The sequence below is a fragment of the Dryocola clanedunensis subsp. sulfonylureivorans genome (assembly GCF_016756775.1).
GTDB lineage: Bacteria > Pseudomonadota > Gammaproteobacteria > Enterobacterales > Enterobacteriaceae > Dryocola > Dryocola clanedunensis.
The window spans coordinates 1-56,275 of the sequence record NZ_JAERMU010000018.1; the positions used below are offsets into that span (position 1 = coordinate 1).

A 56,275-nucleotide genomic window follows, 5' to 3' on the forward strand; every position below is an offset into this window, starting at 1 on the left:
GGCGGCGCTGGGTGCAGTAATGCGCAAGCTGGTGCACATGTGCTTCGGGGTGCTTAAAACACGCCTGCCATGGGATGAAAATTATGCAGCTACCGCTTGACGTTCAAGACGGTAGCTACAAAACCTAGTGAATTTCCGGGTTGGCGTCACCGCCAATCATTGCCAGCCCTGTCGAAACACGAACGAATCGCGGTGCTTTCAAATCCTCGACCAGCACATCCAGCAGTTCGAACAATAAACCAGAGATATGCTCTTCCTGATCGAATGACTGGTCCCCCTGCATTAAGAGCATGGTCAGCGCCGCGCAGTACGCCCGCAACGTTTCGGAATCCGTGGAAAGTGGGCAGCGATACTCATCATCGTCCGTCTTCACATCCACCGTCAGGCGCTCGATCAAATGCGCTGGCAGCGGCGCTTTCAGCACAACCTTCAATACCTCCAGCCCGGCATACAGGCGGCCGTACAGCGCCATACGCCCGGTATGGTCGTGGCAATCAATCAGCTCATCGATATGCCGCTGGCAGAAGTCCAGCACCTGGAATAAATCCATGTTGACGCTAAGCGGGGTTTTTAACAGCGCAATGCGAGCCGGCTCGATTTGTGACGGATTGGTGGTGATTTCAGAGGCAGGGGTTGTGATATTATGTTGAATAGCCATGGCGTTAACTCCTTTAACGTTGTGGTCAGCCCTCGTCTGGTACTCGCTATACCTTTCGGGGGCGTTTTATTTCAAATGACCCTATGGTAGGGTGTCATCTGACAACTCGACAATAACTTTGAGGGATGGACATGTCAACGGTTAAAAGGGATGTAAGACCGCCAAAATCAGGGAAATCTCCAGCATTTCAGATGAGGATCACACCTGAACTGAAAGCCCAATTTGAAATTGCAGCGAAGGATGCTGGGATGACGCTTGGGAATTGGTTTAAAACGCTGGGAAGGAAGGAGTTGGAAAGGTTATATAAATATAATAATAAAGAGAGAATATAATTTCAAAATTAGATTCTCTCTTAATAGTTCTTCTAATTAATTTTTATTTTTAACTCATTAGCTAACTCAACAGCATATACTCTTCTAATAAATGCGATAAATAAATAGAAGCAGAAAACTACAGGTATTATTGAAAGGATAAAAAAAGCATTTTGTTTTTTGATGATGGCTGATATGCTTTTTTGATCTATCTCATCGGTAAAACTCTTACACAGCATATCAATAGTGGTTCTTTTTAAATTCGTTTTGAGTGAAAATTTATCACGGTCGAAATTTTTATTAACGCATTGTTCTAAGCTTAGCGACCAGTTATTAAATTTAAAGTTGGAAGTGTCAAGGTTTGGAATGTAATTAGAGGTTTGTTTCAAGCCAACCCATATCCAAGGTTCATCTTTTTCTATTTTTACTAATGCCGCAGGTTTAGCTGCGACTGTCATTGTTACAAAAAAACCATATATGCAAAGTAATGCGCCAACCAATATTAATATGGTAATTATTGTTTTTGGCCGCACAGCCTCCAGGGTGGAAAAGTTAAACCAACCTTTAGCCCTTGAGATTTTTATAATATCAATCTTGTTGTTTTTTACCCATGAGATGAATTTGTTTATTTCTTGTTTATTTTTCGCTTTTACATTAAATAACATGTTAAAATGTTCAATGTCATTCCTTTCATTCCATAATTTGTTTAATTTTTTATCAAAAAATTCTGGTGGGCCTAAAAAGAATTGCCAAAGTCTATTTACAATACTATAAGCTGAACCAGCGCGAAGGCTAATATAAAATAGAATTGATAGAAGCAAGATAAGCCAAAAAGCACTGTTTATTATGGTGTCATATTTAACGATAATAGCTGCTACACTTTCCATGAAATAAATACTCCATTTTGATACATTAAAAAAATTAATATATAAGCATATGGAGTAAAAAACTTGGCGGAAGATCACAGGAGTTCGATATGAATTTTAACTATATGTATTTATTGATATTTTAATATTAAACCTCTCTTTTTTATACACATCGCTATACACATTTGCTGGACTGACAAACTATCTATTGATAAGTCACCAGTGACAGATCTCATAAAAAAACTTTTTTTTAGAAAAACTGTTCACACTGTTCACTGTGTATTTTTATTTATAAAAATCATTATTTTACGCGGTGAATGGTTGGTGAACAGTGAACACTTTACTGTTCACTTTTGCCGTTTTGCAGGTAAAAAAGACCGGCGATTGCCGGTCAGGGTAGGTTATTTTGCTACAGGGTCATCACATTTCGGCAGCCAGTCGGCGTTGCTTTCTTCCCTTAGCGCGAGATTGGTTTGTATGCCCTGATTTTTACGGCGCTTCTCATAACTTAGCCCGTACTCTTTCAGCATCGCTGACAGTCCCTTGCCGAACATGGTCAGGCTGAGTGTATTTTTGTAGCCGTGGGCTTCCATATACGCCAGATAGGCATGATACAGATACAGGCGCGGCTGACGCGGTATGATGCTGGCATTGCCAATATACATCCCCTCAGGCTCCGGCAGAGCTTCCAGATAGCCGCAAAAATCAAATGTCGGGTCGGCATCGCGCTTGATGCTGAGAGCCTCGTCGGAGTTCTGCTGTGACTGGAGCAGTGTGCGCGCGGTCATCGGGTCGCTGAACTTCTGCATTAACTGGCGCACAATCACGGCCAGCTCACGGGCGATTTTGTTTTTAAGCTGCGGGTCGCGTTCCTCCGGGGCAATCTGCTCCGGGAAATGCAGGATGACCCGGCGACGGGAAACACCGCCGCTGCGGTCGGTAAAGCGCATCGGGTTATTGTTCACGGCCAGAATCACTGCCGGAATATGGGTGGAGTACGCATCCTTGTATTTCGGGTCAACGGAGACCGCATCACCGCCGGTGATGGCCTTAAGTCCTGCCCCGTCACCGCTCCATTTCTCCTGGTCAGGCAGGCGTATTAGTGAGAATCCAATCAGCGCCGCGCGCTCACGTGGTGATTCCAGCGTTTCGATAGCGGCCGACGTGGCGTTGTCTTCCCCGGCAAGCATGGTCGCAATTTCGGCCAGAATACTTTTCCCGCTACCACCCGGCCCGGTCACTTCGAGAAAGAGCTGCCAGTCGTAACGGTTCGCCAGCACCATAAACAAGGCGGCCAGAATCACGTCGCGTTTTTCCGGTTTGCTACCGGCCGCGCGGTCGAGCCAGCGCCAGAAATCCGGGGCGTGGGTTTCCAGCGTTTCACCCTCGACCGGCGGGGTAAAATCGACATCACAGAGCGTGCGCAGCCAGTGTGATTTATGGTGCGGGTTGAATGTGCCGGTGGCGGTATCAAGTACGCCGTTGCGAAAGCCAATCAGACGCCGTGCCGGGGCGTCCTGCTGCGGAATAATCAGTTTCAGGGTCTCCACCACTGAGGCAATTTTCCCCGACGAGAACGGGGCGCGCAGACGCTGGAACAACCCGGCCACGTCGCGGGCAAAATCCGACGGTGGAATGATTTTCCATATCCCGGCCTCATAACGGGACAGGAGCTGGCCGTTCGCATCCACGGCCAGCGCTTCGCCGTAATGCTCATGCACCCGCATTGCCTTTTCACTGGTGCTCATGGCGGTAAATTCCGCCTCGCTCATGGTAGTGAAAGGACTGTCAGCCGGTGGCCGGATGGCGTCATAAATCGCTTTCCGCGTGGCCTCCTCTCCTTTCTCTATAAACGCATCATTCCAGTCACCGAACACCGGCGGCAGGGCAACAACACCCTCACAGGCGTCTGCAGCCACAGCGGCTTTACTCTGGCCGTCGCCGTTAAGGTCACGGTCGGCGGCGAGGACAATCTGACAGGCCGGGTGTTTCTGACGGGCAAGGCTCGCCAGAGAAAGTAGGTTCACGGACGACAGCGCTACCATGACGGTTTCCCCGGTCAGGTGATGCACGGTGAATGCGGTCGCATAGCCCTCCGCTATCCACAGGCGTTTTCCGGTCTGTTTCTGCCCCTCGATGATATGACATGCCCCTTTTACGGTACCGCCTTTCAGGGTGCGTTTGAGACCGTCAGAATTGATAAGCTGAAGGTTAACCAGTGCACCGTTACCGTCATACAGCGGCACCACCACATCACCGGCGCGGAACGTCACGCCGCCGGTTTTGTGCGTGGCCGTCAGCGCCAGGCATTCCCGACCGGGGAAGCCCTTGCGGGTCAGGTAGGCGTTGCCGGTGGCCGTGCGGGTTTTCTCCACAAGCTTTACGGCCAGTGCGGCCGCCGCTTTACGGTCAGCATCGGTTTCAGCTTCTGCGGCCGCAATCACCTCCGGGGCAACCGGCGACAGGTTGCCGGTCACGGCATCCACTTTACCGGCAGCCTCCGGGGCAGACACGCCGAAGACCTTCTCAACCAGTTTCAGACCATCACCCGCGCCGCACTGGTTACAGAACCATGTGCCGCGCCCCTCTTTATCGTCAAAGCGGAAACGGTCAGAGCCGCCGCACACCGGGCAGGCCTGATGGCGGTTTTTAATCACCTTCACACCCAGCGCCGGGAGAATGCGCGGCCAGTGGCCGCACGCCTGTTTTACGGTTTCCGTTACGTTCATTTTCATTGTTATTTTCTCCCTCAGTGCAGTACAGGCGGTGTGATGTGACGGGCGCAAAGTTCATCCATCACCGCGAGCCCGAGAAAAGACAGCGACGGCGCGGTTTTCAGTGGCCCGGCTTCCATTAAATCTTCGAGTAGTGCACAGGCAATCTGACGGCCTTTTTCCTCTCCGTGCTGGCGCAGGTAGAATCCCTCCAGCTCGGCGGCAATGGCGCTTTCCAGCGCGTTGAGGGTGAGGTGCGGGTAGCGGCGCTGACGTTCGCACAGGGTCAGCCAGGCACAGGCCACGGCGCGACGATACAACGCGGCGCGTAATACGGGCGGTAATGACTTTTTCATACGTTACCCTCCCCGGTCAGCCAGTGCTGATTGCAGCGCTCGACTACGCCGTCGAGCTGGGCGGTCATAAGGTAAATCACGGAGGTGAGCTGTAACTGCTGCGCCGGGTCACGGTGAACGGTGGCGCAGTCCTGCACCTGCATCAGCTCATTGACGAGCTGGCCGACATTGCGCATATGCTCCAGACATTCGAGGTCACGGGCGGTAATAGTTGTGTGTCTCATGCGCGCACCTCCGCAACCGGCAGACGGCCAGCGAACGAGAGGACGTAATCGCGAACGAGAGAAAGCCGTGCAGCGTGCTCATCACCGGCAACGATGCGAAGCATACAGATACGGGGTTTACGGTCTGCGCGGCGAACGGCGGCAAACACAAAGACAAACTGTGGGTGTGACGGGGTGAGGGTTGTAGCCATAAGGGCAACCTCCATAGTTAGCTGGTTACAGCTACCACCGAAGTTCCTACGCTTATGGGTGGTAGCCCAGACGGGGGTAGGAATACCGGTAACTATGAGAACCGGCCAGCCCGAGAGCTGCCCCGCCTGAGCCACCATTACGCGATACCCACAATGGCGAAAAGGCCACTGTGTATTGAATGGGTGCATCAAGGCACAGACACAAAAAAAGACGCAAGGCGCGTCTGGTGTCGCCATAGTTAAACACGGGTTCCTACGCCCGGCTGCCGATTTTGCGACAGCGGGAAAACTATACCTGGAAACGGCGAAAAGAAGCAAGCCAGAAAAAGGGGCTGTTTGCTGAACGGTCATCATCATGCGTCGTAACCCCGGTTGCGCTCGGCGATACGGTCGGCCATCCATGCGGTGATTTCAGAGTGCGCCCACGCCACGTTTTTTCCGCCGAGGCTGATTTGTTTAGGGAATGACTCCCGACTGATGAGGTCATAAACAGTCGAACGAGACAGGCCGCATAAATGCATCACTTCGGGCAGACGAATAAAACGCTCATGAACAGCGTCAGAGACCGGCATCAGAGGCGCGGCAGGAGCAGAAGACGGGGAAGAAAAAGCAGTGTGCATCGGGCTACCTCACAAAGTCCATACAGTGCCGGTCGTGTTCGTCCGGCTTCGGGTAGCTCTCTATTTTGTGAATATTTTCCCTCAGGGCAACAAGTCATTTCATGTCAGCAGACCACACATCTGTATGAATTTTATACCGTGGCCGCTGCTGGCCTATATTGGCCATTATTGACCTTTATTGGCCAATGTTGGCAAAGTCGATAAGTCACAAATGAAATATCAAATTGTTTATATATTCAAAATAAGTCTAATAAATTAAAGACCAACCATCAGTCGATAAATGCTCAGGGTGAACAGTGGTGAACACTCGGTGAACACTTACACCCTCAACCGTTCACCCTTTATCTTACTGTATTACTTGTCTTTTTCTTTTCAGTGAACAGTAGTGAATAGTTATAAGTAAAAAAACAAACGGTGAGTAAGGTTTTCCTGAGACCTTTCTCTGGCCAGCCGGGTTTTAAGGTCTGTTTGTGCCATTTTTGCCACAACGGCAATGAATCGTGTTGTTGTGTCCGGCGCGGCAGAATCTCCTCAGATTGAAACGAAGAGGAGACCCGACATGACTCATACCGCTGTTATTCCCGACTACCTTAAACCCGCAATAGAACGTCTTGAGACTGCCCGGTCGGCGCATCTTGCCAGTGCCAGTCGCATGGATGAAACCACGACGGCCATCAGCCAGGTGCAAACGCAAAAAAACGAACTGGATCAGGAAAACGGCAATGATTCCGGCGCATGGCGCGCCGCCTTTCGTGCCGGTGGTGCTGTCATTACCGACGAGCTGAAACAACGCCATCTGGCGCGCGTGGCACGGCGGGAACTGGCGCAGGAATGTGACAATATGGCTGAGGTTCTGTCTTTTGAGCTGGACAGCCTTAAGGGAGCCTGTGACCGCACGGCCAGAGCATATCGTCAGGCACATCACAGCGTTCTCAGCCAGTACGCAGAGCATGAACTTGATGCTGCCCTGCGTGATACCTGTAGCGCGCTGGTCAGGGCAATGAAACTCAACATACTGGTACTGAATAACCCGCTTGCCAATACCACAGGTCATCAGGGCTATGTCGAACCGGAGCAGGCCGTCATGCAGCAGGTGAAAGCCTGGCTTGAACAGGCCGTGAAGGGCTGCAATATCCGTCTGACCGATGAACCGGTACTGTTTAAAACAGGGCTCTCAGCCTCCACGCTGCCACATATGGAGCATGACGTTGCGGCCACGCCCGGTCAGCGAAAAGTCTGGCAGGAAAAAATGCGGGAACGTGAAGCCGACCTGAAAGCACGGGGGTTACTGTCATGATGCGCTGTCCTTTCTGCCGCACGGCGGCCCATGTTCGCACCAGCCGCTATATGTCTGACAGCGTCAAAGAGAGTTACCTGCAGTGCCAGAATGTGCATTGCTCGGCGACATTCAAAACGCATGAGTCCATCTTTGAGGTGATCCGCTCCCCGGTCGCCGATGAGAAACCCGCGCCGGTGCCGACAGCCCCCGTAGCACCCCGCCGGGTAAAAGGCTGCTACAGCTCGCCTTTCCGCCACTAATCAGGAGAGACAACCCGTGACCACTCTGACCTTACAGCAGGCCTATGACGCCTGTCAGACGAACAAAACCGCGTGGCTGAACCGTAAAACCGAACTGGCCGCCGCAATGCAGGAATATCAGGAATTATTGCTGGATGACAATGCATCAGGCTCCCGCAGATTACAGAAGCTGCGTGACCTGATTGACGTAAAAAAATGGGAAGTTAATCAGGCCGCCGGTCGCTACATCTTCTCGCATGAGGAGGTGCAGCGCATCAGCATCCGTAACCGGCTGCATGATTTTATGCAGCAGAACGGCGCAGAGCTGGCCGCCGCTCTGGCACCGGAGCTGATGGAGATTAAGAACCAGCCCACGATGATAAAAAACCGTGCGCTTGACCGTTCAGTAGCATACCTGCGTGAAGCTCTATCGGTCTGGCTGACCGCAGGAAATGAAATTAATTATTCCGTACAGGACAACGACATTTTAACGGCCATCGGATACAGGCCTGACGCACCTTCGCGGGATGATAATCGTGAAAAATTCACCCCTGCACAGAGCATGATTTACACCCGTCGACGCGCCGGACTGGCCGCGCAGTAGCACGTTAAAAAATCCCTGTAAATCCCGTCATTTTCCCCGAATTAAGCCATGCATCCATAAGGTGCATGGTTTTGCATGCGTTTTCCCGACCCTGCACTCCCTGCCAGCGCCAGTTGCGGCGCGGCCTGAGGCCACCTTTGCACCTGCATTAAAAGCGGTCCTTTAAGCGGGCAGGCGTGGCGGGGAGAGCATTGCGCGCGGTGCATGCAGGAAAATTAACCCTGGACTATACAAATCAGCATGTTGTATTCGCCCGAGTGTAGACAGACAAGTACACCTCATCTACTTTTCCTTATGATTGTAGGAAGTTACAAGAACTAGAAAAATGAGGCAGATGATAATCAATTAAAAGAAACGGAATATTGAAAAAACAAGATAAAAACTTATAATATACAAAAAATATTAAAGGTAATAAAATGAACAGTCTTGTTTTAAATGATAAAGAGTTAAGGGGGGCGCTAAAAGATTGGCTTTTCCGTAAGTCTATGAAACCAAAAAAAATAATTGAAGAGCTTTCCGTTAATAACGGACTCGCGATTGCAGATGTGGTGGCAATATATAAGGACTTACATTGCTTCGAAATCAAAGGTGACAATGACAAAATAGAAAGAGCCTTAAAACAAGGTGTATCATATGATCTTTCCTTTAGAAAAATCACATTACTCACTACAGAAAAACATAAATTAAAAGCGCTGTCTCTCGCGCCTAGTCATTGGGGAATATTGATTGCTCGAATTGATAAAGGCCAGATCAAATTAACATATGCACGAAAAACAAAAGCAAATGCAGGATTCAATCCAACGGTCGCTTTGAGTACGCTCTGGAAAAGTGAAATGCTCGAAATTTTAACTAAAGAAAACATCTCTATTCTAAGCAAAGATAAAAACAGAGATACTATTTCGCTGCGAATCTCAGGTCAACTTGACAAGCTCAGCATAAGCAGCGAAATCAGTGATCAATTGCTTCATCGCTCAAGAATCATATATGATAAATGAAGATTTACTAGAGGCTTAACTATTGAAGCAGCCGTAACCGACTTACCTTCATAATTTGCTTTCTGGAATAAATATAGATCACCCGAAGAATATTCCTTACCTCTATAGAATCCACTTCTGGTGACAATATACTCAGCAAACTCATTGTATTGATGTTTATCACTTTTTACTCGCCCACCTCTCTTAATAAAAAGACGATCATGGTAAGGATAAATTATCTTTGCAGTAGTGACATTTTGCATGTCTTCATCAAATAATTCTATGTCAGAGTATTCAGGACTTACGCAGCCATAATCACCAAACACTAATTTATAATCTGATTTATAACTTTCAAAGACAGTCTTATAAATATTTATTTCCTCTCGGATAATGTCTAGTTCAGCCTGAGTTTCTAGCAACTCACTTATTGAGGATGGAATCATTGATCCAGTGGTAATTACTTTATGTAATTTAATATAATTAGAATTGTATTTTAGATTTGAAACAAAATTTACTATTTGCTTTGAAAGTTTATCCGCATCACCCGCCTTGCAAACCCTGCAATCAAATATTAAATCAAATGAGTCAACGTAAGGCTCTAATGTTTCAAGTAGTTCATCTATCTCTTCTTTAAAAAGAGAGTAATTGCAGAAATAATCTTTTGTTAATCGAAGTGCGACTTTTTTATATGTAAAAAATCCACGTTCAAAGCCATGAATAACGGATAATAAGTGATGTGGATTTCTGTCGAGAGCAACAACAGGGATCATTCCAAACTTTGAAAAATTGCTAATTATATCGTAATAGTGATATTTATTGCCTAAAGATATTTCATCTTCGACATCATAGTTATCTAGATAAAATTCGGTTATCCATTTCAAGGAACTATTGAACTTTGCTTCAAGCCTATCTAAATCATTAGCAAATAACTGATTTTTATCACTTTTCTGCTCTCCGGAGTAACGGCTTTTTTTCGGTTTTTTACGAGGAAAATCAAAAAAAGGAATGAAATTATTCTTTTTATTTGCACCAAGCTCTTTAAGAGCACTTATTTCACTAACTTTTAACTTCAGAAAAGGTGTGTAGTTATACATTAAAATACCATCTCCCTGACATTAATCTGATTAACAATCTTAGAGAAAATTTTATAGCTCCCAGTTTCCTTTCTTATTCTACCGGCAACTATTGCTGGATGTACTCCAACTTCCTTAGAAAAGGAAAAGAGATCATCTTCTCTAAGCGAGCGTTTAGCTGCACATCCTCGCCACATACTTCTTGGTATTAATAAATCTAAAGCCATTCTGTCTGCTTGAGCTTCAACTAAATCCTCAGGATCAGACTCTCTTTCTGTATCATCAATGATTGGAGAACCTAACTGATTGTAATGTAATAACACATGAGATAATTCATGCATTAAAGTAAACCAATAGTTGTCAATCCTACTAAAGCGGAGGCTCATACCTATAACGGGGTTTCCATGATCGTTAACATAAACAACACCATCTACCTTTGCCGAAGGAATTGATTCCTCATATATTAAAATTATACCAAGCTCAAGTAGAGCTTTAGGTGCAACTAATGGAAAATTTTCATCAATACTATTTTTGGTGAACTCACTTAAAACATCGCTCGTAATCGGAGTATATTGCGGTACATTTAGCATTGAGTAAATAAATGCTTCTTTTTCATATACAAATGATAACCAAGAATTTATGAGGCTATCATCACACGAAGCTCCTCTCCTAAACAAAGTCGCGTTCTTTGCATCAGAATTGCAGAATGATGAAAAAAGGGTGGAAATGTTTTTATAATTTTTTCGTCTGCCTGTAATGTTTTTTGAGCGCTTGACTTCTGCTGGCAACGATTCAACGTAATCACTGAATCGCAAAAAATCATCGTATTCCTGGTGAAGCGATGTAGAAGAATATTTACCAAATGAGAAATCAATATCGTCAATATTATCTTTCACAGAACCCCCGCAAATCTCATAGAGTTATTATCATCAATTTCATAATACTGCAATGGTTCTTTATCAAGCGCGTCGATATGAATCATACCAATATGCTCGTAAAACCCTTGCGCTTGGGGTAATGAATGTAAACAGAAACCATATTTATAGCCTAGTGTAGCTGCGGAGTATTTTATAACTGCTTGTAATAGTTTTTTCCCGACTCCATTATAACGTTTTTTTTCAAGAGGGGTTAATCTATTCCATGGAGCGACAGCAATAAACTCAACATAAAAAATATTATCGTTGTTTAATGCACTTTTTTTCGGGAAGTATATTAAACAAGCCGCTTCAACGCTGTCTCCAGTTTTCAAGAAGAACCATTTATATTCTTCTGTGTTATAGCATCTGGATTTATTAAACCAGTTCCAATGAAAATCTTCTGTTTGAATTTTAGATAAATATTCATCCCGTTCTTCATCGGCGCATTCATCTTTAAGGTAAGCGAGCATTTTTAAACGATACTCTTTCCATGCCTGATCGCAAACAATAGCATTCGGAAGGCTCCAGCCAAATAATACTGAATAGGGATCTTCAGTATTATTGTTACTTATAAGATTGCCTTGTTCAATCACGACTTCATCATCAGGAGCTGGAATAATTCCAAGCTTAACTAGCTGATTTACATCAATATTCATATCCACACCCCAGATATACGCACTCTACATTGCGCGTAACAACCGATTAACTTTTACTTATTGGATATAAGTTACAAGAGTACCATTGTAGCATTTTTTTTCGCTGCAAATAGTATTGCGCATGATTGTAGGTACCACGAATACTATTTTTATCTACATGAGCAAGCTGCAATTCAATCCATGCACTATCAAACCCTTGTTCATGTAATATTGTCGACATTGTATGTCTAAATCCGTGACCTGTAGCACGTCCTTTGTAACCAAGTAACTCAATTACTTGTGACAAACTTTCTTTTGAGATCGGCTTGCTACGGTTATTCCTGCCAATAAAAATGTATGGGTAATGGCCGGTAATAGGTTTGAGTTGTTCAAAGAGGCAAACTACCTGAGTAGACAAAGGAACAATGTGTGGCCTACGCATTTTCATCCTTTCGGCTGGTATTTCCCATATACCTTTCTCAAGGTCAACTTCATCCCATGTAGCAAAGCGCATTTCCTGAGTTCTTACACCGGTTAGCATGACTATTTTTGTAGCATTTTTTGTGATGATGCTGCCGGTATAGGCTTCAAGGTCTCTAACGAAATGAGGCAACTCTTCTGCAGATAGAAAAGGATGGTGCTTCTGCTTCGGAACGGCCAGAGCGATGGCTAAATCAGGCGCAGGGTTGTATTCAGCACGGCCAGTTATGATTGCATAGCGATAGACCTCGCCGCATCTTTGTCGCACTTTTCTGGTCTTCTCCAGCGCTCCACGCTTCTCTATTCGTCGCAGTACCTCAAGCAGTTCCAGCGGTTTGATTTCACTGATACAGCGTTTGCCAATGAACGGGAACACATCTTGCTCAAATGTCTTAATGATTTCTTCGCGATAGGCCACTGTCCAGCGGTCAGCTTTGTTGGCGTGCCATTCTCGACATATGGCTTCGAATGAATTCTCTGTTGAGAGTTGCTGTGCCAGCTTTTGAGCTTTTCGTTCTTCAACGGGGTCAATGCCATTAGCAACTTGTTTACGGGCGGTGTCGCGCTTCTCACGTGCTTCTGCAAGGCTTACCAAATCGTAGCTACCAAATGACATTAACCGGGCTTTACCTGCAAACCGGTAGCGGAACCTCCATCCTTTGCTCCCGTCGGGATTTATGAGCAAGGATAAGCCTTGTCCGTCATTAAGGGTGTAGGGCTTGTCTTGTACCTTAGCGCGTCGGATTTGTATGTCTGTTAGTGGCATGTGTATAAGTGAAATCTGTGTATAAAAAAATTATACACAATACTATACATATTTTTCGTGGATTTAGGGAGATTCGCTCGGACTGATACGGACGGAGTTATTAGATAACTTGCTGTAAATGTTGGTTTTAAAGGACATTTTCGGACATGGTGAGATGATAATTGGCGGAAGATCACAGGAGTTGAACCTGCCCGGCGCCGCTGGCGGCACCAACTGGATTTGAAGTCCAGCCGCCTCACCGGAGACGACGATCTTCCCAGCCTTCATTGCTACATGGAGGCGGTGCGCATTATACCGGGTTTCCCGGATCCTCCAAACAATGCTTTTGTCTTTTACCGTCTCCTCCCCTCATTTTCATTACTAAAATTAAGCAGATCCGCTCACTTATCCACCAGCCCCCTACGGTTAGCTTGCTAAGAGAGCGACCCGGCTCACAGTTATCAAGAATCGTAATCTGATAACCAGAAAACAGAATTCACCGCTCGCCCTCAATGCTTTACAACGTCAGACATAGAATTTTCGCTGCCGTAAGGACAGGGGCTGTAGAGATGACAAGTCAGGTACTCTCCGCGAAGGAAAAGTTTGGCTATGGCCTGGGCGACGCCGCCAGCCATATCATTTTCGATAACGTCATGATGTACATGATGTTCTTTTACACCGACATCTTCGGCATTCCCGCCGGGTTCGTCGGCACCATGTTCCTGCTGGCCCGCGCGCTGGACGCCATCTCCGACCCCTGCATGGGGCTGATTGCCGACCGCACCCGCAGCCGCTGGGGGAAATTCCGCCCGTGGATCTTCTTTGGCGCCATTCCGTTCGGCATCGTCTGCGTGTTCGCCTACAGCACGCCGGACTTCGGCCTGCACGGCAAAATGATTTACGCGGCCGTCACCTACACGCTGCTGACCCTGATGTACACCGTGGTCAACATCCCCTACTGCGCGTTGGGCGGCGTCATCACTAATGACCCGTCGCAGCGCATCTCCCTGCAGTCCTGGCGCTTCGTGCTGGCGACGGCGGGCGGCATGCTCTCTACGGTGCTGATGATGCCGCTGGTGAAATTCATTGGCGGGGACGATAAAGCTTTTGGTTTTCAGGGCGGGATTGCGGTGCTCTCCGTGGTGGCGTTTATCATGCTGGCGGTCTGCTTCTTTACCACCAGAGAGCGGGTGGAGGCGCCGCCGGTCAGCACCTCGGCCCGGGAAGATCTGCGCGATATCTGGCACAACGACCAGTGGCGCATCGTCGGCCTGCTCACCATCCTCAATATTATGGCGGTCTGCATCCGCGGCGGGGCGATGATGTACTACGTCACCTGGATCCTCGGCTCCCCGCTGATGTTCACCGCCTTCCTCACCACCTATTGCGTCGGCAACCTTATCGGTAGCGCCGCCGCTAAGCCGCTCACCGACTGGAAGTGCAAGGTCAGCGTCTTCTGGTGGACCAACGCTGCGCTTGCGGTGCTCAGCTTCGCGATGTTCTTCGTGCCGATGAGCTCGGTGGTCACCATGTTCGTCTTCATCTTCGTGATTGGCGTGCTGCACCAGCTGGTGACGCCAATCCAGTGGGTCATGATGTCCGACACCGTGGACTACGGCGAGTGGACCAACGGCAAACGCCTTACCGGCATCAGCTTTGCGGGCACGCTGTTCGTGCTCAAGCTCGGCCTGGCCATCGGCGGGGCGCTGATCGGCTGGATGCTGGCAGGCGGCGGGTACGATGCCGGTGCCGTCACGCAAAACAGCGCCACGATCACCATCATCATCGCGCTGTTCACCCTCTTCCCGGCGGTCTGCTACCTGATCAGCGCCGTGGTCGCCAAACGCTTCTACACCCTTAAGACCCCGTTCCTGACGAAGATCCTCGGCGAACTGGCGGCAGGCGTGCGTCGCAACCAGCAGGATTTTGAAAACACATCGGTTTCCCGGGAATTACAGCAGGAGAACATGAAGTAATGAAAATTAGTGACGGTAACTGGCTGATCCAGCCTGGGCTTGCGTTGATTCACCCGATTCAGGTGTTCGACGTGGAGCAAAACGGTAACGAGATGGTGGTCTACGCCGGGACGAAAGACGTCAGCGAACGCGGCAACCAGCTGGATACTCCGCTGTTCACCCTGCGCTTCTTCTCCCCGCAGGAGGGCATTGTCGGGGTGCGTATCGAGCACTTCCAGGGCGCGGTGAACAACGGCCCGCACTACCCGCTGAACGTGCTGCAAGGCGTAAAAGTCGAGATGCAGAACAACGAGAAGTTCGCGGAGCTGAAAAGCGGCAGCCTGACCGTGCGCGTCACCAAAGGCAGTGGGTGGGCGCTGGATTTCCTGCGCGACGGCGTGCGCATCACCGGCAGCGCGTTCAAGAACAACGGCTACGTGCAGGATGCGAATACGGGCCGCACGCACGTGTTTGAACGCCTGGACCTGGGCGTGGGCGAAGCGGTGTACGGCCTGGGCGAGCGCTTTACCGCGCTGGTGAAAAACGGCCAGACGGTGGAAACCTGGAACCGCGACGGCGGCACCAGCACCGAACAATCCTACAAAAACATCCCGTTCTACCTCACCAACCGCGGCTACGGCGTGCTGGTGAACCATCCGGAGTGCGTCTCCTTCGAGGTGGGCTCAGAAAAAGTCTCTAAGGTGCAGTTCAGCGTCGAAGGGGAATATCTCGAATATTTCGTGATCGACGGCCCGACGCCGAAAGCGGTGCTGGACCGCTACACCCGCTTCACCGGCCGTCCTGCGCTGCCGCCGGCCTGGTCGTTCGGCCTGTGGCTCACCACCTCGTTCACCACCAACTACGACGAGGCGACGGTCAACAGCTTCATCGACGGCATGGCGGAGCGCAACCTGCCGCTGCACGTCTTCCACTTCGACAGCTTCTGGATGAAGGCCTTCCAGTGGTGCGACTTCGAGTGGGACCCGGTGACCTTCCCGGACCCGGAGGGAATGCTCAAACGCCTGAAGGCGCGCGGCCTGAAAATCTGCGTGTGGATAAACCCCTACATCGGCCAGAAATCGCCGCTGTTCCGCGAAGGGATGGAGAAAGGCTACCTGCTGAAACGCCCGAACGGCGCGGTGTGGCAGTGGGATAAATGGCAGCCGGGGCAGGCGATTGTCGACTTCACCAACCCGCAGGCCTGCGAGTGGTATGCCGGGCACCTGAAGCGCCTGGTGCGCATGGGCGTGGACTGCTTTAAAACCGACTTCGGCGAGCGCATCCCGACGGACGTGGTGTGGCACGACGGCAGCGATCCGCAGAAAATGCACAACCATTATGCGTTCATCTACAACGAACTGGTGTGGAACGTGCTGAAGCAGGAGCTGGGTGAAGAAGAGGCCGTATTATTTGCCCGCTCGGCCTCCGTGGGCGCGCAGCAGTTCCCGGTTCACTGGGGCGGCGACTGCTACGCCAACTATGAATCCATGGCGGAAAGCCTGCGCGGCGGGCTGTCGCTCGGCATGTCCGGCTTCGGGTTCTGGAGCCACGACATCGGCGGCTTCGAAAACACCGCCCCCGCCCACGTCTACAAGCGCTGGTGCGCGTTCGGGCTGCTGTCCAGCCACAGCCGCCTGCACGGCAGCAAATCCTACCGCGTGCCGTGGGCGTACGACGATGAAGCCTGCGACGTGGTGCGTCACTTCACGCAGTGGAAGTCCCGCATGATGCCGTATCTCTACCGCCAGGCGGCCCACGCTGCTGAAACAGGTACGCCGATGATGTGTGCGATGATGCTGGAGTTCCCGGACGATCCGGGCTGCGACTATCTGGACCGCCAGTACATGCTGGGCGAGTCGGTAATGGTCGCGCCGGTATTCAGCGAGGCGGGCGACGTGCAGTTCTACCTGCCGGAAGGACGCTGGACGCACCTGTTCAGCAACGTCGAGGCGCAGGGCAGCCGCTGGCACAGAGAGCAGCACGGCTTCCAGAGCCTGCCGGTCTACGTGCGCGACAACACGCTGCTGGCGCTGGGCAACAACGACCAGAAGCCGGACTATGCCTGGCACGAAGGCACCGCCTTCCAGCTGTTTAGCCTGGAGGATGGCCGTGAGGCGCTGTGCGAAGTCCCGGCGGCGGACGGTAAAGTCATCTTTACGCTGCGGGTGAAACGCGAAGGAAACGCGCTGACGGTGCAGGGCGAAGGCCAGGCAAAAACGTGGACGCTGTGCCTGCGTAACATCGGCAAGGTGCAGGGCGTAGAGCAGGGCAAGAGCCAGACGGGCGAGCAGGGCGTGGTGATTACGCCGGATTCTGCCGGCTCGCGGATGGTGATCGAACTGTAGGTTTTAGCGGCTGGCGCTGCGCACTTCCTTCCTGCACGTCTGGTTGGAAGTGCGTGAACGTCATCCATCCTGATATTAAATGCTTTATTGTGCAGAATTCTGAAAATATATAATTGTCTTTATTTCAGGTGGCAAAATATTGGTTAATGGAGGCTCATTTTACAAGGAGTGTGTAATGTCTATTTTAAGTGGGCCAGCCTGGTGCCGGGCTTTTCCAGATAGTGATTCTTTACTTGATCTGAAATTTCCATTTGATACCGCAGTCAATAATTTTATTACCGCACTGAAAGCTGCCGGTGCGAGGGTGAGTATTTCCGCTACGCTTCATCCACCAGAAAGAGCCTGGCTGATGCATTGGGCCTGGATGATTGCAAAAGGCAAAATAGACCCAGCTCAGGTGCCCGCCAAAAAGGGTGTAGATATTCAGTGGGTGCACGAAACACCGGAAAAAAGCCGGCAGAGTGCTGTTGCGATGGTCAATGCTTATGGGATGCAGGGTCTCCCCGTTGCACCTGTGCTTCACAGCCGCTATACGGAAGGCCATGCGATAGATATTGATATTAGTTGGGTTAATAATCTTAGGATAAAAAATAAAGCAGGCGAATATGTAGAGATTGTTTCCTTCCCGCGTAATGCCATGAATATCGAGCTTGCTCAGGTCGGAAAAAGCTACGGCGTCATGAAATGTCACGATGGTGGGCTGGATGCGCCACATTGGTCAGTAGATGGGCGTTAGGATGAATAAGCGCAGCTTATTCTGTCTGCTCTGGTTTTTTATTACTTTGAATGTTTTTGCTGGCAGTGGGGTAGCATTACCCAGTGATGTGCAAGGCTTTATCGATAATGCTGATGCCTGTGAGCATTTTTCAGGGGAATGGGACAATAACTTACCCAAAACCCGGCAGCTCGATATAAAAGAGGCGCTCGACAAAAATTGCGGCATCGCCAGGCGTCAGCAAAGCGAATTGAAAGAAAAGTACGAAGGAAACCAGGAGATAGAAAAAATACTCGCGGATTATAAATTTTAGTTTGCTGGCCGTTTTTCTGGTACACGGAGAGGAGTAGCCTCTCCTCAGACTGATGACAAACCTAAAGCGAATGCGTTTCGCAAAGATCTCACCGAATAAATAACAAGGAAAATCAATTCATTGATTTTCGCCTGCTTACCACAAAGAAGGAAAAACCACGCTTTTTCCTTCTTTGTCAGCAATCTAAGGAGAGGAGCAACCTCTCCTTTTCTTCGCCTGCCGTATACCCCTCGCAACACACATTAACAAACTGTCGCGCTCTGAAAGCGTATAATCCCGCCATCTTTTAAAGGGGATTTATGACCATGAAAAAACTGCTTTCCATCGCGCTGCTGGCCGGCGTTGCGCTGTCCGTTACCGCCTGTTCCAGCGACTACGTGATGTCCACCAAAACGGGCGAAATGATTGTTACCCACGGCAAGCCGGAAGTGGATAAAGACACCGGTCTGACCCGCTACACCGACCAGCAGGGCATCGAGCGCCAGATCAACAACGACCAAATCTCGCAGATGATTAAGAAAGACTGATTATCCTGACTTTCTGTCCTCAAAATTCCTGTTCTGGAATACGTCTCGCATGACCAAAATCGCCAGTCGAAATGTGAATGGCGATTCGCTTTTGACCAGCTATAGTGCCGATATTGCTTATGCATGGAGGCACTTCTCATGGAAATTCATAAACTGCAGGCGGTTAAACATTGCTCAGTAGGTGGCGCATGTTACGATGAGTTTAAACATTGTTTAATCGAGGCGTCCGCAATGAAAACTCTCATCCGAAAATGGGGCAATTCTGCCGGGGCAATCATACCCGTAGCGGTTTTGGATCGGGCTGGTATGAAACTGGGCGATAAAGTAGAGATTGAAGCCGTAGAGGGTGGGATCTTGCTGCGCGCTGCAAAACCGGTATATACGCTGGAGCAGCTTCTGGCTCAATCACCGGAAGGGAGTTTTGAGCTTGATGATGAAGATCGCGAGTGGCTGAACGCTAAGCCTGTTGGAAAGGAGCGGGAATAGATGAGCATCTATCTCCCTGACAGGGGTGATATCGTCTGGCTGGATTTCGATCCCTCCGCGGGACACGAGCAGGCGAAAACACGCCCGGCTCTGGTGTTAACTCCCGTGCAGTTTAGTCGTCTTACAGGCCTTACCGTGGTTGCTCCCGTGACTTCTCGCGTTCGGGGCAATGCCCTCGAAGTACATCTGGATGCGGAAAAGACCAAAGGGGTGGTAATCTGCCACCATGTTAAATCGATAGATTTTCGTGCTCGCCGGATTCGTTTTATTGAAAGAGCCCCGGAAAGCGTAACGGAAGAAGCTTTATCAAAGGTGAAGGTTTTTTTTGATTAAAAGACTGAGGTAGCTCTCTGACTAATGACACTCTGCTTTCGTAGGCCGGATAGGCGCAGCGTCATCCGGCAAAACGTACGCCACTGCTGAATGACGCTATCGCTTTTCAGCCCTTCATCTGGTGCTTCACCCGCCACGCAATATCCTGCATCGCGCTTCGCGCCGCCGGGCTGATCCCACCGAGCTGGAAGAAACCGTGGATCACGCCGAGATAGCGCTGACAGGTGGATTCCACGCCGTGCTCCATCAGGCATTCATGCAGCACTTCGCCTTCGTTGCGCAGCGGATCGTACTCGGCCGTAATAATATGCACCGGCGGCAGGCCGCGGAAATCTTCGCGGTACAGCGGGCTGGCTTCCGCATCCATTGGTTCGAGATCCGCCATATAGGCTTCGTAGCCCGAAAGCAGCGTATCGCGGGTGATGATGTAGTCGTAGCCATTTTCCTGATAGCTGACGGACTCCGCCGTGGCGTCCAGCATCGGGTATATCAGCACCAGCCGCGCGGGCTGCCACTTCCCGGTACCCTTCAGCCGCAGCGCGGTGACCAGGGCGATATGGCCCCCGGCGCTGTCGCCCACAAGCGAAATGCCTTCGCGGTTCACTTCCAGAAGCGCTGCATTGTTCCAGACGGCATTCGCCGCACGCTCGGCGTCATCATGCGCTGCCGGATACCTGTGCTCCGGCGCCAGGCGATACTGCACGGCAATCACCCGGCAGCCGCTGTAATAGCAAAGCTGGCGCAGCTGGTTGTCATGGGTGGCAAAGCTGCCGCTGACGAAGCATCCGCCGTGGTAGTAGACGACGGCGGGAAGCTCGCCGGACGCGTTAAGCGGGGAGAATACGCGTAGCGTCATGCCATCAAGCCTGATGTCTTTAACGTCTACGCGGGTTTCCGTTTCACCGGCTAAGGCCGTGCTGGCGAGATACCCGGCGCGGCGTTCGGCGATAGTTTGCTGGCGTGAAGAGGGGCGACCGGCGGCGATAAACTCATCAACCAGCGCCTCGATGGCGGGTTCTAAAGACATAAGGCGATCCTGACTGGCGGGTAGGGTGGATAAACGCAGGCGTCATCCACCGTTTTAAACCCGATCTGGCGGATGGCACGACGCTCATCCGCCCACGAACTTACTCGCCTTCCCCTGGGAACAGGAAAGGGTTGATGCTGCTGCGGGCGAAGCCTTCCTGCTCCATGCGCGCGTCCAGCACCAGCGAGGCCAGGTCGTCCGCCACGGCCTCCACTTTGGCATCTTTTTCCTGATACAGCAGCTTCAGGTAGGTGCCGCAGTCGCCGCAGCTTTCCGCTTTGATGGCCGACTGTTCGCTGTCCAGCGACCAGTAGTTCAAATCGCGGGTCTGCTCGCAGTTGCTGCATTTTACGCGCACCACGTGCCACTCGGTTTCGCACAGGTTGCAGTGCAGGTAGCGCAGGCCGCTGGTGGTGCCGATCTGCACCACGCTCGACACCGGCATGGAGCCGCAAACCGGGCAAAACTGGCGCTGTTCGCCGTATTCCGCTTTCGCTTTGCCGGGGATGAGGGTTGCCATCTGCGCCCAGTAGAGCGACAGCGCGGCCCAGATGAACGGGGCTTTATCGCTGGAAACCTGCGCAAAGTCGGCGTTGAACAGCGACGTCGCCATCTCTTCCAGCTCCTGCGACGAAGCCTTCTCCAGATTTTCGATCACCGCCAGCGCCTGGCCGTCCATCTCCGGCTTCAGCTCGGCGATTAACGAATTCAGCAGCAGCTGCCAGTGCGGGTCGCGCGGCAGGACGTGAATATCCAGCGGCGGCTTGCCCGTCTCGGCTGATTTTTGGATCAGCGCGGTTAAATCCATCTGCAGCGGGTGGTCGTACAGCACCACTTCCTGCGCGTGGGCGATAAGCGCGGCAAAGCGCAGGAAATCACCCAGCGGATTATTGGTCGCCAGCTCGCGCAGGCGTTCTGCGCGGCGGTTGTAGAGATTTTTCAGCCTGGGGAACAATAACGGCGGAATCACTTCCGCCGTACGTTTCTCGCTCTTATCCAGCTGATCTTGCGGGACTATGCGAATACTCATTCCGATCGTTTTTCCTGTTTCTCGCGAACTTCACGGTACCATTTCGGATGGTGTTTTCTGGCCCAGGTCGTGGTGACCCAGCCTTCGACCATCGCGGTAATCGTGCCTTTCACCCAAAGTGCGGCGTAGATGTGCACCATAATAACCACAATTAACGCTACTGCGGCAAATGAATGCACCATCAGGGCGGCGCGAATCACCGGGATGGAGAAAGCGGGCGCGAAGTAAGGACGCCAGATAACCACGCCGCTCGCCAGCAGCAGCACCAGCAGGATAATCGCCGCCCAGAACACGCATTTCTGGCCGAAGTTATACCGCCCGGTGTCGCCCACCTCCTCGTTGACGACGATCTTACGAATATTCTTCGCCCAAAAGATATCATCCCGATTGATTAGATTGTGGTGCCAGTAGCGGAAAAACATGATGATAAACGAGGCAAACATCACCACGCCCACGAACGGGTGCAGGATGCGCGCCAGCTGCGGCGTGCCCAGAATATGCATCAGCCAGTTGAAGGAGGGGAAGAAGAACCCCAGCCCGCTCACCGCCGCCAGCACGAAGCAGAAGGCGGTGACCCAGTGGTTAATACGCTCAGGGGCGCTGTAGCGCTGGATAGTCACTTGTTTTTTCATGGCTTGCGCACCTCGTCATCGTCATGATGCAGGTTGTCATCATCGATTTCGGCACGGTTCGGGCCGACCCCCACATAGTGGAACACGCTGGCGGCAAAGGTCGCCGCAAAGCCGATGGCGGCCAGCGGCTTCCAGACGCCTTTCCAGAATTTCACCGTTGGGCTGATGGACGGATCCTCCGGCAGGCCGTGGTAGAGCGTCGGCTTGTCCGCATGATGCAGCACGTACATCACGTGGGTGCCGCCAACCCCTGCCGGATCGTACAGCCCGGCGTTGTCGTAGCCACGGGTTTTCAGCTCCGCGACCCGCTCGCCGGCCAGCACTTTCATGTCGTCTTTCGAACCGAAATGAATCGCGCCGGTCGGGCAGGTTTTCACGCACGCAGGCTCCTGGCCGACGACAACGCGGTCCACGCACAGGGTGCATTTGTAGACGCGGTTGTCCTCCGGGTTCAGGCGCGGCACGTCGAACGGGCAGCCCGCAATGCAGTAGCCGCAGCCGATGCACTGCTCAGACTGGAAGTCGACGATGCCGTTGGCATACTGGATGATCGCCCCTTCCGACGGGCACGCCTTCAGGCAGCCGGGGTCCGCGCAGTGCATGCAGCCGTCCTTGCGGATAAGCCACTCCAGCTTGTCGTTTTGCTCCACTTCCGAGAAGCGCATTACGGTCCAGGATTTAGCGGTCAGATCCGCCGGGTTGTCATAAACCCCGACGTTGTGCCCCACCTCATCGCGGATGTCGTTCCACTCCGAACACGCCACCTGGCAGGCCTTGCAGCCGATGCAGGTGGTGACGTCGATGAGCTTCGCCACCTCCTGCTGGTGATCCCGCGCCTGGGGCGCGGGCGTGAAGCCGTTGGTGGCGGAACGACGGATAATGTCCTGAGATTGATAAGCCATAGTTCGTCTCCGTTACACCTTTTCCACGTTGACCAGGAACGCCTTAAACTCTGGCGTTTGCGTGTTGGCATCACCGACAAACGGCGTCAGCGTGTTGGCGAGGAAGCCTTTTTTCGCCACGCCTTCGTAACCCCAGTGAATTGGGATGCCGATGGTGTCCACCTTCTGTCCGTTCACATCCAGCGTGCGGATACGCTTGGTCACCACCGCTTTGGCCTTGATATAGCCGCGGTTGGAGGAGACCTTCACCGTATCGCCCTGAACAATCCCGAGCTTGTTCGCGAGCTTCTCGCCAATCTCGATAAACTGCTCCGGCTGCGCGATGGCGTTCAGCAGCGCGTGCTTGGTCCAGTAGTGGAAGTGCTCCGTCAGGCGATAGGTGGTGCCGACGTACGGGAACTTATCATGCTTGCCCATCGTTTCCAGGTCGCCCTTGAACACGCGGGCGGCCGGGTTAGAGACGACGTTCGGGTGCAGCGGGTTGGTGCCCAGCGGCGTTTCAAACGGCTCGTAGTGCTCGGGGAACGGCCCTTCCGCCATTTTGTCGATGGCAAACAGGCGGCCTAAGCCCTCCGGCTGCATGATAAACGGCCCGACGTCCGTGCCCGGCGCGGCGGTGCTGTAGTCGGCAATGTCCGCGCCGCCCCACTTCGCGCCGTCCCAGGAGATCAGGCGGCGTTTTTCATCCCAGGATTTGCCCTGCGGATCTGCGGATGCGCGGTTATAAAGAATGCGGCGATTGAGCGGCCACGCCCAGGCCCACGCCAGGGTGTTGCCCAGGCCGGACGGATCGGCGTTGTCGCGGCGCGCCATCTGGTTTCCCTCCGGCGTCCAGCTCCCGGCGAAAATCCAGCAGCCGCTGGACGTTGTGCCGTCGTCGCGCAGCTGGGCGAACGAGCTGAGCTGCTGGCCTTTTTTCACCAGCACCGCGCCCGTTGCCGGGTCGACAACATCCTGCAGCGCCTTGCCGTTGCTCTCCATGGCCACTTCTTCCGGTGCCGGGTTGTCCGGCGTCAGGTAGTTCCAGCTCATGTTGACGACCGGCTCCGGCAGCTTGCCGCCGTCGCGCAGGTACATGTGGCGCAGGCGGGTGAAGATCCCCGCGAGGATTTCGCCGTCGTTCAGCGCTTCCCCCGGCGCGTCCGCGCCCTTCCAGTGCCACTGCAGCCAGCGGCCGGAGTTGACGATGGAGCCGTTCTCTTCGGCGAAGCAGGTAGACGGCAGGCGGAACACTTCGGTCTGGATTTTCGACGGATCGACGTCGTTCATCTCGCCGTGGTTCTGCCAGAAGTTGGAGGTTTCGGTGTTCAGCGGGTCGATGGTGACGAGGAACTTCAGCTTCGACAGGGACGCAATCACCTTGTTTTTGTTCGGGAAGGACGCCACCGGGTTAAAGCCCTGGCACAGATAGCCGTTGACCTTGCCCTGGTTCATCATCTCGAAGTACTGCAGCACGTCGTAGCCCTTGTCCCACTTCGGCAGCCAGTCGTAGCCCCAGCTGTTTTCCGCCGTGGCCCTGTCGCCGAAGAAGGCCTTCATCATCGAGACGAAGAATTTCGGGTAGTTGCCCCAGTAGTTCACCTGGCCTTCCAGCAGCGGTTTCGGCGTGTTGGCGGCAAGGTAGGTCTGCAGGTCGGGCTGCTTTTCGTTCGGCAGCGTCATGTAGCCCGGCAGGCTCTGTGACAGCAGGCCCAGGTCGGTCAGGCCCTGAATGTTGGAGTGGCCGCGCAGGGCGTTCACGCCGCCGCCCGCCATGCCCATGTTGCCGAGCAGCAGCTGGATCATCGCCATGGTGCGGATATTCTGCGCGCCCACGGAGTGCTGCGTCCAGCCCAGCGCATAGAGGAACGATGCCGTTTTGTTCTTCACGCTGGTGGCGGCAATGTATTCGCACACCTTGATGAAGTCGTCTTTCGGCGTGCCGCAGATGTTCGACACCACGTCCGGCGTATAGCGGGAGACGTGCTCTTTGAGCAGGTTCCACACGCAGCGGGGATGGCTGAGCGTCAGGTCGCGCTTAGCGAAGCCTTTCTCATCCAGCTCGTAGTTCCAGCTGGTTTTGTCGTATTTGCGGTTTTCCGCGTCGTAGCCGGAGAACAGGCCGTCGTCGAAGCTGTAATCCTCACGCACAATCAGGTTGGCGTTGGTGTAGGCCTCAACGTACTCGCGGTTGAATTTATTATTGGCGATCAGGTACAGCAGCACGCCGGACAGGAAGGCAATGTCGGTACCGGAGCGAATCGGGGTATAGAAATCCGCCACCGAAGCGGTTCGCGTGAAGCGCGGATCGATAACGAGCAGCTTCGCGCCGTTGTGAATTTTGGCTTCCATCGCCCAGCGGAACCCGACCGGGTGCGCTTCTGCGGCGTTGCCACCCATCACAATCACGAGATCGGCGTTTTTAATATCAACCCAGTGGTTGGTCATCGCACCGCGACCAAATGTTGGAGCAAGACTTGCTACCGTTGGTCCGTGTCAGACGCGCGCCTGGTTATCCACGGCAAGCATGCCGAGGGCGCGGGAAAATTTTTGGGTTAAATAGCCGGTTTCGTTACTGGAGGCGGATGCGCACAGCATGCCGGTAGAGAGCCAGCGATTGACGGTGGCGCCCTGGTCGTTCTGCTCGATAAAGTTGGCGTCGCGGTCTTCTTTCATCAGCTTCGCGATACGGTCGAAGGCCGTTTCCCAGCTGATTTGCTGCCACTTATCCGAGCCGGGTGCGCGGTAAGACGGGAACTTGAGGCGGCTTTCGCTGTGGATGAAATCCACCAGGCCTGCGCCTTTCGGGCAGAGCGCACCGCGGTTGACCGGGTGGTCCGGGTCGCCTTCAATATGGAAGATGGATGCTTTGGCATTTTTTGCCCCGTCGCCCAGGCTGTACATTAATAGCCCACAACCAACGGAACAGTATGTGCAGGTATTACGGGTTTCGCGGGTGCGCAGCAGCTTGTACTGCCGGGTTTCCGCAAGCGCAACGCCCGGGGCAAAGCCCAGCGCCGCTGCCGTGGTGCCTGCCATACCGCCAGCACAGATCTTAAAGAACTGCCTTCTGCTGACCTGCATGGATACTCCTTTTCGACATTTTTCACATGACTTATAGGTTTATTTTTGCGGTGTAAGCCGCAAAGGTTCACAATCGGAACCGCTAAACTGGTTATTACCCTTCTTCCTGAAGGGGTAGTATGTCCAGAATACCACATTGGTATTAAGGCTGTTCTCATCCGGTTAATAGAAAGTGAATAAAACTGACGTAAATCACGAAAAAAATGTGACAGAAATCGCAGGATTAAGCGCGGTGGATCTGTGGACGCGGGGCTCGCTCGAGGTTGCCAAAAGCGACTGGATTGCCGAGGAGGTGCCCGTCGCGCTGGTCTACAACGGCATTTCTCACGTGGTAATGATGGCCTCGCCGAAAGACCTGGAGCAGTTTGCGCTGGGCTTCTCCCTCTCCGAGGGCATTATTGAATCCCCTTCGGAAATTTTTGGCATCGACACCGTGCCGGGCTGCAGCGGCATCGAAGTACAAATCGAACTCTCCAGCCGCCGCTTTATGGGCCTGAAAGAGCGTCGCCGATCCCTTGCCGGCCGCACGGGCTGCGGCGTCTGCGGCGTAGAACAGCTTAATGACATAGGCCGCCCGATTACCCCACTGCCCTTTACCCAGACGTTCAGTCTGAACCTGCTGGACGCGGCGCTGGGCAAAATGCGCGACTACCAGCCCATCGGCGAGCTGACGGGCTGCACGCACGTGGCGCTGTGGCTCAACGAGCAGGGTGAAATTCTGGATGGCAAAGAAGATATTGGCCGCCACGTGGCGCTGGATAAGCTGCTCGGCACCCGCGCCCGCCAGAACTGGCGCAGCGGCGCGGCGTTAGTCTCCAGTCGTGCAAGCTACGAGATGGTACAAAAATCCGCCCAGTGCGGAGTCGAGATCCTCTTCGCGGTTTCAGCCGCCACCACGCTCGCCGTCGAAGTGGCCCAACGCTGCAACCTGACGCTGGTGGGCTTCAGCAAGCCTGGCCGCGCGACGGTTTATACGCACCCTGAGCGGCTGCGCTAACGTTGAGAATCGCCAGCATCTTTCAGATGCTGGCTGGATGCTTTAAGAAACCCGATTCCGGTTTTTCCTTCTCCGATTTCCCGCATAAAAATGCGTGGATAGTCACATTTTTGATATCTGCTTTTTATCCGTTATCCCCTGAATTTTGCCGTTCATAAAATCCCCTTCTGAAATCTGCTCACCTCATTGAAATATAATATTTTTTCACGATATTAGCGGCGGCCCGCTGTTTTTTACAATGTGATATTCATCACAATAAATGACCTTTAAAACCCTCTGTCAATATTCATGGCCGCCAGATGAATCGCATTTTTGTGACATTCATTGCAAATCGAGGGCTTGTTTAAAAGGAAAAATGATTGCAGGGAAATTAAACGGGGTAAGGGTCATGAGAATCGGCATGGTAATTAGCGGCGGGGATGTAACAGGAATAAATAACTTTGTATTCCAGATCTCCAGATTAGCCCAGGCAGAAATCATTTTATTCAATGGGGGTATTCCCGGCCTGTTGCAAAATAAACATCAGGCTATTTCCCCGCGTGATTTAGTGGACTTTTCCATTGCCGCCATTCCGATTATGTCTTCGGGAAGAACCAGCCGTAAATTGACGGCCCCGGAATATGAAACCATCGCGAAGCAGCTTAAAGCCCTGCATATTGATGTGCTTATTATGGCGGGCGGCGACGGCTCGCTACAGTTTCTGCATCACCTTAGCGAGTACGGCGTGAACTGCTTTGGCGTCGGCATGACCATCGATAATGACGTTTACGGCAGCGATTACACGATTGGTTTTTCTACCGCCTGCGAACAGATTATTAAAGAGGTCGCCAAGCTGCGTAATACCGGGCGGGCGCTGCCGGGACGTGTATTTATGGTCGAGCTTCTGGGCGGCTTCTGCGGCGAGCTGACGCTGCAGTCGGCGATTAAAAGCAACGCTGATTTCGCGCTGATCCCTGAATGCCAGCAGACGCTGAGCGAGCTGGCCGGGAAAATTACCGCCAGGCTTGAATCGCAAAACAGCGTCGTGATCCTCTGCTCTGAAGGCTACACCAAAGAGTACTCCCCCGGCTTTCAGGGGGCGATTGATACCATGATTAAGCAGCTTGAACCGAAAATCGGCGTGCGCATCCGTAAGTCGATAATCGGCTACAGCCTGCGTAACGGTGACCCGACCTGCGAAGAGATTTATCAGGGCACTATTATGGCCGGAGAAGTCGTGCGCTGTATCCGGTCAGGCATGAGAAATAAAGCAGTCATTATTAATTCGAGTAATAAACCGATCCCAATTGATTTAATCAGTATGCAAAAGCGCCTCGTCGACACCGAAGGGCATCATTATAAATTAGCCAGGCAACTCGATATTATTTGAGGAGTGAATCAATGCTTAAAATTCTATGCGTATGTGGCTGCGGTTTAGGTTCCAGTTTCGCCATTGAAATGACGGCGAAGGCGGTGCTTAAAAAATTAGAAATTCCTGCCGAGATTGAACACACCACCGTCTCCGAAGCGGGGGCCTTTAAATCCGATATTATTCTCACGCAAAAAACCTTCGCCGATATTTTAACGGCGGACGCCAGCGAAGAGGAAATTAAACGCGTTATCGTGCTGCACCGCTTAACGGACAAAGACGAAATCGAGCGGAAAATTGTCGCCTTTTTAAAAGAACGCAATGTAAAGGTACTCGAAAATGAATAGCATCATTAACTTTATTGTTAAGGACCTGCTGGGACAGGCATCGATTCTGATCGCCTTTATCGCCATGCTCGGTCTTTTGCTGCAGAAGAAATCGAAGGGCAAAGTGGCGGAAGGCACGTTTAAAACGCTGCTCGGCTTTTTAATCATGATGGCGGGCATCAATATTATCGTTGATACCCTGACCTTCCTGAACGATATCTTCACCCACGGCTTCGGCATGAAGGGCTACATCACCGACGTGGCGGCAATTGCGGGGCTGGCAAACCGCGAACTGGGTTCCGAAGTGGCGCTCACGCTGATGGTGATTTTCATCGTCAACATCATCATTGCCCGTATCACGCCGTTTAAATACATCTTTCTTACCGGCCAGGCGCTGCTGTGGATGGCAACCATCGGCGCGGTTATCGGCTACAAATCGGGGCTGACAGGGGCACCGCTGATCCTGACCGGCGGGATTTTCGGCGGGATTATGGCGGTGCTGATGCCCGCGCTTGCTCAACCTGTGGTTCGCCGTATCACGGGCTCTGACGACGTTGCCCTCGGCCACTTCTGCACCATTGGCTACCTGGTGCAGGCGGCGGTGGCGAAGGTGGTGGGCAAAGGGTCGAAATCCACCGAAGACCTGGTGCTGCCGGATAACTTCAAATTCCTGCAGGACACCTACCTTTCTATGGCCGTGGTGATGATCCCGATGTATCTCATTCCCGCGCTGGCGGCCGGGCCGGAGTACATCAGCCAGTATTCCAACGGCGTGAACTACCTGATGTTCGCATTTATGCAGTCGATTCAGTTTGTTGCCGGGGTGTTCGTGCTCTACAGCGGCGTGCGCCTGCTGCTTAACGAACTGGTTCCCGCGTTTCGCGGCATTGCGATGCGCATTGTACCCGACGCAAAACCTGCGCTGGACTGCCCGGTCCTGTTCCCGTATGCCCCGAATGCGGTCATCGTCGGCTTCCTGGCCACCACGGCGGGCTCCATCATCGGCATGATTGTCTTCCCGATGTTTGGCCTGGCGATGATCCTGCCTGGTCTGTTAACCAACTTCTTTGCGGGCGGCACGGCTGGCATCTTCGGTAACGCGATGGGCGGCAGGCGCGGCGCGGTGATCGGCGGCGTGGTGCACGGCCTGTTCATCACCTTCCTGCCGGCAATTCTGGTGCCGATGCTGGAAAGCTACGGCTTTACCGGTGTGACCTTCAGCGACTCCGACGTGATCAGCAGCGGCCTGATTCTGGGGCACGTCTTCCAGAATAACTGGACGTTTGTCGGCCTGTTTATTCTGTTCGTGGCGCTCATCGCCTGGTTCGTGAATGGCAAATCAACCAAACCTCAAGAGGAAAAAGCACATGAGTCTGTATAACTTCCCTGATTTATTGCAGGTGGCAAAAGCACGCGGTTTTAAAGCGGTTGGTTCCTTCAATTTACATTGTCTGGAAATGCTGCCCGCCTTTTTTAAAGCGGCAAAGGCGACGAACAGCCCATTAATGATTCAGATCTCAACCGGCACGGCGGAATATTTAGGCTATCGTTTGCTGGTCGATTCAGTTTGTTCTTTAGCGGAAAGCCAGGATATTCCGACCTGCCTGCATCTGGATCACTGTTCGGATATTGAATCCATTAAAACGGCCATCGACGCCGGGTTCAGCTCGGTGATGTATGACGGCTCGCATCTGGAGATGGCAGAGAATATCGCTAATACGCGAAAAGTTATCGAAATTGCCCGCCCGCGCAATGTGTCTGTTGAAGCAGAATTAGGCGCAATTGGCGGTTCGGAAGACGGTAAGGCAGTGGCGGCGGAAGATATTTGTTTTACCACCACGGAAGATGCCCGGCACTTTGTTGATGAAACGAAGGTCGATATGCTGGCGGTCTCCGTGGGCACCGTGCACGGCCTGTACACCGGCAAGGCCAAAATCCAGCATCAGCGCCTGGCGGACATCAGCGAAGTCACCAGAACCCCGCTGGTACTGCACGGCGGGACGGGCGTCAGCGATGAGGACATGCGCCGCGCCGTGGCGGGGGGAATCGACAAAGTGAACGTTGGCACAGAGATGAACGTTCAGTGGGTCGGCCACTGCCAGCAGACGTTCGGCAAAGGCAAAGTGAACGACAGCGTGCGCAAATTTTTAATTCCGGCTAACGACGCGGTGGCTGCGGTATTAATCGAAAAGATTGCATTATTTAAATAACGACCGCGTTAATCTTTACTCTTCACTGTAACCCTGGTTGCCCGGCAATCATCGGGGCGGGAGATAGCTATGTTTGAATCATTAAAAAGACTGTTTAAGCCGGATAATACAGATACGGAAAAATATGATATTCAGGCGGCGCAGCTTGCGGCCGAATTAACGGCTCTGGAAAATATATTATCGGCGGATCCCCTGAATAGCGAAGCGCAAAAAACATTAATGCTGCGCTATAACCAGGCGTTACAGGTCTTTGCGAAGAGTAAAACGCACCGTCAGCATATTGATCCTTTATTTGTCAAAATAGACGAGCTGCGCAATATCATTCGCAGAACTATTTAAGGAGCCACTATGGCTATTAAGGAGTTATTGATCGAGGCGCAGGCAATCCAGGTCGGCGTACGTGAAAAGGACTGGCAAAAAGTTATTGAAATGGCGGCCCGGCCGCTGGTTGAGAACGGCTATATTTTGCCGTCCTATCACCAGGCGGTAATCGCTAATACGCTGGAGCACGGTGCCTATTACGTCTTTGAGGAAGGGGTCGCCATGCCCCATGCCAGGCCGGAGTGCGGGGTGCTGAAGAACTGCTTCAGCCTGCTGCTGCTGGCGGAGCCGATCGCCTTTGCCGACAGCGACAGGGCCGATATCGTCATCATGTTTGCCGCCAGGGACAGTAACGGCCATATAGAGGAAGGCATTCGCGCCATTGTGAACCTGCTGGGCGATGACGACGTGATGACGAAGCTGCGTCAGGCAAAGAACAAAGAGGAGGCGATCGCAATATTATGAGCCAGACTACGCGAACACAGGGCAAAACGGTGGTACTTGTGAACGGCGTTCCCGCATCCGGGAAAAGCACCGTCGCGCGTCTGCTGTCAGAACACTTTGCTTTGCCGGTTTTGACCATCGACGGGATCAAAGAGCCGTTTATGGCGCAGTTTGATGAGATCGACAGGCCGTTCAATCGGCGGCTGGGCTGCGCGGCCTACGAGGTTATCTGGTCGATAGTGGCGGACAGCCCCCGGCAGTGCGTATTTCTGATTGACGCCTGGTTTGGCTTCCAGCCGAAGGCGTCGCTCGTCCGCTATCTTGAGCAGGCGGGTATTACCCGCGTGCTGGAAGTCTGGAACAGCATTCCCGGTAATCTTGCGGCGGCGCGCTATGCGCAAAGGCTGGACGTCAGGCGTAACGGCCACCCCGGTGAAGAGTATTTGCCGGAGCTGCTGCGGCTGGCCGACAGCGCACGGCCTATGGCGCTGGGGCCAGTCTGTACCCTGGATCAGGAGAAGCCGATAGACAGCGCGGCGCTGGTTGCCTGGCTGGGAAAGGAGCTGGAGAACTAAGCAAAACGGCCCTCTCATCTGCGCGGAGGGCCGCAGCGCCCGCTAATCTGTATCAATAAGCCAATATCGCTCCACCTTTTTTCCTTTCTGCCGATAACTTAACCAGGACGTTGAAACGCATTGTAATGCCCCCTCCGTCGGGCGATTGTTTGAGGTAAAAATGGATAGTTTTCAAAAAGATATAGACGAAAGGGCCAACCTTTCGTTATCCAACAAATTTGAACTGCTGCTGTTTCGTCTGGGAAAAGGTGAACATGCAGAACACTCTGAGCTGTATGGTATCAACGTCTTTAAGCTGCGCGAAATCGTGCCGATGACCAAGGTCAATCGCGCTGCGGGTATGGAGCCGCCGCTGCTGGGGATGGCGAATATCCGTGACCAGATTATCCCGGTTATCGATCTGCCAGCGGTCACTGGCTGCGTGCCGGAAACGGGGTTGAACCTGCTGCTGATCACGGAATACGCCCGTAGCGTCCAGGCCTTTGCGGTGGAGTCCGTGGAGAATATTGTCCGTCTGGACTGGAGCCAGGTTCACGCGGCTGAGGCAGGCGTTAACAGCCGCAATATCACCAGCATCGCTTCGCTGGACCATGAGGATCACCAGGGCGAGCTGGCGCTGGTGCTGGATGTTGAGCAGATCCTTTATGACATTCTGCCATCAGGGCGTAACGTTGATGTCACCCGTATACAGGATAAAAGCTACACCCTGAAGCCCGGCGCGGTGGCTATTGTGGCGGAAGATTCAAAGGTTGCCCGTGAAATGCTGGAGCAGGGTCTGAAAGGCATGGGCATTCCCGCGATCATGCACGTTACCGGCCTTGCGGCCTGGGAGAAGATTAAAGAGATCGCAGCCCAGGCGAATGCGGATGGCGTGCCGATTACCGACAGAATCGGTCTGGTGTTGACCGACATCGAAATGCCGGAAATGGACGGCTTTACCCTGACGCGCAACATCAAAACCGACTCAAGTTTAAAAAGCATCCCGGTGATCATCCACTCGTCTCTCTCCGGCAGCGCCAATGAAGATCATGTCCGCAATGTCGGCGCCAACGGTTACGTGGCAAAGTTTGATGCCAATGAGCTTTCAGGTGTGATTGCCTCAGCGCTGGAGGATGCGGCGAAGTAGTCATTGTAAAGGGTGGGGAAACAAAATGTTACCCACCCTCATTACTCCCCCCATAGATTTTTTCCCGCCGCGAGTCCATTGTTAATCATCCCTACCCATAAGAGAGACAACATGGCTTCCATCGAAAAATCAGGTTCGTTCACGCTTGGCGATCGCAAAGTTCACCGTCTCGGCTACGGCGCAATGCAGCTTGCAGGCCCCGGCGTGTTTGGCCCTGCGCGCGATCATGACGGAGCGCTGGCGGTATTAAGAGCGGCCGTTGAGGCGGGCGTGAACCACATTGATACCAGCGATTTTTACGGCCCGCACGTCACCAACAAGCTGATCCGCGAAGCGCTGGCACCTTACCCGGACAACCTGGTTATCGTGACCAAAATTGGCGCGCGCCGCAGCGACAAAGGCGACTGGCTGCCCGCTTTCTCTGCCGAAGAGCTGACCAGCGCGGTGCATGACAACCTGCGTAACCTTGGCCTTGAGCAAATCGACGTAGTGAACCTGCGCGCGATGTTCGACCCGCACAAACCGGCGGAAGGTTCAATTGCGGAACCGCTGGAAGCGCTGGCAAAACTGCAGCAGCAGGGCCTGGTGCGCCACATCGGCCTGAGCCACGTGACGCCAACGCAGATTGCCGAAGGCCGCAAAATTTGCCCAATCGTCTGCGTGCAGAACCTCTATAACCTGGCGAACCGTAACGATGACGCGCTGATTGATGACCTTGCAAAAGACGGCATCGCCTACGTGCCGTACTTCCCGCTGGGCGGCTTCTCACCTTTGCAATCGTCGATTCTGTCGGACGTAGCCAAAGAGCTTAACATCACCCCAATGCAGCTGGCGCTGGCCTGGCTGCTGCAGCGTTCCCCTAACATTCTGCTGATCCCCGGCACCTCGTCGGTTGCCCACCTGCATGAAAACCTGGCCGTCGCGGAAATGAAACTCTCTGCGGACGTGATGGCGAAGCTCGAAGGCATTGCTGGATAGGAAAAATAAGATGGGTAAGCGGCAGCGCTTTCCACCGCTTACACCTTATTTGCCGGATGGCGCCAGGGCTTATCCGGCCTACAACTAATTCGAGTTGTGGGGTGCGCCACCATAGTTTTATTACGGGAACATATTATTAATAACCGTAATACGTATTTTAAATAGGTTATTTACCCACCAGCATAAATCGCTTACATTTGTCGGAAGTTAATAAATAGCAGGGAGCAGCTATGTATTATAAAAACGACGTTATAAGCTATTTACAGGCTAATAATATCCTCGCCCTGAAGCTCGACCACGCTTTAACAGGCGTAGGAAAAGCGGTAGCAAATCAAATTGATATTATAGGATCGGGTGCAAAACGCGCCCTGTATTACACCTCCTGCTTTACGGATGAATACCAGGATGTCTGCCAGCAGCAGAAGACGGAGGATATCCGATTCAGGGATGCTGTTTATCGGCTCATCGGTCAGGAAGATATTGTCTATGACATGCTCAAGATCTACTTTGAGGAATTGCTAAAGCATAAAACATCAACTCAGTTGGAATACATTAAGCAATTGCTTATGGCCGTGAATGTCCACATAGCCGCTAGCTCCCTGACTAATGCTGGTTTTGCTATGGCGGTCGCCAGCGCTGTCTATATGGGATTAAATTTGAGCATGGAGATAAGTGCTCTCATAGGGCGAAGGGTTTTCAAAGGTGTAATGGCTGTTGGTTTTTATGGCATTGTTCAGAAAGCAGCAGATAGCGCCAATCGCCTTCACTTTACTTTCCCAGCTTACTACGCTGCATTATACGCCCAAGAGCTGGAAATGATGTACTTCTTGATCGAACCATTATTTGAACGAGCGGGTGCGATTCAAGCGCAGTGGGTATCGGATAGCGGTGTTGCAGACATCATTACCAGGATGATTCGATAGCCATGATGAATCTTATAAAAAGATTTTTTAATAGAGTATTCAGATCGTTATTGTCGATGTACGCCCCGGCTGTGTTAACAATAATATTCGCATTACTACAGGCCCATTTCTTTCCAGGTAGCCCAGTCTGGCCAATCGGCGTTTTTTTTCTAATCGTAATGATTTTCTTATGAATGCGTGGAGCGCTTAAATCCACGATGGACATTCAGTATCACCAGGATGATTCGATAATCATGATAAATCTTATCAAAAGATTTTTTAAGCGGATATTTAAGTCCCTCGTGGGGCTCTACGCTCCCCAGGCAATAATAATCACGTATGCATTAGTGCAGATCAATGTATTCCCTTCAGTACCACTTTGGTTTGTGCCGTTGTTCGCGATAATTGTGATTTATATCTTTGCCCGTTACGTGAAGTGGTAACGATTTTGTATGTAAGGCTCGCTCAAAAGATTATGGACAGCCAATATTGCAGGATGATTCGATAACTATGATGAATATTATACAAAGAATTTTAAAACGAATCTTGAAATCATTATTTTCTATGTATGCACCTGCATTGTTAACACTTTTGTTTGCAGTAACCTTGGTACAATTTTTCCCCAATGGTCCTTTATGGCCTGTACCCGTTTTCCTTGTATTTATGCTGTTTATCTTTGGTCGTTACGTGAAGTGGTAATAACCCAATAGTCAAAAACCTACTCTTACACTCTCATTAATAAGGATATTATATGTCGACTCCCGCACATTTATGGCTTGAAGATGAAAACGGTTCACCCATTGTCGGCGGATGCTTAATGCCGCTGCGTTCAGGCTCCATCGAATTAAAATCATTTTCCCATGGGGTGACCATTCCCGTTGACCCGAACTGGGGCAAACTCACCGGTACACGCGTTCACCGGCCTGTCGTGATAGTAAAAGAATTCGACCAGACCACCCCCGTGCTATATCGCGCCGTCTGTGAAGGCCGCAGGCTGAAAAAAGCCATTATTAAAATGTACCGCATCGTTGAAGCTGGCGTGGAGTCTGAATATTTCAATATCATCCTGGAAAACGTCAAGCTGACGACGGTTTCGCCGTATCTTTCCCCCAACGGCCTGAGCAGCACTCACCTGGAAACGCTCGAGTTACGCTACGAGGCGATCTCCTGGAAGTATACGGAAGGCAACATTATTTATCGTGACACGTGGAACGATCGCTGCACCAGCTGACGCTAAGGCTTATCCGGCCTACAACTTGTCCGAATCGTAGGGTGGATAAGCGACAGCGTCATCCACCGATTACATCGATTTGCCGGATGGCGCTAAGGCTTATCCGGCCTACAGTTCTGATAGAGCCTGTATTCAACGTGCTGGCGCATTTGAAGCCCAGACGGCATCAGATGACAGGATGATAAGGTAGCCAGGGATTATATACATTAAAAAAATAGCGCTGTGGCTTTGTCAGCAATTATTTTCGCTTTATGGCCCACCGCTGTGCGTTATCCTATTCGCTGTTCTACAACAATATTTTTTCCCGGATAGTCCCATTTGGCCCGTTGGTTTGTTTTCGATATTCGTTATATATATCTTTGCCCGTTACGTGAAATGGTAACGATTTTGTATGCAAGGCTCGCTCAAAAGATTATGGACAGAAAATATTGCAGGATGATTCGATAACTATGATGAATATCATAAATAGGATTTTTAAACGTGTCTTCAAATCATTGTTTTCTATGTATGCGCCCACATTGCTAACACTCTTGTTTGCGGTAACACTGGTACAATTTTTTCCCGGTGGCCCTATATGGCCTGTACCCGTTTTTCTTGTATTTATGCTGGTTATCTTTGTTCGTTACGTGAAGTGGTAATAACCCAGTAGTCAAAAACCTACTCTTACTCTCTCATTAATAAGGATATTATATGTCTACTCCCGCACATTTATGGCTTGAAGATGAAAACGGTTCTCCCATTGTCGGCGGATGCTCTTCCGGACAGGGTGACAGCATTAGCGTGGTTAAGCTTGAATTGAGCCACACTTAACCATTTTCAGTAAGTTACAGCCACCTTTGCGAGCCATGCCGCAGGCTGCAATTCCCGGTAATTAAACCCCTTGTCCGCCGTCATCAATCGCAGTAACGTTTCCCGGCACCTGCAAAATCAGGTGCCGGGATTAGCCTCCCGGAATAGTTACAGGCGATATATGACGCGCCAGCGTCTTTGGTATATCGTACGTTCAGCCACACCTCATTATGGTGGGCTGGACGAGGGCACCGAAAGGTGCGCCGGTTTCCTGTAACACCGGTAAGGCTAACCTTGTTCAGCTCACCGCCCGGAGATTAGCCTCTCAGGCGGTGTGGATAAACCGTTACAGGAGGCTGCCATTATGGCTACGACCCCAACCCAGACTGTTTCTTCAGAAACCTCGCCGCTTACCCTTAACTTTGGTCCCGACACCGATTTCACCGTGCTGGCGGATTATTGCGAACGCTTCGCCGATTCGCTGATTGAAAGCACAAAGCCAGGGGAAAGACGCGTGCTTTGCTACCGCCTTGCGGAATGTCTGCAACTGCTGTCATCAACTTTGAATGACCCTATTCCAGAGCACCTGATTGAAAGCCTTACCGCGGACGATTTTCCCGCAGCGGTGCCCGCTTTCGACCCCGAACCAGAAGATCTCTGCCGCTACTGCCTGACGCTTGCGCAAATCCTTAATGACCACAATTTTTGCGCAGCAGAAGAAAGTGCCCTCACCGGGCTGCTGTTCGAACTGACGAACTACTTTGCCGATGAGCTAAGAACGCCGCGTTTTGTACGCTCGCCGCTTACGATGTAAATCAACATCCCCGGTCTGAATTGGCCGGGTTTTCCCTTTTTTGGTTCTGAGTAGCCCGGCCCATCCTGTATCATCATCCGGGACGTATTCATTAGGGCAACGTAGCTTTCTTTTGTACCCGACTAAAAGGATATTGTTATGCCGAACTCATCTCTAACACCGGCCCCGGACGGGGAGTTTGTTCTTTTTCAGTCAGCGGATGGCAGGGTACGTTTAGAGTGTCGTTTTGCAGCAGATTCTCTTTGGCTGTCGCAGGCGGCGATGGCCGAACTGTATCAGGTTACGCCTCAGGCGATAACACAGCATATCCGCGCGGTGTACGGCGAAGGAGAGCTTGAACAAAGTTCAACCTGTAAGGATTACTTACAAGTTCAAACCGAAGGCGCAAGGCAGATAGAGCGCAAAATTCGGCATTACAATCTGGGGGTTATCCTCGCTGTAGGTTACCGCGTTCGTTCGACGCGCGGCACGCAGTTCCGCCAGTGGGCCACGCAGACCCTGCAAGAATACCTCGTCAAAGGCTTCGTGATGGATGACGAACGTCTGAAGAATCCGCCCGTGGGCAAATCGATGGTGCCGGATTACTTCGACGACATGCTGGAACGCATTCGCGATATTCGTTCCAGCGAGCGGCGCATCTATTTGCGGGTGTTGGATATCTTTACTATGGCGGCGGACTACCAGCCTACGAACAAAGAAACAACGCAGTTTTTTCGCATTATTCAAAATAAGCTGCATTACGCGAGCACGGGTATTACGGCCGCAGAGCTGATTGCTCAGCGGGTAAATGCCAGCAAGCCCAATATGGGGCTGACCAGTTTTAAGTATGATGAAGTGCGTCGTACCGATGTGACCATTGCCAAAAACTATCTTAATGAAAGCGAGATAGATGAGCTGAACCGTATTGTCTCAATGTGGCTGGACTTCGCTGAGGATCAGGCTAAGCGCCGCAAACAGGTCTTCTTGCGTGACTGGAAAATGAAGCTCGATCAGTTTCTGGCGTTCAATGACCGTGAAGTACTTCAGAACGCCGGTTCCGTCAGTAAAAAAGAGGCAGATGAAAAAGCGCAAAAAACGTTTGATGATTTTGCTCAACGTCGTCGCCGGCTGAAAGAAGCGGAAGGAGAGAGAATGAATATCGAAGTTTTACGCACCATCGCCAGCAAAGAGAAAAAGGACCGCTAGATGAACCAGGTGATGCCTGGTTGGGAAGAAGTAAAAACACGGCTGGATAATATAGCTAACCGCCTTCTTGCTTCGCCTTTCTTGTCGGAAAGCTGAGGTGGAAGGCGTAGGGTGGATAAGCGACAGCGCCATCCACCGATTACATCGATTTGCCGGATGGCGCAAAGGCTTATCCGGCCTACAACTTGTCCGAATCGTAGGGTGGATAAGCGATCAGCGTCATCCACCGGTTACACCTGATTTGCCGGATGGCGCCAGGGCTTATCCGGCCTACAGGTTCAAATCATTACTCTAAATAAAACACTTCTTTTAATTCCGCGCTCACCGGGCTGTTGTCCGCGTTGCTCGGCATAATTTCGCTCATGTGCTGCCACCAGCGCTGGCAGACTTCGGTCTGGGCGACGGCGTTCCAGCGGGCTTCCGACTCTATCTCTACCGTTGCAAAAAGCAGATGGCGCTCGGCATCAAGATAAATAGCGTAGTGATGAGCACCGTGCTGTTTAAGTACCGCCTCCAGCTCCGGCCAAATCGGCGTATGGCGGCGCTGATATTCTTCATGGGCATCGGGGTTTACCTGCATCACAAATGCTTTGCGTATCATAAAGCCTCCAGATAGAGCTCGCGCACCTCTTCTCGGGTGGCGGTGCGTGGGTTACACGGCGCGCACGGGTCGGCGAGGGCTTTATCTAACCAGCCTTCAATGTCCGACGACTTCACGCCGAGCTGGCTGAAGCCGGACGGAATGCCGACGCGGGCGGAAAGGGCGCGGATCGCCTCGATCGCTTTGTGGCTCGCCTGATCCTCATTCATCCCGTGGATGTTCACGCCCATGGCTGAGGCGACCTGCGCAAAGCGCGCAACGGCCTGCGGGCGGTTAAAGGCTTCGATAATCGGCAGCAGGATGGCGTTGCAGACGCCGTGGGGCAGGTTGTGCGTGGCGCCGGGCTGATGCGCCAGCGCGTGCACCAGGCCAAGGCCCGCGCTGTTGAACGCCATCCCCGCCAGGTACTGCCCGTAAGCCATCATCTCGCGCGCTTCAAGGTTGTGCCCGTCATCCACGGCCTTCGGCAGCCAGGTGCTGATTAATCGAATTGCCTCCAGCGCGTTGGCGTCGGTGAGCGGGTGCGCGCCGACAGAAACATAGGCTTCCACCGCGTGGGTCAGCGCATCCATGCCCGTTGCGGCGGTGACGCTGGCCGGAATATCCAGCATCACGCTCGCGTCGTCCACGGCGATATCGGGGATGATGTTTGAGTCGATAATGACCTCTTTCACCTGGCGCTGCGAGTCGATGATCACCGCGTTGCTGGTCATCTCCGCCGCCGTTCCTGCCGTGGTGTTAATCGCCACCAGCGGCACGCCCGCGTTAACCACTTTGCCTACGCCGGAATAGGCGGTAGACGGGCCGGGGTTGGCGGTCAGGATCTTCACCGCTTTGGCCGTGTCGATTGGGCTGCCGCCGCCGAAGGCGATGATGTAGTCACAGTCTGCCGCCCGGTACGCGGCAAACCCCTTCTGCACCAGCTCCTCGGTCGGGTTCGGAAAGACCTCGTCAAACAGCTCGTAAGAGAGCTGATGAGCGTCCAGCGCGGTGAACAGGCTGTCGAGCAGCCCCATTTTCACCAGCTGACCGTCGGTGACGACCAGCGCTTTGCCCCAGTTTTTACCCGCAACCAGCTTAACCATATCGCCGATTGCGCCCGCGCCGTGAAGGCTGATTTTTGGTAAGGCCAACATAAAGCTCATTGTTATTTTCCTTAATATTGCAGTTTTTGAATTCTTGTTCGCTCCCCTCCAGGGTAAGCGTAGGGCGGGTAAGCAATGCGTCACCCGCCGAAAATTTAGTGGTGGATGACGCTGCGCTTATCCACCCTACGTTGTATTAAGCGCCGGGCAATAATCGGCAGGGAAATCACCACGATCAGCATCAGGCCGACGATAATCGACATCACGATGCCCGGCACGTTGAGCAGGCTCAGGCCGAAGGTCACCAGCCCCATCAGGAAGGCGGCGATAACCACCCCGGTGATGCTGCCGGAGCCGCCAAGAATATTGACGCCGCCCAGTACCGCCATGGTCACCACGGCAAGCTCCCAGCCCATGGCAATCGTTGGCCTGGTGCTGCCTAACCTTGAGGTCAGCAGCACCGCCGCAAGCCCGGCCATCACGCCGACCAGCACGAAGAGGATCATGTTGTGCCGCTTGACGTTGATGCCGGAATACCATGCGCCGGTCGGGTTATTGCCGATGGCGTAGGTGCGGCGGCCAAAGTTGGTTTTGTGCAGCAGGAAGGCGAACGCGCCCGCCAGCACGATAAACAGCGTGAACTCAAACGACAGCGCGCCCCACACGTAGCCCTGCCCGAACCACGCGAAGCTCTCAGGCCAGGTGTTCAGCGCCTGGTCGCCGAGCAGAATGTAGGTGATGCCGCGGTACAGGCTCATGGTGCCGATGGTGATGACGATGGACGACAGGTTAAAGCGCGTCACCAGCCAGCCGTTGAACAGGCCGCAAAGCAGCCCGACGCCCAGCCCCACGCAGACCAGCAGCGGCGTATCCATGCCCGCCTGGGCGCAGAAGCCCATCGCCGTGGAGCTGAGCGCAATAGTGGAAGCGACGGACAGGTCAATCTCCCGGGCGATAATCAGCATGGCCATCGGCAGCACGATGATCGCTTTCTCGGTGAAGTTGAAGGTGGCGTCCGACAGGTTCCAGACGTTCAGGAAATACGGAGAAGCCAGCGCGTTCGCCACAAATACCGCCAGCGTCACCGCCAGCAGGAACGTTTCCCAGCACAGCAGCTTTTTAAGGCGAGAGTCGGGAAGGGCGACGAGGGCCGCCTGCTCAGAGATCAGCGTTTTATTCATGGTTTCACCGCCTCTTTTTGTCGGGAAAGCGCGACGTCGCGCAGAATCAGCCTGCCTTTACGCTTGTTGCCGCGCTCGTTGAGCAGCACCGCAATCACAATCACCGCCCCGGAAATCGCCATCTGCCAGAACGGCGAGACGCCGATCACCGGCAGCGCGTTGTTGATAACGCCGAGGAACAGCGCGCCGAACAGGCAGCCCAGCACGCGGCCAGTGCCGCCCATGGTGCTGATGCCGCCAATCACGCAGGCTGCTACGATTTGCAGTTCAAAACCGTTAGCCACGTCAACATACGCAACGGCAAAGCGCGAAATCCACAGGTAGCCGCAGAATCCCGCCAGCGCGCCGCTCAGGCTGAAGCTGATGAACTGCATTTTTCCGGCGTTGATGCCCGTGTAGTACGCGGCGGTGGCGTTGCCTCCGGCGGTGTACATCGCGCGCCCGGTGCGGCTGTAGCGCAGGACGTAACCGACCAGCAGCAGGGCCGCCACGGCGCACCAGCTCAGCAGCGGCATCCCCAGCACGGCGGTGCGCGGCAGCGCCAGGAAACCGGCGCTCATCTGGTGGGCGTTGATCCAGCCGCCGTTGGTCAGCAGGAAGATAATCCCCCGGAAGATGCTCATGGTGCCGAGCGTCACGACAATCGCCGGGATGCCGAGCTTCCAGACCAGCAGCCCGTTGATGATGCCCATCAGCAGGCCGAGCAGGGTGGCGATAACCAGCAGCACGGCGACGGGGATCTCAGGATGATGGAAGTTGAGCAGGGCGACGCACATGCCGGTCAGCGCCAGGTTGGCCGCCATCGACAGGTCGATGCCCCTGGTGAGCAGCACCATCATCTGGCCGAGCGCGAGAATAATCAGAATGGACGTGTCGTTGAACATCTCCACCAGGTTGGACGGCGCGAGGAACGACGGCGCGCGGCTGCCAATTGCCAGCACCATCAGCACGATGACCCCGGCGAGCAGGGCCTCACGATGTTTAAGCAGGGTTTGCCACATGTTATGCCGCCTCCTCGCCCACGCCGCTGGCGGCGCTGACGATAGTCTCCGCGCTCGCCTCACCGGCCCTGTACTCCGCCACCATCAGCCCTTCGTGCATGACGATAATCCGGTCGGCCATGCCCATCACCTCCGGCAGCTCTGACGACACCATGATCACCGCCAGCCCCTGGCCGACCAGCTCGGACATAAACTGGTGCACCGCCGCCTTCGAGCCGATATCAATGCCCTTGGTTGGCTCGTCCAGAATGATGACCGCAGGCCTGGTCGCCAGCCATTTGCCGATCACCACCTTCTGCTGGTTGCCGCCGGACAGGGTTTCGACCGGCTGCCGCCAGCTTGAGGCTTTAACCTGGAGCCGCTTCGCATATTCATCCGCCAGCGCCCATTCCCGGGCGTCGTTGAGCACGCCGTTCGGGTTGAGGCGGGAAAGCTGCGGCAGGCTGATGTTCTGGCTGATGGGCAGCCCGATAATCGCCCCCTGCTTCTGGCGCTCTTCCGGCACGCAGACAATCCCGGCCCTGATGGCGTCCGCGGGCTGGCTGAACTGCCTCGGCTGTCCGTTGAGGCGGATTTCGCCGTGGCTCGGACGTGACACGCCGGACAGCGCCTGCATCAGCTCCGTGCGCCCGGCGCCGACCAGGCCGTAGAAACCGAGGATTTCGCCTTTGCGCAGGGTGAAATTGATGTGCGCGAATTCCGTTGGGTGACAGAGATCTTTCACCTCCAGCACCGTTTCGCCCGGCTCGCAGGACGTTTTCGGGTACGCGTGGCTGATCTCGCGCCCGACCATCATCGTCACCATGCGCTCTTCGCTGATGTCGCTGATTTGCCCGGAGCCGATATATACGCCGTCGCGCAGGATGGTGTAGTGGTCGGCAATCGCAAAAATTTCGTCGAACTTGTGCGAGATAAACAGGATGGCTTTGCCTTCGCGCTTCAGGCGCCCGACGATCTGGTAGAACTCGACGATTTCATGCTGCGAAAGGGCGGCGGTTGGCTCATCCAGAATCACCACCTGGGCGTCGAACGACAGCGCGCGGGCAATCGCCACCATATGGCGCTGGGCGATGCTCAGGGTTTTCAGCGTGGCGCGGGGGTCTATCTGCACTTCAAGGCGGGCGAGAAGATCCCGCGCCTGCCGGTGCATGGCGGGCCAGTCGAGCTTCTTAAACAGGCCGCGATACAGATAGTGGCCGACAAAAATGTTTTCGGTGACCGTCAGCTCGTCGAAGAGCACGGTTTCCTGATGGATCGCGGTGATGCCGACCTTGTGCGCCGACTCCGGGTTGGGCAGCGTAATCGGGATCGCTTTATAGAGCAGCTCGCCCTCTTCGGGCTGGTAAATTCCGGTCATCACTTTGACCAGGGTTGATTTGCCCGCGCCGTTCTCACCGATAAGCGCGGTGACTTTGCCCGGCCACAGGTCGAGATGAACGTTTTCAAGGGCGCGCACGCCGGGGAACAGTTTGGTTATCCCCCTGAGTGACAGCAGCGGTGTGGTAACTGTCATCGTAAATTCCCCATCCAGAATGCACAAAATGGTGGATGGCGCTGGCGCTTATCCACCCTACATTGAGCCGCGCAGGGCGGGTAAGCGAAGGGCTACCCGCCGAACACAATCAGAAAATTTTGGAGAATTTATCGATGTTGCTGGCGTCGTAAACAAAGGGTTCGGCCATCGCGCCGCTGCCGTCGGCGTCGAGCTTAACTTTGCCCAGCTTGCCCATGCTGGCTTCGGTTTTGGTGGCGCTGCCTTTGACTAAGTCATCCGCCAGGTAGGTCGCCGCGTAGCCCAGGTCGATAGGGTTCCAGATGGCGAAGCTTTTTGAAGCGCCGGATTTCACCGCGCCCGCCATTTCAGACGGCAGGCCGAGGCCGGTCACGTAAACCTTGCCGATTTTTCCCTGGTCTTTCACCGCCTGCGCGGCGGCAACGATGCCCACCGAGGACGGGGAAACGATGACTTTCAGATCAGGATAAGATTTCAGCAGGCCGACGGTTTCGCGGTAGCTCTTGTCAGACAGGTCGTCGCCGTAGGCCACGGTCACCAGGTTGACGGACGGATACTTCGGCAGCACCTTTTTCATCTCCGCAATCCAGATGTTCTGGTTGGTGGAGGTCGGCGTCGCGCTTAATACCGCCACGTCGCCTTTTTCAACGTTCATCGCCTTCAGCGCGTCGGCGGCGAGCCTGACGTTGGTTTCGCCAATCAGCGCGTTATTGGAGGGATTAAGGTGGATCTGACGGCCCTCTTTCGCCACCCCGGAATCCCAGGAGACGACTTTGATGCCGCGCTGCATGGCTTTTTTCAGCACCGGGACAAGGGCGTCCGGATCGTTGGCGGAAATGGCGATGGCGTCAACGCCCTGAGCGATCAGGCCGTTGAGTACTTCAATCTGTGCTTCTGCGGTAGTGGTCGTCGGGCCGGTGTAAATGACCTTCACATCCCCCAGCTCTTTGGCGGCCTCCTGCGCCCCCACGTTCGCTGCTTCAAAGAAACCGTTGCCGAGGGATTTCGCAACCAGCGCGATCTTCACTTCGGCAAGGGCAGAACCGGACAACGCCAGTGCGGCAACGGTGAGTGTACAGCCTACTATTGCTTTAATTTTCATAGCTTATACTCCACGGGTAGGGACAGTTTGCAGGTGTTTTTTATTTTTATTCACGGTACTTTTTGTCGGATGACGCTGCGCTTATCCGACCTACAAAGAAAATGCAGGGTGAATAAGCGCAGCGTCATCCAGTGTTCATTTTTGTAGGGTGGATAAGCGAAGCGCCATCCACCGTTTACAGACTTAAAGCTCTAAAGCACTTGCCAGCGGCGTGACGCCAAAACGTTTACCTAGCGCGATAAGCTCATCGCGAGAGATGGTCTGTTTCATGCCGCCCATCGAAATCACTTTCACCAGCACCTCTGCCGACTTCTCGGCGGTGTCGATCAGCCCAAAGGCCTCGTCGAACGTCGGGCCGCTGCCGAAAACGCCGTGGAACGGCCACAGCACCAGCGAGTGTTTCTGCATCTGGCCTGCGGTGGCGTCGCCGATCTCGTCGGTGCCCGGCACCATCCACGGCAGAATACCCACGCCGTCCGGGAAGACCACCAGACATTCGGTGCTGCCTTCCCACAGCTTACGGGTGATGACGTCGGTGTCGTTTTCCAGCACGTAGGTCAGGGCAATCAGGTTGGTGGCGTGGCAGTGCATGATCACGCGGTCTTTTCCATCGGTAACCTTCTTGCGCACGCAGTGCGACTGGAAGTGCGACGCCAGCTCCGAGGTCGGCACCGCTTCGTTTTCCAGCCCCCACAAAATGTGGTAGCCGGTGCCCTTGTTGTCCACTTTTACCACGCCGATATTTGCCGCCGGGTCGAGCTGCACGTTGCGGAAGAACTTGCCGGAGCCGGTGACGATAAACGGCGTGTTGGCAAGATCCGGCATCTGCTGGCTCAGCTTGATGTAGCGCGGTGCGGCATGGAAGTCGTCCGTGAAAGGCGCAATGTCCGCCTCGTCAAGACGCATGGTGATGTTGCCGCCGTTGCGCTCGTCCCAGCCCTTCAGCCAGGCGTCGCTGGTCGCTTTGATCATGCCTTCAACAAACCAGGCGTTAAGGATGTTCTGCATAGTATTTTCCTGTCTGAACTGGCGGATGACGCTTACGCTTATCCGCCCTACGATAATTAGTTGTAAGGTGGATAAGCGCAGCCCATCCACCGACTCTCTTAAGCGCGCTTGCTCAGCGTCTCTTTTTCGTAATGGCGAACCGTGTTCAGCCACTGCGCGTCCGCTGGCGTGTCGTTGCGCTGGCAGTACATCTCCCAGACCGCCTGCCACGGCAGGCACTTCTGCTCTTCCAGCAGCGCCAGACGCGCGGTGTAGTCGCCCTCTTTTTCAAGCTGGCGCAGGGTTTCGGTTGGCTCCAGCAGCGCGCGCAGCAGGGCCTTCTTCATGTTGCGGGTGCCGATAACCCACGCCGCGATGCGGTTGATGGACGCGTCGAAGAAATCGAGGCCGATATGCACCCGGTCGAACAGGTCGTGGCGGATGATTTCGCTGGCGATGGCCTGGGTTTCGTCATCCAGCAGCACCACATGGTCGCTGTCCCAGCGTACCGGACGGCTGACGTGCAGCAGCAGGCGCGGCACGTAGAGCATGGCGCTGGAGATCTTGTCGGAGATGACCTCGGTCGGGTGAAAGTGGCCCGCGTCCAGGCACAGCGCAGTCTGGCGGCTGGTGGCGTAGCCGAAGTAAAACTCGTTGGAGCCGACGGTGTAGCTTTCCGCACCGATGCCGAACAATTTGCTCTCTACCGCGTCGATGTGGTGCGCCGGGTTCAGCTTCTCGCTGATGACTTCATCAAGGGCTTCCAGCAGGCGCTGGCGCGGGGCCAGGCGGTCAACGGTGATGTCTTTCATGCCGTCCGGGATCCAGATGTTCATCACCGACGGCGTGCCGAGCTGTTCGCCAAAGTAAGCGGAGACTTTGCGGCTGGCCTTCACGTGGTCAATCCAGAACTGGCGGATATTGTCGTCGGCGTGGGAGAGGGTGAAGCCGTCCGCGCTCAGCGGGTGGGAAAAGCAGGACGGGTTGAAATCCAGCCCCAGCCTGTTGGCTTTTGCCCATTCCACCCAGTTTTTAAAGTGTTCTGGTTTGATTTTGTCGCGGGACACCGGGGTGTCGGATTCAAGGTAGATCGCGTGCAGGTTCAGGCGCTTCGGCCCTGGGATCAGGCTCAGCGCCTGCTCCAGATCGGCACGCAGTTCAGCCGCATTGCGCGCCTTGCCCGGATAGTTACCGGTGGCCTGGATACCGCCGCTCAGCGTGCCCTCCGGGTTTTCAAATCCGGCAACGTCGTCGCCCTGCCAGCAGTGCATTGAAACCGGCAGGCGGTCGAGCTGATGCAGCGCGGCTTCAACATCTACGCCCACGGCGGCAAAGCGCTGCTTAGCCAGTTCCCAGGCCCGATCGATAGTGGTGGTCATGCGCAAAACTCCTTACAGGTTTGACGGTTGTGCTGAAACTGCGCCACGTAGCGGGCAATTTCGCTGTCTGATTGAGGGGAAAAGGGGGTGAGTTCGTAGTTGGCGGCGACGACTTTGCGGAAGTCATCGACGTCGGTGATTTCGTCCAGCGCCATCAGCTGACAGCCGACGTTGCCGAGGGTGGAGGCCTCTACCGGCCCGGCGAGCACCGGCACGCCGCAGGCGTCGGCACAGAGCTGGTTGAGCAGGGCGTTCTGGCTGCCGCCGCCGACGATGTGCAGGCAGCTCACCGGGCGGCCGCGCAGATCGGCCAGCTCTTTGAGAATTTGCGCGTACAGCAGCGCCAGGCTGTCGAAAATGCAGCGCGCCAGCTCGCTGTCGTCGAGCGGCACCGGCTGGTGGCTCTCCCGGCAGGCGGCCTGAATTTCGCGGCTCATGCTTTCCGGGTTGATGAAGCGGTCGTCGTTCGGGTTAATCACGAACTTACAGGCCGGGATAAGCTGGGCGCGGGCAATCAGGTCCGGCAGATCGGTTATTTTCAGCTCGCGGGTCACGCGCTGGAGCAGCCACAGCCCCATAATATTTTTCAGCACGCGGTAGCGGCCTTCCGCTCCGCCTTCGTTGGTGATGTTAGCGGCCAGCGCCTTCGGCGTGGCATACGGCGTTTTGCTCTCCATGCCCATCAGCGACCAGGTGCCGGAAGAGAGATAGGCCGCGTCTTTGTCTTTCAGCGGCGCGCCGATGACCGCGCTGGCGGTATCGTGCGTGGCAACGGAGACGACCGGGATTTTATTGCCTTCGCGGCAGATCCACTGGCCGATAACGTTGCCGGGATGGGTCGGGGTGCCGAACCATTTTTGCGGAACGCCGGCCCAGGCGAGCAGGGTTTCATCCCAGCTGTCGCTGTTGATGTTCACCAGCTGGGTGGTGGTGGCGTTGGTGTACTCCCAGTTCAGCGCGCCGGTCAGGCGGTAGCAGAAGTAGTCGGGGATCAGCAGCGCGTGTTCGACCTTATCGAGCAGCTCCGGCTGCCGCTCGCTAAGAGCGCGCAGCTGGTAAAGGGTATTGAAGGGCAGAAACTGGATGCCGGTGCGGCGATAGATCTCTTCGCGGCCTAATTCGCCCAGCGCCCTGTCCATCACGCCGTCGGTGCGGCTATCGCGGTAAGAGACGGGCAGGCCGACGCGGTTGCCGTCGCGGTCAATCAGCACGAAATCCACGCCCCAGGTGTCGATGCCGATGCTGTCGATGCGAATACCTTCGTCGCACGCCTTTTGCAGGCCGGTGCGGATCTCGCCTTCCAGCGCGTCCAGATCCCAGGCGGTGGTTTCCTCTACCTGTTTCAGGCAGTTGCTGAAACGGTGAATTTCTCGCAGGCAGATGTGGCGGGTGCCGCTTTCGAAGCGGGCCAGCATGACGCGGCCGCTTGAAGCGCCCAGGTCAACCGCAACGCTATGGCGTACAGTCATGGTCGGGGGTCCTTACAAAAGAGTTGCCCCCACTTTAGAAAGGAACGCCCGCGCCCACCTTCTTATTACTGACAGCGCGAATGGCCCGCTGGCAAAGATGCAAAGATGAACGTGAGTGATGTCACAGAATCGCGCTTGCTCCGCTCTCATGCGGCCTGTGACGCTATCCACACTTCCCGATCTTTCCCGTCGTTTCTTAAAAAACGTGCAGCTTTTAGCGGATTTCGCGTCGAAAATTTAAGGTGCTGATGAGAAGGGTTATCTACTATCAGGCATCGGTTAATCAGCGTGGTGGGCGTGAGAATGACAATACTGCATGGCTTTGACTTCTTCCCTTCAGGTGCCGCATCGGTGGCGATTGAGCCGCGTTTGCCGCAGGCGGCGTTTCCGGAACACCACCACGACTTCTGCGAAATTGTGATTGTCGAGCACGGCACCGGGACGCACGTCTTCAACGGCCAGCCCTACACGCTGAGCGGCGGATCGGTCTGCTTCGTGCGCGATCACGACCGCCATCTTTACGAGCACACGGAAAACCTCTGCCTGACCAACATTCTTTACCGCGCGCCGGATGCGTTTTGCTTCCTCTCCGGGCTGGATAAGCTGCTGCCGCAGGAACAGGATGGCCTCTATCCGTCCCACTGGCGCGTGAATCAGCCCGTTTTGCAGCAGGTGCGTGGGCTTATCGAACAGTTTGAAAATATAGGGGAAAGCGCGGATACCCACGCCGTCGCCAACCGGGAAATCCTCTTTATGCAGCTGCTGGTGCTGCTGCGTAAGGGCAGCATGGCGGAAGGTGCGACAAACTCAGAAGGGCGGCTCAATCAGCTGATGGCGTGGCTGGAAGAGCATTTTGCCGAAGAGGTATGCTGGGAGCAGCTCGCCTCGCAGTTCACCCTTTCGCTGCGCACGCTGCACCGCCAGCTGAAACAGCAAACCGGTATGACGCCGCAGCGCTACCTGAACCGTTTACGCCTGATGAAAGCGCGTCACCTGCTGCGCCACGGGGAAGAGAGCGTCACGGATATCGCCTTCCAGTGCGGCTTCGGCGACAGCAACCACTTTTCAACCCTGTTCAAACGCGAGTTCGCCTGGTCCCCACGCGAAATTCGCCAGGGGCGGGATACTCAACTTCAGTAATCGCGAGGGCAATCACCGTTTTTTACCTCAAAAAAGCCAATACTTTCTGATTGTTCCGGCTTTGAGGGCTGAAGGTGACGGGTCAGTTAGTTCTAAAAAAAGCAGATTTTTTTACCTCCAGCGCCCAGCCCGTGGCGGTGGCGGATCGCTATCCGCAAAACGTTTTCGCGGAACATACCCACGATTTTTGCGAGCTGGTTCTGGTGTGGCGCGGCAACGGGCTGCATATCCTCAACGACCGGCCATACCGCATCACCTGCGGCGATCTGTTCTATATTCGCGCCGAAGACCGCCACAGCTACGAGTCGGTGAACGACTTAGTGCTGCATAACATCATCTACTGTCCCGAGCGGTTAAAACTCAACGTTGACTGGGGCGATCTGCTGCACAGCAACAACGTGCGCTGGCGGTTGAGCAGCCACGGCATGGCTCAGGCCAGGCAGCTTATCGCCCAGCTGGAGCATGAAAGCCCGAAGCCGGATGCGCTCTCTCTGTGCCTGGCGGAAAGCCTGTTTTTACAGCTTTGTATCATGCTGCGCAGGCACCGCTATCAGCCCCAGGATGCGGTGGGGCCGGACAGCGGGGAAACGCTGGATCTGTTGATGGGCGCGCTGGGTAAAAGTCTGGAAACTCCGTTTGATTTGCAGCTGTTCTGCCAGCAGCATCAGGTTACGGAGCGCCATCTGCGGCAGCTTTTCCGCCAGCAAACCGGCATGTCGGTCAGCCAGTATTTGCGCCAGCAGCGGATTTGTCAGGCACAGGATCTGCTGCGCCACAGCGAGATGTTGATAGGGGATATCGCCACGCGCTGCGGCTTTGAGGACAGTAACTATTTTTCGGTGGTGTTCACCAAAGAGACCGGTCTGACGCCACGTACGTGGCGCCAGCGTTATGCCGCCGCCTGATCAGTTCGCCATGCCAAGGCCAACGATGTTGGCCGCAAGAATAATCACCACGCAGCCGACGCTCAGCACGCCTACCGGACGGCGACCTGCGGCCTTCCACTCCTTCATAATCAGACCAACCAGCCCGCCGCAGAGCACGTAGAAACTCATGTGCAGCATCCAGCTCATGTAGTCATACTGCGCCGGGATTTTCGCGTGGCCCCAGGCGTAGAAGAAGAATTGCAGATACCACATTAACCCGCCGAGCGCGGCGAACAGCACGTTGGCGACGATCAGCGGTTTTGCGATAGAGAAGTCGGCTTTTATCGACAGGTTCTTCACTTTTGCCAGACGAATGAAGCAGAAGCCAAGGTTAATCACCGCTCCGCCGCCCATGATCACGACGTAGCTTGGCAGGGCGACGTACAGCGGATCGACGCCCAGCGCCGCCGCCGCTTCATGCATCGGCTTTGCGGCGTCCATCGCAAAAGACATTCCCGCCGAGAAAATGCCGCACATGACGGCCAGCACCAGCCCTTTTTTGAGGTTAAATTCTTCGGCTTTAATACCCATCTGGCGCTCTTTTAGCTGGCCTGCGCGGGTGACAATCGCCACGCCGATAACCGCAACCAGCACGCCCAGCAGCGTCATACGTCCACCCGGTGTGCCAATCAGCACGTCGAATTTTCCGGCAATAATTGGCGTCATCAGGGTACCGACGATAAGCGTAATGCCAATCGCAATGCCAATGCCCATCGACATGCCCAGGTAGCGCATCGTCAGGCCATAGTTGATGTTGCCGATGCCCCACATCGCGCCGAACAGAAAGACCGGCAGCAGCGTAGAGGCGCTAAAAGTGCTGTAGTAAGCCCAGAAGTCCGGCAGCAGAGTGGCGCTGACGGCCCAGGGTAGAACAATCCATGACACGAAGCCGCCGACTGCCCACATGGTTTCCCAGGACCAGCGCTGTACTTTCTTAAAAGGGGCATAAAAACAGGCCGCGCTTGCCGCGCCGACCAGATGCCAAAGAATCCCCATGGTGATCGCGTTACTCATTATTATCCCTCTGTTTTAACTGGAAAACGCAGGGTGACCGCTGACTACCCTATTTCACTTAAGTCTAAAGAGGGAGCGGTTGGCTAACCTTCTGAAGGCTGCCGCGGCGGGAATAAAGCTGGCAAAAATCACGGGATGCGGGGGATGAAGGTCACAGTTTTTAACCTCAGGGAAAGCGATGGCCGCTATCAGTCTGACCAGGCTCAACTTTTCCGCCTCATCGCGAAAAGTTATAACCTTATTAAAAATGCGGCATTGATAAACATTTTCAATATCATTTAATTAACTATAATGAACCAACTGATTACGCGGCGTTAACAGCTTCTGCGCCGCCAAACACTAGTGGAGAAGATGAACATGAGTTATACACTGCCATCCCTGCCTTACGCCTACGACGCCCTGGAACCACACTTCGACAAAGAAACGATGGAAATCCATCACAGCAAACACCACCAGGCGTACGTGAACAACGCTAACGCAGCGCTGGAGTCCCTGCCAGAATTCGCAAGCCTGCCGGTTGAAGAGCTGATCGCTAAGCTTGACCAGCTGCCAGCCGACAAGAAAACCCCGCTGCGTAACAACGCGGGCGGCCACGCTAACCACAGCTTCTTCTGGAAAGGCCTGAAAACCGGTACCACCCTGCAGGGCGACCTGAAAGCGGCTATCGAGCGCGATTTCGGCAGCGTGGACAAATTCAAAGAAGAGTTTGAGAAAGCCGCTGCTACCCGTTTCGGCTCCGGCTGGGCGTGGCTGGTACTGAAAGGCGACAAACTGGCGGTGGTTTCTACCGCAAACCAGGACAGCCCGCTGATGGGCGAAGCCGTTTCCGGCGCATCCGGCTTCCCAATCGTGGGTCTGGACGTGTGGGAACACGCTTACTACCTGAAGTATCAGAACAAACGTCCTGACTACATCAAAGCGTTCTGGAACGTTGTGAACTGGGACGAAGCAGCAGCGCGTTTCGCCGCTAAAAAATAATTCTGCTGTAAGTTGATTATTAAGCCTTCACGTAATGTCGTGAAGGCTTTTTTTTGCTGAATAAATAAATACCTTAATGTCAAAGACAGAGACAAGCGATCAATGGCAGTATCACAAAGAAGCATGTATTTTATTTAACGGAATAATGAAAAATATTGTTAGTTAAACATATTGCCTTATTGGCTAATAATAGAGAGTATGTGAAAGAGATTGAATAAAACCCTTTTTATTCAATTTATTATAATTGTATTATTTATTTTTATATGTGAATATTTTATTCGATGAATGTTGATATTTGTTTGAGGAATATTAACTGATGAATTTTTTAACATCTTTATGACCGACATTCAAATTTTGATTTAAGTCCTGTGTCTATATTGAAATGGCGTTTCTGTACGGATATTTTAGCGGTGAGGGACCTCATTTCTTGCTCACTGCTAATTTATTTTATATGGAAATTCTTATGAAAAAATGTCTTTTCCTTTTATTACCTCTTGCGGTAACAAGCGCTCACGCGGTGTATGTCGACGTGCGTCATGAATATCTCGATGACAGCAAAGCGAACTATGACCGTGCTTATATTTCACACCGTTTTGCCAGCGGCTTTGGCTTTGCAATTGAAGCCATTTCGAAGTCCGGCGGTGACGATACCAATAAAGCCTTTAATGATATGGAAACTCAGGGCAACGAATATACGGCCAGCTATCAGTTTAAGGTGGGGAACGTCGCCTGGCAGCCGGGGGCCGTGCTGGAAACAGGTAATGGCTACTCGGTTTATAAGCCCTACCTGCGAGCGCACTGGACGCTGAATGATGCATGGTGGGTAGGAGCGCGCTATCGCTTCGAGTACATCCGCCGCTCGTCAGAAACGGACACCCGCGACGATGACACCATTAACCGTATGGATGTCTGGGCGGGATATAAATGGCGCAATTTTGACTGGTCGATTGAAGGGATTTACAAGAAGGCTGATAAATATAATCTCTATGACGGTGGTAAAGATAATTATGAGTATAACTTCAGAACTGCTTATTTGATTGATGCCTGGTCGCCGTTTATCGAAGTTGGCAACGTCGCCGTCAGCAGCAGCAGTGACGATCGCCAGACTCGTTTCCGCGTTGGGCTTGGCTATACGTTTTAATCCCACACGGTAAACAGAGCTGTCACCCCAAGTAATATTCGAAGTCCTGAAAAATTATCCGGCTGTTGTAAAACAACCGGATTTTTTTTGCTTACATCACACCTAACAGGCGTGGCAGGAAAAGAGGAATGTCAGGAACAAAGGTGATCAGCAGTAATACGCCAATGATCGCCGCATAAAATGGCATTAATGGTTTGATCACGTCTTCAACTTTTACTTTCCCCACGCTGGCACCAACATATAACCCGCTGCCTACCGGCGGGGTAATGGTGCCGATTGCCAGGTTGTAAACCATAATAATGCCGAAGTGCACGGGATCGACACCCAGCTTTGTCATGATAGGCAATAATATCGGCGTGAAGATGAGGATGGCCGGGCCAATATCCATAAACGCGCCGATGATTAACAGGAAGGCGGTAATGACCAGCAGGATCACCATTTTATTCTCCGATATGCCGAGAATCATATTGCTCAGTGCGCCGGGAATATTGGTGATCGCCATCGAAAATGACATGGCGGAGGAGGTAGCCAGCAGAAACATAATAATGCCGGTCATGATCACCGTCTGGATAAGAATGGCTGGCATATCCTTTATTTTCAGAGTCTTGTAGAACACCATGGTGAGAAAAAGTGTATAAACCACCGCAATGGCCGAGGCTTCTATCGCGGTGAAAATCCCCTGCACTATACCGCCGACAATAATCACGATTAGCAGCAGGCTGGGTACTGCTTCAACCGTCACTTTTAACGCCACGCCTTTTTGCAGCGCAAAAAAGACCCGATAATTATGACGTTTTGCTACCACCCAGGTTACCGCCATGCAGCCCAGGCCCCAGAGCGTACCGGCCACCATGCCACCGGCAAAAAGCGCGGCGATAGAGGTGCCACCGCTGGCTAGGGCATAGAGGATAAAGGCGGTGGTCGGTGGGATGAGCATCCCGGTCGGCGCGGAGGCGATATTGACCGCAGAGGCAAAGCTGCGGCTGTAGCCCTCTTTGGCGCTCATCGGCACCATCACGCCGCCAATGGAAGTGGATGCCGCAATGGCCGAGCCGGAAATCGCCCCAAACATCATATTGCCGATGATATTGGTGTAAGAAAGCGAGCCCGGCAGGCGCCCGGTAAACAGTTTCGCGAAGTTGACCAGCCGGCCAGCAATGCCGCCGCTGTTCATCATCACCCCGGAGAGCACGAAGAACGGCACCGCCAGCAGGGCGAAGCTGTCCAGGCTTGAGAACATTTTCTGGGCGGTGGCAAACATTGAAATTTCAAAGGGCAGCACCAGCATCATGGTGCTG

The 56,275-nt window shown here is 53.5% G+C and carries 57 protein-coding genes and 1 tRNA gene (1 of these 58 cut by a window edge); 30 read left to right on the forward strand and 28 right to left on the reverse strand.

Annotated features, from left to right (window positions below; translation table 11 throughout):
* Positions 1–124: 124 nt before the first annotated feature.
* Positions 125–658: a hypothetical protein gene (locus tag HYQ67_RS17365; RefSeq protein WP_202305544.1), complete on the reverse strand. Its 534-nt coding sequence runs from the start codon at positions 656–658 to the stop codon at positions 125–127.
* A gap of 131 nt (positions 659–789) precedes the next feature.
* Here HYQ67_RS17365 and HYQ67_RS17370 point away from each other — a divergent pair, with 131 nt between their 5' ends.
* Complete coding sequence (locus HYQ67_RS17370; RefSeq protein ID WP_202305545.1) at positions 790–990, forward strand: toxin-antitoxin system HicB family antitoxin; 201 nt, start codon at positions 790–792, stop codon at positions 988–990.
* A gap of 32 nt (positions 991–1,022) precedes the next feature.
* Here the strand turns inward: HYQ67_RS17370 and HYQ67_RS17375 are convergent, their stop codons facing one another.
* From HYQ67_RS17375 to HYQ67_RS17400, 6 genes are all read right to left on the reverse strand, one after another.
* Positions 1,023–1,856 (reverse strand): DUF6216 family protein, encoded by an 834-nt coding sequence (locus HYQ67_RS17375; RefSeq protein WP_202305546.1) that lies wholly within the window; start codon positions 1,854–1,856, stop codon positions 1,023–1,025.
* A 380-nt stretch (positions 1,857–2,236) separates the two neighbouring features.
* Entirely contained in the window at positions 2,237–4,570 is a 2,334-nt protein-coding gene (locus tag HYQ67_RS17380; protein WP_202305547.1) for a primase-helicase zinc-binding domain-containing protein, read from the reverse strand.
* A 14-nt stretch (positions 4,571–4,584) separates the two neighbouring features.
* Positions 4,585–4,905 (reverse strand): DUF5375 domain-containing protein, encoded by a 321-nt coding sequence (locus tag HYQ67_RS17385; RefSeq protein WP_202305548.1) that lies wholly within the window; start codon positions 4,903–4,905, stop codon positions 4,585–4,587.
* Positions 4,902–5,129 (reverse strand): hypothetical protein, encoded by a 228-nt coding sequence (locus tag HYQ67_RS17390; RefSeq protein WP_202305550.1) that lies wholly within the window; start codon positions 5,127–5,129, stop codon positions 4,902–4,904. Before HYQ67_RS17390 ends, HYQ67_RS17385 begins: the two co-directional genes overlap by 4 nt.
* Positions 5,126–5,677: a host cell division inhibitor Icd-like protein gene (locus HYQ67_RS17395; RefSeq protein WP_202305551.1), complete on the reverse strand. Its 552-nt coding sequence runs from the start codon at positions 5,675–5,677 to the stop codon at positions 5,126–5,128. Before HYQ67_RS17395 ends, HYQ67_RS17390 begins: the two co-directional genes overlap by 4 nt.
* Positions 5,674–5,940 (reverse strand): helix-turn-helix transcriptional regulator, encoded by a 267-nt coding sequence (locus HYQ67_RS17400; protein WP_202305552.1) that lies wholly within the window; start codon positions 5,938–5,940, stop codon positions 5,674–5,676. Before HYQ67_RS17400 ends, HYQ67_RS17395 begins: the two co-directional genes overlap by 4 nt.
* A 559-nt stretch (positions 5,941–6,499) precedes the next feature.
* Here HYQ67_RS17400 and HYQ67_RS17405 point away from each other — a divergent pair.
* From HYQ67_RS17405 to HYQ67_RS17420, 4 genes are all read left to right on the forward strand, one after another.
* The gene (locus tag HYQ67_RS17405; protein ID WP_202305554.1) at positions 6,500–7,237 is read left to right on the forward strand and encodes a glycoprotein 3; all 738 of its coding nucleotides are present in this window, start codon (positions 6,500–6,502) and stop codon (positions 7,235–7,237) included.
* Entirely contained in the window at positions 7,234–7,479 is a 246-nt protein-coding gene (locus tag HYQ67_RS17410; protein WP_159768955.1) for an ogr/Delta-like zinc finger family protein, read from the forward strand. Before HYQ67_RS17405 ends, HYQ67_RS17410 begins: the two co-directional genes overlap by 4 nt.
* A gap of 16 nt (positions 7,480–7,495) precedes the next feature.
* A complete protein-coding gene (locus HYQ67_RS17415; protein ID WP_202305556.1) occupies positions 7,496–8,062 on the forward strand; it encodes a phage polarity suppression protein in 567 nt (188 codons plus the stop codon).
* A 416-nt stretch (positions 8,063–8,478) separates the two neighbouring features.
* On the forward strand, positions 8,479–9,057 hold the full coding sequence (locus tag HYQ67_RS17420; protein WP_202305558.1) for a sce7726 family protein: 579 nt from the start codon (positions 8,479–8,481) through the stop codon (positions 9,055–9,057).
* Here the strand turns inward: HYQ67_RS17420 and HYQ67_RS17425 are convergent.
* The 5 genes from HYQ67_RS17425 to HYQ67_RS17445 form a co-directional block, all read right to left on the reverse strand.
* Positions 9,027–10,130 (reverse strand): beta family protein, encoded by a 1,104-nt coding sequence (locus HYQ67_RS17425; protein ID WP_202305560.1) that lies wholly within the window; start codon positions 10,128–10,130, stop codon positions 9,027–9,029. The two genes, HYQ67_RS17420 and HYQ67_RS17425, sit on opposite strands and share 31 nt — an antisense overlap.
* The gene (locus HYQ67_RS17430) at positions 10,130–11,005 is read right to left on the reverse strand and encodes an ImmA/IrrE family metallo-endopeptidase (protein WP_202305566.1); all 876 of its coding nucleotides are present in this window, start codon (positions 11,003–11,005) and stop codon (positions 10,130–10,132) included. Before HYQ67_RS17430 ends, HYQ67_RS17425 begins: the two co-directional genes overlap by 1 nt.
* On the reverse strand, positions 11,002–11,682 hold the full coding sequence (locus HYQ67_RS17435) for a GNAT family protein (protein WP_202305568.1): 681 nt from the start codon (positions 11,680–11,682) through the stop codon (positions 11,002–11,004). Before HYQ67_RS17435 ends, HYQ67_RS17430 begins: the two co-directional genes overlap by 4 nt.
* Before the next feature lie 46 nt (positions 11,683–11,728).
* Entirely contained in the window at positions 11,729–12,907 is a 1,179-nt protein-coding gene (locus tag HYQ67_RS17440) for a tyrosine-type recombinase/integrase (RefSeq protein ID WP_202305570.1), read from the reverse strand.
* A gap of 162 nt (positions 12,908–13,069) precedes the next feature.
* Positions 13,070–13,164: transfer RNA gene (locus HYQ67_RS17445), tRNA-Sec, on the reverse strand.
* A gap of 291 nt (positions 13,165–13,455) precedes the next feature.
* Between HYQ67_RS17445 and HYQ67_RS17450 the strand changes: the two genes are divergently transcribed.
* From HYQ67_RS17450 to HYQ67_RS17480, 7 genes are all read left to right on the forward strand, one after another.
* Complete coding sequence (locus HYQ67_RS17450; protein ID WP_202305572.1) at positions 13,456–14,862, forward strand: glycoside-pentoside-hexuronide family transporter; 1,407 nt, start codon at positions 13,456–13,458, stop codon at positions 14,860–14,862.
* Positions 14,862–17,186, forward strand: coding sequence for an alpha-xylosidase (yicI, locus tag HYQ67_RS17455; RefSeq protein WP_202305582.1), 2,325 nt, complete (start codon positions 14,862–14,864; stop codon positions 17,184–17,186). Before HYQ67_RS17450 ends, yicI begins: the two co-directional genes overlap by 1 nt.
* 175 nt (positions 17,187–17,361) lie before the next feature.
* A complete protein-coding gene (locus HYQ67_RS17460) occupies positions 17,362–17,922 on the forward strand; it encodes a peptidoglycan-binding domain-containing protein (protein ID WP_202305584.1) in 561 nt (186 codons plus the stop codon).
* A gap of 1 nt (position 17,923) precedes the next feature.
* Positions 17,924–18,214 carry a hypothetical protein gene (locus HYQ67_RS17465; RefSeq protein ID WP_237391305.1) on the forward strand — a complete coding sequence of 97 codons (291 nt, stop codon included), beginning with the start codon at positions 17,924–17,926 and terminating at the stop codon, positions 18,212–18,214.
* A 305-nt stretch (positions 18,215–18,519) separates the two neighbouring features.
* Positions 18,520–18,741 carry a YgdI/YgdR family lipoprotein gene (locus HYQ67_RS17470; RefSeq protein ID WP_202305686.1) on the forward strand — a complete coding sequence of 74 codons (222 nt, stop codon included), beginning with the start codon at positions 18,520–18,522 and terminating at the stop codon, positions 18,739–18,741.
* A gap of 138 nt (positions 18,742–18,879) precedes the next feature.
* On the forward strand, positions 18,880–19,227 hold the full coding sequence (locus tag HYQ67_RS17475) for an AbrB/MazE/SpoVT family DNA-binding domain-containing protein (RefSeq protein ID WP_202305588.1): 348 nt from the start codon (positions 18,880–18,882) through the stop codon (positions 19,225–19,227).
* On the forward strand, positions 19,228–19,560 hold the full coding sequence (locus HYQ67_RS17480; RefSeq protein WP_237391306.1) for a type II toxin-antitoxin system PemK/MazF family toxin: 333 nt from the start codon (positions 19,228–19,230) through the stop codon (positions 19,558–19,560).
* A 106-nt stretch (positions 19,561–19,666) separates the two neighbouring features.
* On the opposite strand, the gene HYQ67_RS17485 is transcribed toward HYQ67_RS17480, so the two are convergent.
* From HYQ67_RS17485 to fdnG, 5 genes are all read right to left on the reverse strand, one after another.
* Positions 19,667–20,587, reverse strand: coding sequence for an alpha/beta hydrolase (locus HYQ67_RS17485; RefSeq protein WP_202305590.1), 921 nt, complete (start codon positions 20,585–20,587; stop codon positions 19,667–19,669).
* A gap of 100 nt (positions 20,588–20,687) precedes the next feature.
* Positions 20,688–21,617 (reverse strand): formate dehydrogenase accessory protein FdhE, encoded by a 930-nt coding sequence (gene fdhE, locus HYQ67_RS17490; RefSeq protein ID WP_202305591.1) that lies wholly within the window; start codon positions 21,615–21,617, stop codon positions 20,688–20,690.
* Entirely contained in the window at positions 21,614–22,249 is a 636-nt protein-coding gene (gene fdoI / locus HYQ67_RS17495) for a formate dehydrogenase cytochrome b556 subunit (RefSeq protein WP_202305592.1), read from the reverse strand. Before fdoI ends, fdhE begins: the two co-directional genes overlap by 4 nt.
* A complete protein-coding gene (gene fdxH, locus HYQ67_RS17500) occupies positions 22,246–23,151 on the reverse strand; it encodes a formate dehydrogenase subunit beta (protein ID WP_202305593.1) in 906 nt (301 codons plus the stop codon). The genes fdoI and fdxH overlap by 4 nt, the downstream gene beginning before the upstream one ends.
* 12 nt (positions 23,152–23,163) lie before the next feature.
* Positions 23,164–26,214, reverse strand: coding sequence for a formate dehydrogenase-N subunit alpha (gene fdnG, locus HYQ67_RS17505; RefSeq protein WP_202305594.1), 3,051 nt, complete (start codon positions 26,212–26,214; stop codon positions 23,164–23,166).
* Positions 26,215–26,386: 172 nt separating this feature from the next.
* Between fdnG and fdhD the strand changes: the two genes are divergently transcribed.
* The 14 genes from fdhD to HYQ67_RS17575 all read left to right on the forward strand — a co-directional run bounded on the left by fdhD (position 26,387) and on the right by HYQ67_RS17575 (position 39,460).
* Positions 26,387–27,211 (forward strand): formate dehydrogenase accessory sulfurtransferase FdhD, encoded by an 825-nt coding sequence (gene fdhD / locus HYQ67_RS17510; protein ID WP_202305595.1) that lies wholly within the window; start codon positions 26,387–26,389, stop codon positions 27,209–27,211.
* Positions 27,212–27,599: 388 nt separating this feature from the next.
* Positions 27,600–28,580 (forward strand): 6-phosphofructokinase, encoded by a 981-nt coding sequence (locus HYQ67_RS17515; protein ID WP_202305596.1) that lies wholly within the window; start codon positions 27,600–27,602, stop codon positions 28,578–28,580.
* A gap of 11 nt (positions 28,581–28,591) precedes the next feature.
* Positions 28,592–28,906, forward strand: a complete 315-nt coding sequence (locus HYQ67_RS17520) for a PTS sugar transporter subunit IIB (protein WP_202305597.1) — start codon at positions 28,592–28,594, stop codon at positions 28,904–28,906.
* Positions 28,899–30,266 (forward strand): PTS sugar transporter subunit IIC, encoded by a 1,368-nt coding sequence (locus tag HYQ67_RS17525; protein WP_202305598.1) that lies wholly within the window; start codon positions 28,899–28,901, stop codon positions 30,264–30,266. The genes HYQ67_RS17520 and HYQ67_RS17525 overlap by 8 nt, the downstream gene beginning before the upstream one ends.
* Positions 30,253–31,095, forward strand: a complete 843-nt coding sequence (locus HYQ67_RS17530) for a class II fructose-bisphosphate aldolase (protein ID WP_202305599.1) — start codon at positions 30,253–30,255, stop codon at positions 31,093–31,095. Before HYQ67_RS17525 ends, HYQ67_RS17530 begins: the two co-directional genes overlap by 14 nt.
* Positions 31,096–31,164: 69 nt before the next feature.
* On the forward strand, positions 31,165–31,434 hold the full coding sequence (locus HYQ67_RS17535) for a hypothetical protein (protein ID WP_202305600.1): 270 nt from the start codon (positions 31,165–31,167) through the stop codon (positions 31,432–31,434).
* A gap of 9 nt (positions 31,435–31,443) precedes the next feature.
* A complete protein-coding gene (locus tag HYQ67_RS17540) occupies positions 31,444–31,881 on the forward strand; it encodes a PTS sugar transporter subunit IIA (RefSeq protein ID WP_202305601.1) in 438 nt (145 codons plus the stop codon).
* Entirely contained in the window at positions 31,878–32,435 is a 558-nt protein-coding gene (locus HYQ67_RS17545) for a P-loop nucleotide/nucleoside kinase family protein (RefSeq protein WP_202305602.1), read from the forward strand. The genes HYQ67_RS17540 and HYQ67_RS17545 overlap by 4 nt, the downstream gene beginning before the upstream one ends.
* A 160-nt stretch (positions 32,436–32,595) precedes the next feature.
* Positions 32,596–33,561: a chemotaxis protein gene (locus HYQ67_RS17550; RefSeq protein ID WP_202305603.1), complete on the forward strand. Its 966-nt coding sequence runs from the start codon at positions 32,596–32,598 to the stop codon at positions 33,559–33,561.
* Positions 33,562–33,672: 111 nt separating this feature from the next.
* Positions 33,673–34,539: an aldo/keto reductase family oxidoreductase gene (locus HYQ67_RS17555; protein WP_202305604.1), complete on the forward strand. Its 867-nt coding sequence runs from the start codon at positions 33,673–33,675 to the stop codon at positions 34,537–34,539.
* Positions 34,540–34,769: 230 nt separating this feature from the next.
* Positions 34,770–35,462, forward strand: coding sequence for a hypothetical protein (locus HYQ67_RS17560; protein ID WP_202305605.1), 693 nt, complete (start codon positions 34,770–34,772; stop codon positions 35,460–35,462).
* Positions 35,463–36,192: 730 nt separating this feature from the next.
* Complete coding sequence (locus HYQ67_RS17565) at positions 36,193–36,672, forward strand: Hcp family type VI secretion system effector (protein WP_202305607.1); 480 nt, start codon at positions 36,193–36,195, stop codon at positions 36,670–36,672.
* Positions 36,673–37,825: 1,153 nt separating this feature from the next.
* Positions 37,826–38,275, forward strand: a complete 450-nt coding sequence (locus HYQ67_RS17570) for a hypothetical protein (protein ID WP_237391307.1) — start codon at positions 37,826–37,828, stop codon at positions 38,273–38,275.
* A 138-nt stretch (positions 38,276–38,413) separates the two neighbouring features.
* Positions 38,414–39,460: a virulence RhuM family protein gene (locus HYQ67_RS17575; protein ID WP_202305609.1), complete on the forward strand. Its 1,047-nt coding sequence runs from the start codon at positions 38,414–38,416 to the stop codon at positions 39,458–39,460.
* A gap of 286 nt (positions 39,461–39,746) precedes the next feature.
* Here HYQ67_RS17575 and rhaM read toward each other — a convergent pair whose 3' ends face one another.
* The 9 genes from rhaM to rhaB form a co-directional block, all read right to left on the reverse strand.
* On the reverse strand, positions 39,747–40,061 hold the full coding sequence (gene rhaM / locus HYQ67_RS17580; RefSeq protein ID WP_202305610.1) for an L-rhamnose mutarotase: 315 nt from the start codon (positions 40,059–40,061) through the stop codon (positions 39,747–39,749).
* Positions 40,058–41,206: a lactaldehyde reductase gene (fucO, locus tag HYQ67_RS17585; protein WP_202305611.1), complete on the reverse strand. Its 1,149-nt coding sequence runs from the start codon at positions 41,204–41,206 to the stop codon at positions 40,058–40,060. The genes rhaM and fucO overlap by 4 nt, the downstream gene beginning before the upstream one ends.
* A gap of 95 nt (positions 41,207–41,301) precedes the next feature.
* A complete protein-coding gene (locus HYQ67_RS17590) occupies positions 41,302–42,327 on the reverse strand; it encodes an ABC transporter permease (RefSeq protein ID WP_202305612.1) in 1,026 nt (341 codons plus the stop codon).
* Complete coding sequence (locus HYQ67_RS17595; RefSeq protein WP_202305613.1) at positions 42,324–43,328, reverse strand: ABC transporter permease; 1,005 nt, start codon at positions 43,326–43,328, stop codon at positions 42,324–42,326. Before HYQ67_RS17595 ends, HYQ67_RS17590 begins: the two co-directional genes overlap by 4 nt.
* Position 43,329: 1 nt before the next feature.
* Complete coding sequence (locus tag HYQ67_RS17600) at positions 43,330–44,841, reverse strand: sugar ABC transporter ATP-binding protein (RefSeq protein WP_202305614.1); 1,512 nt, start codon at positions 44,839–44,841, stop codon at positions 43,330–43,332.
* A gap of 109 nt (positions 44,842–44,950) precedes the next feature.
* Complete coding sequence (gene rhaS, locus HYQ67_RS17605) at positions 44,951–45,943, reverse strand: rhamnose ABC transporter substrate-binding protein (RefSeq protein ID WP_202305615.1); 993 nt, start codon at positions 45,941–45,943, stop codon at positions 44,951–44,953.
* Between the two features lie 183 nt (positions 45,944–46,126).
* Entirely contained in the window at positions 46,127–46,951 is an 825-nt protein-coding gene (gene rhaD / locus HYQ67_RS17610; RefSeq protein ID WP_202305616.1) for a rhamnulose-1-phosphate aldolase, read from the reverse strand.
* 98 nt (positions 46,952–47,049) lie between these two features.
* Positions 47,050–48,309, reverse strand: a complete 1,260-nt coding sequence (locus HYQ67_RS17615) for an L-rhamnose isomerase (RefSeq protein ID WP_202305617.1) — start codon at positions 48,307–48,309, stop codon at positions 47,050–47,052.
* Positions 48,306–49,778: a rhamnulokinase gene (rhaB, locus tag HYQ67_RS17620; protein WP_202305619.1), complete on the reverse strand. Its 1,473-nt coding sequence runs from the start codon at positions 49,776–49,778 to the stop codon at positions 48,306–48,308. The genes HYQ67_RS17615 and rhaB overlap by 4 nt, the downstream gene beginning before the upstream one ends.
* 303 nt (positions 49,779–50,081) lie before the next feature.
* Here rhaB and rhaS (HYQ67_RS17625) point away from each other — a divergent pair, with 303 nt between their 5' ends.
* Positions 50,082–50,918: an HTH-type transcriptional activator RhaS gene (rhaS, locus tag HYQ67_RS17625; RefSeq protein WP_202305621.1), complete on the forward strand. Its 837-nt coding sequence runs from the start codon at positions 50,082–50,084 to the stop codon at positions 50,916–50,918.
* 74 nt (positions 50,919–50,992) lie between these two features.
* Positions 50,993–51,823, forward strand: a complete 831-nt coding sequence (gene rhaR / locus HYQ67_RS17630; RefSeq protein WP_202305623.1) for an HTH-type transcriptional activator RhaR — start codon at positions 50,993–50,995, stop codon at positions 51,821–51,823.
* Here the strand turns inward: rhaR and rhaT are convergent, their stop codons facing one another.
* Positions 51,824–52,858 (reverse strand): L-rhamnose/proton symporter RhaT, encoded by a 1,035-nt coding sequence (rhaT, locus tag HYQ67_RS17635; protein WP_202305625.1) that lies wholly within the window; start codon positions 52,856–52,858, stop codon positions 51,824–51,826. It lies immediately after the preceding gene.
* A 357-nt stretch (positions 52,859–53,215) separates the two neighbouring features.
* On the opposite strand from rhaT, the gene sodA reads away from it, so the two are divergent.
* On the forward strand, positions 53,216–53,836 hold the full coding sequence (sodA, locus tag HYQ67_RS17640; RefSeq protein WP_202305627.1) for a superoxide dismutase [Mn]: 621 nt from the start codon (positions 53,216–53,218) through the stop codon (positions 53,834–53,836).
* A gap of 463 nt (positions 53,837–54,299) precedes the next feature.
* Positions 54,300–54,977: an oligogalacturonate-specific porin KdgM family protein gene (locus HYQ67_RS17645; RefSeq protein WP_431355451.1), complete on the forward strand. Its 678-nt coding sequence runs from the start codon at positions 54,300–54,302 to the stop codon at positions 54,975–54,977.
* Positions 54,978–55,068: 91 nt separating this feature from the next.
* Here HYQ67_RS17645 and HYQ67_RS17650 read toward each other — a convergent pair whose 3' ends face one another.
* Positions 55,069–56,275 carry the 3' portion of a TRAP transporter large permease gene (locus tag HYQ67_RS17650; RefSeq protein ID WP_202305631.1) on the reverse strand. It continues 101 nt past the right edge of the window, so 1,207 of the gene's 1,308 nt are visible here — the last part of the coding sequence; the start codon falls outside the window, past its right edge; the stop codon is at positions 55,069–55,071.

Coding starts and splice junctions, on each gene's coding strand:
- HYQ67_RS17525 (WP_202305598.1), top strand. CDS start 28,899: ATGAATAGCATCATTAACTTTATTGTTAAGGACCTGCTGGGACAGGCA.
- HYQ67_RS17410 (WP_159768955.1), top strand. CDS start 7,234: ATGATGCGCTGTCCTTTCTGCCGCACGGCGGCCCATGTTCGCACCAGC.
- rhaD (WP_202305616.1), bottom strand. CDS start 46,951: ATGCAGAACATCCTTAACGCCTGGTTTGTTGAAGGCATGATCAAAGCG.
- HYQ67_RS17365 (WP_202305544.1), bottom strand. CDS start 658: ATGGCTATTCAACATAATATCACAACCCCTGCCTCTGAAATCACCACC.
- HYQ67_RS17535 (WP_202305600.1), top strand. CDS start 31,165: ATGTTTGAATCATTAAAAAGACTGTTTAAGCCGGATAATACAGATACG.
- HYQ67_RS17645 (WP_431355451.1), top strand. CDS start 54,300: ATGAAAAAATGTCTTTTCCTTTTATTACCTCTTGCGGTAACAAGCGCT.
- fdhE (WP_202305591.1), bottom strand. CDS start 21,617: ATGAGTATTCGCATAGTCCCGCAAGATCAGCTGGATAAGAGCGAGAAA.
- HYQ67_RS17405 (WP_202305554.1), top strand. CDS start 6,500: ATGACTCATACCGCTGTTATTCCCGACTACCTTAAACCCGCAATAGAA.
- HYQ67_RS17530 (WP_202305599.1), top strand. CDS start 30,253: ATGAGTCTGTATAACTTCCCTGATTTATTGCAGGTGGCAAAAGCACGC.
- HYQ67_RS17385 (WP_202305548.1), bottom strand. CDS start 4,905: ATGAAAAAGTCATTACCGCCCGTATTACGCGCCGCGTTGTATCGTCGC.
- rhaM (WP_202305610.1), bottom strand. CDS start 40,061: ATGATACGCAAAGCATTTGTGATGCAGGTAAACCCCGATGCCCATGAA.
- HYQ67_RS17570 (WP_237391307.1), top strand. CDS start 37,826: ATGGCTACGACCCCAACCCAGACTGTTTCTTCAGAAACCTCGCCGCTT.
- rhaS (WP_202305621.1), top strand. CDS start 50,082: ATGACAATACTGCATGGCTTTGACTTCTTCCCTTCAGGTGCCGCATCG.
- HYQ67_RS17480 (WP_237391306.1), top strand. CDS start 19,228: ATGAGCATCTATCTCCCTGACAGGGGTGATATCGTCTGGCTGGATTTC.
- HYQ67_RS17590 (WP_202305612.1), bottom strand. CDS start 42,327: ATGAATAAAACGCTGATCTCTGAGCAGGCGGCCCTCGTCGCCCTTCCC.
- rhaS (WP_202305615.1), bottom strand. CDS start 45,943: ATGAAAATTAAAGCAATAGTAGGCTGTACACTCACCGTTGCCGCACTG.
- fucO (WP_202305611.1), bottom strand. CDS start 41,206: ATGAGCTTTATGTTGGCCTTACCAAAAATCAGCCTTCACGGCGCGGGC.
- HYQ67_RS17470 (WP_202305686.1), top strand. CDS start 18,520: ATGAAAAAACTGCTTTCCATCGCGCTGCTGGCCGGCGTTGCGCTGTCC.
- HYQ67_RS17440 (WP_202305570.1), bottom strand. CDS start 12,907: ATGCCACTAACAGACATACAAATCCGACGCGCTAAGGTACAAGACAAG.
- HYQ67_RS17520 (WP_202305597.1), top strand. CDS start 28,592: ATGCTTAAAATTCTATGCGTATGTGGCTGCGGTTTAGGTTCCAGTTTC.
- HYQ67_RS17575 (WP_202305609.1), top strand. CDS start 38,414: ATGCCGAACTCATCTCTAACACCGGCCCCGGACGGGGAGTTTGTTCTT.
- HYQ67_RS17425 (WP_202305560.1), bottom strand. CDS start 10,130: ATGTATAACTACACACCTTTTCTGAAGTTAAAAGTTAGTGAAATAAGT.
- HYQ67_RS17515 (WP_202305596.1), top strand. CDS start 27,600: ATGAGAATCGGCATGGTAATTAGCGGCGGGGATGTAACAGGAATAAAT.
- HYQ67_RS17400 (WP_202305552.1), bottom strand. CDS start 5,940: ATGCACACTGCTTTTTCTTCCCCGTCTTCTGCTCCTGCCGCGCCTCTG.
- HYQ67_RS17395 (WP_202305551.1), bottom strand. CDS start 5,677: ATGATGATGACCGTTCAGCAAACAGCCCCTTTTTCTGGCTTGCTTCTT.
- HYQ67_RS17435 (WP_202305568.1), bottom strand. CDS start 11,682: ATGAATATTGATGTAAATCAGCTAGTTAAGCTTGGAATTATTCCAGCT.
- HYQ67_RS17560 (WP_202305605.1), top strand. CDS start 34,770: ATGTATTATAAAAACGACGTTATAAGCTATTTACAGGCTAATAATATC.
- sodA (WP_202305627.1), top strand. CDS start 53,216: ATGAGTTATACACTGCCATCCCTGCCTTACGCCTACGACGCCCTGGAA.
- HYQ67_RS17465 (WP_237391305.1), top strand. CDS start 17,924: ATGAATAAGCGCAGCTTATTCTGTCTGCTCTGGTTTTTTATTACTTTG.
- HYQ67_RS17460 (WP_202305584.1), top strand. CDS start 17,362: ATGTCTATTTTAAGTGGGCCAGCCTGGTGCCGGGCTTTTCCAGATAGT.
- HYQ67_RS17540 (WP_202305601.1), top strand. CDS start 31,444: ATGGCTATTAAGGAGTTATTGATCGAGGCGCAGGCAATCCAGGTCGGC.
- HYQ67_RS17370 (WP_202305545.1), top strand. CDS start 790: ATGTCAACGGTTAAAAGGGATGTAAGACCGCCAAAATCAGGGAAATCT.
- HYQ67_RS17555 (WP_202305604.1), top strand. CDS start 33,673: ATGGCTTCCATCGAAAAATCAGGTTCGTTCACGCTTGGCGATCGCAAA.
- HYQ67_RS17380 (WP_202305547.1), bottom strand. CDS start 4,570: ATGAAAATGAACGTAACGGAAACCGTAAAACAGGCGTGCGGCCACTGG.
- fdxH (WP_202305593.1), bottom strand. CDS start 23,151: ATGGCTTATCAATCTCAGGACATTATCCGTCGTTCCGCCACCAACGGC.
- HYQ67_RS17375 (WP_202305546.1), bottom strand. CDS start 1,856: ATGGAAAGTGTAGCAGCTATTATCGTTAAATATGACACCATAATAAAC.
- rhaT (WP_202305625.1), bottom strand. CDS start 52,858: ATGAGTAACGCGATCACCATGGGGATTCTTTGGCATCTGGTCGGCGCG.
- rhaB (WP_202305619.1), bottom strand. CDS start 49,778: ATGACTGTACGCCATAGCGTTGCGGTTGACCTGGGCGCTTCAAGCGGC.
- HYQ67_RS17545 (WP_202305602.1), top strand. CDS start 31,878: ATGAGCCAGACTACGCGAACACAGGGCAAAACGGTGGTACTTGTGAAC.
- HYQ67_RS17565 (WP_202305607.1), top strand. CDS start 36,193: ATGTCGACTCCCGCACATTTATGGCTTGAAGATGAAAACGGTTCACCC.
- HYQ67_RS17550 (WP_202305603.1), top strand. CDS start 32,596: ATGGATAGTTTTCAAAAAGATATAGACGAAAGGGCCAACCTTTCGTTA.
- HYQ67_RS17475 (WP_202305588.1), top strand. CDS start 18,880: ATGGAAATTCATAAACTGCAGGCGGTTAAACATTGCTCAGTAGGTGGC.
- HYQ67_RS17420 (WP_202305558.1), top strand. CDS start 8,479: ATGAACAGTCTTGTTTTAAATGATAAAGAGTTAAGGGGGGCGCTAAAA.
- HYQ67_RS17600 (WP_202305614.1), bottom strand. CDS start 44,841: ATGACAGTTACCACACCGCTGCTGTCACTCAGGGGGATAACCAAACTG.
- HYQ67_RS17390 (WP_202305550.1), bottom strand. CDS start 5,129: ATGAGACACACAACTATTACCGCCCGTGACCTCGAATGTCTGGAGCAT.
- HYQ67_RS17615 (WP_202305617.1), bottom strand. CDS start 48,309: ATGACCACCACTATCGATCGGGCCTGGGAACTGGCTAAGCAGCGCTTT.
- HYQ67_RS17450 (WP_202305572.1), top strand. CDS start 13,456: ATGACAAGTCAGGTACTCTCCGCGAAGGAAAAGTTTGGCTATGGCCTG.
- yicI (WP_202305582.1), top strand. CDS start 14,862: ATGAAAATTAGTGACGGTAACTGGCTGATCCAGCCTGGGCTTGCGTTG.
- HYQ67_RS17595 (WP_202305613.1), bottom strand. CDS start 43,328: ATGTGGCAAACCCTGCTTAAACATCGTGAGGCCCTGCTCGCCGGGGTC.
- fdoI (WP_202305592.1), bottom strand. CDS start 22,249: ATGAAAAAACAAGTGACTATCCAGCGCTACAGCGCCCCTGAGCGTATT.
- HYQ67_RS17485 (WP_202305590.1), bottom strand. CDS start 20,587: ATGTCTTTAGAACCCGCCATCGAGGCGCTGGTTGATGAGTTTATCGCC.